Genomic DNA, 42,751 nt, shown 5'->3' on the forward strand with positions numbered 1-42,751 from the left:
TGAAACACCAAAGCAGCGCAGTCCCGTGTGAATCGTGGGATTGCGCTGCTTTTTTGAAATTCTATGAATAATCCAGGTCTAATAATAAACGTCCAAGCCTGATCGACGATAAAAGCTGCGACGGAGGTTTAAATAATGAAAAAGTGGGTCTATGGAATCATCGCTGCCATCACAGTACTGGGCGCTGTGACAATGCTAAAAACTAACTTGGCTTTGGCGCCAGCACAAACTGTGCAGGCAAAAGCCAAGAAGACGAAACCAGTGAAGGTAACAACGAAGAAAAAGCTGACTAAGTACCTGAAAAAGACTAAGAATGCTGGTTCCATCGTTAAAGGAGTCGCCATCGTTAAAGGCGTGACAACCATCAAAGTCAAAGATGTGGCAGACTTAAAACCTGTGTATTTCGAGTATTTAGCCAATATCTTAGGCCGCGCCAAGAAAACGCCATTGGCCAAAAACGGTCTCGGTATCGTTCAGACTAATGAATACATGGACGGTAACGGCAAGAAAGACAACATGCTTGAATTTAGCTTCTTCTTCGCTCCGGCTGATTTGGAGAAGCTCGATTTTGCAAATTGGGGGCACGTTGTTTACCGGAATCCAACTCAATTCTACAACAGCGCCACAGGCTACTATTTAATGACGGAATTCGTTAAACAAGCCAAGCAAACAAAGAAATTCATGCCAAACAGCGATCTCATGAAGTATGACGATCAGGGCATGAGCGTCAACTATATGGACAAGTACGGCGCATAGACTCGCGTAAAGCGCGCCTGAATCCACACGCCCGAATCAGAACATATGGTATCATGCCAAAAGCACTTCAAAAGTTTGGGGAAAGAAGATGATTAGGTTGGATATACTTTTATTTGTATTGCTGGTAATTGCACTGATTGCCAGTGTAGCAGGGTTTGTCTTAGTGTTAGTGGCCTTTGTTCAAAAGCGGCCGATGAAACGCGCACTAATTGTATTGGGGAGCAGCCTCGCAGTTCTACTCCTATCATTTGCAGGTCTTGGCATTTACCAGGCCCATGAAGATCAGGTCGCGGCGGAAAAAGCTCGAGTTGCTAGAGCTGAGCGTAAGAAACTCGACAAAGAATTTCACAGCACTTACCATGACATGGGCGTTGCTGCGTATACCGCAGCCGGGTCAGCAGAAGACCTAGCTGACAAGGTCCAAAGTACTTGGGGCGACGCTATTTTCGATGATGGCGGTGCAACGGTGGCTGGAAAGCAGTACACGAATTTTAATGATGCTATTCCGGCTCTGCTAGTGAGCGAATCCGACACGATCACAAAAATTACTGACGCAGAAGACGAGATGGACACTGCACTTTCGCAGATGAAAAAGTATCAGACTAAGAACACAAAAGACGACTATGCCAAATCAAAAGAGCTGGTCAGAGAAGTGAAAAAGTTGGATTCAATGGCTACGAGCCCTACCGGATCCTATCAAGACTATGGAAGTAATTTTAACGACCAAGATACAAAGGTCGCCGATTTAGCTAATAATCGTTAAGCGGATTAACCAAACCTGCTGATGCGCTCCAGACGGAATAAAGCGGCCTTGGCGATCAGACTCCCAATTGATTTTTCCGTTCATGAAAAGTATTATAGCAACGTATACAAGAAAAAAGATTAGCTAATCATTCGAAATCAATCAAAATAATCTCAACTTGCATATTCGTAAGAGGTAGAGTGCTTGAACTGATTTCGCCATGATTAGCTTTTTTTGTGCGGTTTAACCGCTTGGTTGGGGCATTTGTGATTACTATTAAGGGGTAAGAAAATGAAGCTTTGGCGTACAACAATTTTATTAACACTGGGACTGGCACTGGCCGCTTGCGGCACCCAGCAGCCTAAAAAGGCAGCAAGTTCCAGCTCAGCCGTCTCATCATCAAGTAAAAAGAAAGCGCCCACCGGCGTGAAATTGGCGTGGAATAGCGATAAAGCGCAGAAGCTCGACGCCTTTATGAACGACTTCGGCCCAACGAAAAATCAGAGCTTCACCAGAGCTGGGCGTAAATCTCATACTAAATGGCAAGGGCTGGATCTAAGCAAAGTCTACGCTGCCAAGCGGCCAATCAGCATTAACGACAAGAAAACGTCGGTCACCTGGCTGCCTAAAGACAATCATGGCAGCAAAACCCACCAGAATGTCGTGGCCGTTTATGCTGACGATGAGGCCAAAGTGCTTTTCCTGTTCACGCTGACCGCAAAGAAGCACACGCGCGTCCTGATCAGTCAAGAAGTGCCCAAAGGCAACGTCATCAGCACGGTTGACACAACAAACGATAACGTTAAAAAAGGTTTTGCAGACATCGCGGCCGGTCGCCCTGCAACAATGACAAGCAAAGCGGTCGCTGCATCAGCTTCAGCAACCTCGAGCAGTACCGCTTCCTCAAGCAGCGCTGCACCTGCGAAATCAGGTCACAAGCCAGTCTTTGGCAGCCAATTTTTTCACACCTGGTACACAGCTGATCAGGATCAGTCACCCACGCTTTCGTTCACTGCTAATTCAATCACTGAGGATGGTGTGAGCCAACCGGTCTACGATTCGTCCGAAGAGAGTCAGAGCGACTTAGATATCGCCCAAAACGCCGGTGATAATCCCGACCCAGTTAGAGGTAGCTGGGGCTCAGCCTCGGAAAGTGCAGACGGCACCAGTGTTGCTGTAAGAGGTTGGTATCAGGCAAACGGTGGCCCTGCCGGCTATAAAATCTACACCATGAACCTCGGCGGTCAGTCAACAAAGGTCCTTGAAACCAGCGAGGGCGCCGGTTGGCACGTCGCCAACTACTTCCTCACCCAAGATCTAGCTAATCAGTATCAAAATCAGATCTTCCCTGGTGAGCCGCCGACTGCCTACTAATTTTGTTGCAGTGGGAAAAGTTAAACATCGAACAACTATGAGGGTGGATAACAATGAAATTATGGCGCACAACAATACTATTAACTTTGGGCCTGGCACTAGCTGCTTGCGGCAACCAGCAGCCCAAGAAAGCAGCCAGTTCAAGTTCGGCTGTCTCGTCTTCCATCAGCAAAAAAGCGAAGACTGGCGTGAAACTTGCCTGGAATGCTGACAAAGCGCAGAAACTAGACGCATTCATGAAGGACTTCGGCTCAACCAAAAGCCAGACCTTTACTAGAGCTGACCGCAGCGCACACACCAAGTGGCAGGGTCTGGATTTGACTCAGATTTACAAGGCCAAGCGGTCAATCACGATTGACGATACAAAGACGGCCGTCACTTGGTTGCCCAAAAAAGGCCAGGCCAGCAAAATTCGGCAGAACGTCGTCGCAGTTTACGCAGATGATCAGGCGACTGTCTTATTCCTTTTCATGTTAACCGCGAAGGGGCAAACCCAGGTGCTGATCAGTCAGTCCGCGCCAAAGGGCAAGACCATCTCCACCACTGAGACCACAAACGAGAACGTCAAAAAGGGCTTCGCTGATATTGCCGCTGGCCGGCCTGCAGCCTTAACCAGCAAAGCGATTGCCTCGTCTAGCTCAAGTGCTGCGACAAGCAGCAAGGCCTCCCCGCAAAAGGCCACCCACGCCGCCGTATTCAATGCCAGTTTTCAAGCCAACACTTGGTACACTAACGACAACGACAGCGCCGATACGATTTCATTCGGAGCAAATTCCATCACTGAAGCTGGATCCGTGATGCCTGTCTACTGGCGCTCAGAGCGGACTGGCACGGACAAAGCTTGGGATGAAGGTACCAGCACTGTCGAGGATCAATCCAAAGAGGGTTGGGGAGTCGCCGATCCACAAGGCGCTTGGGTCGATATACGCGGTTGGTACCAGAGCGCTGGTGACGGTCAATCCTATCGAATCGTGAGCCAAAACTTAGGCGGTCAAAATGTGCCCGTTTTGGAAACCGCCGGTGGTGCAGGTCTCTGGCTTAATAGTAATTATTACCCGACTCAAGAATTGGCAACTCAGTATCAGGACACGGTTTTCTCTGACGAAAATTCACAAGATTAACAGCTAACTAAATTTGGTCACACAAAGCACCTGCTAAAAATAGCAGGCGTTTTTGTGTGACCAGCATCTCGTCTCCGCCGATGGCAAAACCGCAAGCCACCGAAGCGGACATGACGCAAGCATAATTCTCTACAGATCAACATGTTACTCACAGCACCCCCACAAGCGCAGTTATATGCGTTTGTGGGGGTGCTTTTACCCACTTAAAGGCTATTTTTATCCAGTTGCGGAAAAGTAGATTAAACAAGAAGTGATGTCGACTTGAAAGGCGTCCCTGAGTAAACAATCAATCGTCGCCAGTTTAGCTATGGTTCCAGATAACGACTCAAGTTCGTGTGAAGCTTGAAGACAAACGGAACGCAAAGCGGGGCGAGATAACTTACCCTGTCCATTGAGGATATTTTAGCCTTTTTAAAGAGTTGCCGAAATAAGTTCCATGTGAAACATCGTCACCGTTCACAAATCTAATACTAAAACCACTGCGGCATGGCTTTGCCCGTTATCATCGCGCCAGGTCGTTGCCTGCTCAGCACTTTCCTTGAATCCCACCTTGGCATATACATGCAGGGCCACCTCATTTGCAGCATCAACCTCGATGACGACATGTTTCGCGCCCCGTGCGCGGGCCACCGCAGGTAAATGCTCACGCAAAACTTGGGTCCCAAAGCCTTTTCGCTGGCAATCGAAGTCCCCAATCGTGATATCAAACGTCAGTGTGTCTGGCGTTTTGAGGCTGTAGATAAATTCGCCGATTGGCTGATCATCGAGCAGAATAATGTCCCAGCCCGCGCCCGGACGCAACATATCTCGGGCCACCGTAGCCGCGATCCGGTCAGTAGTTTTAATGATTCCATTTGGAAAACCAACCGGCGCCATCACCCGAGGATCCCTGTACCAGGAAGCCATCACGGGATAGTCATTGGCGTTAACTGGTCTGTAAGATAATTTTTCCATCAATAACTCCCTTCAGGTGGCACGTCAACAAATTCTGACTTGGTCAAAGCACTACCCCGTGAGGACCTTCGCTGTGGTCCCATATAAGCGGATAACACTGAGAAGCGGCTGTTCATCCCCCAGCCCAGCCGTTGTAATGTCTCATATTTATAGCTTTACAGCCAAGCAACAGCCGCACTACCCTGAATTATTAAGTCTAACCGTTCCTATTCGTATTTAAGACTCACTCAAAAATCCCGGAGATACTTAAGCGAAGAAAACTCTGTATGATTGCAGTAAGTATAACAGTTCAGGGCCATCGCCTGTATCATACTGGAATTCCATCACGTGAAATTCAGAACAAAAAAATGCCTCATCAGCCGAAGCCGATGAGGTACGAGTTGTTGCCTTCTGGGTGGTCAGGGGAAACGTAACTGTTTCACATGAAACGCCTTAGCCATGCGGCCTAGAGCTGTTACCAACCAGCCTTAAAACTCCCGTGGTTTTCTCTGTGGTTTTCTAATTCAATTTTGCATATATTTGGCAAGTGCAGCAGTGGCCTCCGATTCTTGTTTCGCGCTGACATGAGCATACACGCCAAGCGTAATAGTCGGATCAGTGTGCCCGACCAACTTCTGTACCGAAGTGACAGGAACGCCGGCAATCAACAAGTTTGATATAAAACTGTGCCGAAACCCGTGGATAGTGATCCTTGGGGTGAGGTCATTATCATCTTGAATTTTATGTAGACGCTTTGAGGGCGTGTTCAATGACTGATAACCGTTTTTAGTATTGGTGAACAACAACTGGTCAGGCCCAATAGTATTGATGCCCAGTCTTAAGAACGATTTCTGCTGAATTCTGCGCCATCGCTTCAAGTACGCAATCGTTTGGTTGTCTACCGGAATTGTACGCCGCCCCGCTCGCGTCTTTGGCGCCTGAACTATTTGCCGTCCCTTATCGCCTTGCGTCAGTGTCTTGTTGACCTTCACGCTGTTGTCTTTGAAACTGACATCGTTCCAAGTCAACGCTAGTAACTCACCACGTCGAACACCGGTATAGGCTAATACCCTAAACATGACGAAAATGTCGAAGTGAGCTGCTTGGTCAATGCAAGAAAAGAAATGATTCATCTGTTCCTTAGTCCAGAAGTTCTCAGGCTCATCACCCGCCAGATCGTCATGGTGCGGTAGCACAACGGCTTTGGCTGGATTCTTGTCCATATACCCTTGCCGAACTGCATAGTCCATAACCGATGAAACATAGTTATACCAACGCTTATAGTTCGCTGACGTGAACTCGAACCACTGTTTGACAGCCTTCTGAACGTCCTTAGTGGTTATAGTGGCGATCCGCTTATCACCAAATGCCGGTAGAATATGGTTGTCAAACATGCCAGCCGTTCGGGCCCACGTAGATTCTCTTACCGTATTAATATAGTTTCCATACCACTCCTCATATACATCCCGAAAGAACACGGGTGTTGGCTTTTCTTCTTCTAAGTCACCGTTGCTGATTGCTAGTTCAAGTCTAGCTGCTGCAACAGTGGCTTCTTTTTTTGTCTTAAACCCTCGCCGCACCTTGTACTTCTTGTGGCCAGTCTGTGGATCATTACCAGCAAAGACCTGAACGCGCCAGAACTCTTTGCCGTCTTTCGTTGCGTACTTTTTAATTGATGCCATTTGCTTTCTCCTATCCGTCACGCTGGGCAGGCGGTGTTAGATTGGAGAGTTTTACTCAAATTCGAGTAAAAGGTGGCGGCCTAAAATTAGGCCATGATATTAGATATAGAAATTAAGCGTGTTTTGCCGTTACTGCATCTAGAAGCTGTTCAAAAGAACTCATGAATTCAGACTTGACGTAGTCGACTTGCCCATCGTTCTTAACGATTGAACGTAATCCACTTAACAAAGCACCAAATGATGCCGACAGACCCCTATCCGAATGAAAACCATTGTAGAAAGCAGTACAGAGCTGAATTGCATCATTGATGGTCAGCATCTCAAAAGTATCCATATTTTCTAAATCGAGGTTTTCAATACTATTAACTAACTGATTCATGGCGCGCAGGCGCATTTGATTCAGGGATTCAGTGGTGCTCATGGACTTTTTGATAGCAGATAATACTTTTTCTGCATCTTCTGGAGTTTTATTTCCATGTTTATAGTCATCAATAATTTTTTTTAGTTCTCGATTAGTCATCGTATGTGCGATGGTTTCATCAATTGCGATTGGATCACTCGATATCCCTTGGAGATACGGAATTGAAACTCCTAAAACATTCGACAATTTTTGCCAAGTGTCGATTTTGGGCTCTCGGCTATTGTTCTCATAAAGGCTTATTGATTGACGTGTAACCCCGATCCTTTTAGCGAGATCAGCTTGAGATAAGCCTTTGTCTTTTCTGGCTTTCAAAATGTTATTTTGCATCTAATTACCACCTCTCTTTCTCGTTATCATAAAATTTTCTGCACGAAGTTGCAACTAATTGTTGACAGCAACATAATGTTGCAATAAGCTATAGATATCAAAGCAACAACTTGTTGCCGTGGAGGTGAAATGATATGGCTTCAATGAAAGCAGAACTAGTATTGTCAGAAGACTTTGACAAGCAGCTACAAGATCGTATTCATCAGGAAGTGATCCAAGCGGTTAGTAAACTTGCACCACAATATGATGAGCCTAAAAAGCTGAACATCGGTCAAGCAGCGGTTTATGCCGGTGTGGCTCGTAACACACTTTTGTCTTGGACTAGGAAAGGTTTGCCGATGCAAGTGGTTGGTGGCGTTAAGCGGATCAATACCGTAGACATCGACGAATACATGAAGAACAACGGCAAGTAACCAGCTGGGCAGGCGGGCATGTAAGCAACTTATGACAGGCGCAGGAGCGTCAGAAAGGCACAACATCATGAAACTATTCAGTAAAGAAGAGATGGCACTAGACCGCGAACTCGGAGACTTGATGGACGACATTAACCTCAACATTCTGGCTATTACAGAAGGCAGTACTGTCACGGTTGATGGCAAGGATATTTTAAATAGCGAGTTGGCCGTTACGACTGCAAAAGAGCTGCTGCGGGTATCGGAGATCCTAAAGCTGTATGAAAACGAGGAGGACGCTGATGATTAACATCATTACGTGGCTACTAAGCCACCCAATCACCGTCCCGGCACTCTGCATGGCGTTCCTGATCGGGGCCGTCTGCGGTGCTTACGTTCAATTCTCGGAGGACGATCGTCATGCCAAAAATGGTTAGCACAAAATATGGCTGGCAATGGCGAGACTACGTGCAAGCCGATGCCGAGTGTGATCGGTACTGGCAAGCGCAAAAAGCCGAGAAACGCTCACTAAATGAGGCCACAAAAAAATCGCCAAGAGCGGCAACTCAAGGCGAGAAAAAGACAAGCGAAAAGATCTATATTCCTTTCTAGCTTGCCTTTATAAGTCGATTATGTCAACAAAATGGAGGCAATTATGATGGAAAAAGTTTCAACTGCTGTTAAGAAGCCGTTAGATTTGAGCGATACGTTGTATGAATTGCGCAAGGCAAAAGGATCCTTGCTCGCCCTTTGCGATGAGCTAGATGAGTTCGGCAGCTTGGTTTGCCGGTTCGATGACGATCACTCGCACGACAATGCAGTATGGATAGCTTTAGAGGCTTCACGTGACTTTGATACGTGGAAATGTCTAATCTTTTGTGCTCGGGATATTATCACCGACCAGATTACCGCTATTGACCCTCCAGAAGCTGATGAGGGGGAAAAATGATGAAGAAAGATTACTATACAACCGCACAGGCACTTTTAAGCGACACCAGCGCTATGATGAATATTTTACGCCACAGAATTGACGATGAAGACCAGTCATCACTGGCCGACACAATCGCAGACATGATCATCGACGCTCGCCGTCTACTTCTGGAAGGCGGTGACCCCGATGCCGACAATGCTTGAGATGGCCCTCTCGTACCAGCAACACGGCTTTGCAGTCTATCCCCTAGCACCAGGCACCAGAACGCCGCTCAAAGGCTCACACGGGTATAAGGACGCTACCACGGACCCTAAGCAAGCCGAGGCATGGTGGGGTGAACACCCTGACTGCAATATCGGCTTAGGACTTGACGGCATGCTGGTATTCGACATTGACATGGGCCACAAGAGTGCCGCTGATGGCAATGAATCGCTTGCAAAACTAAGCGCTGATGGGCGCGCTGGCCAGATACCGTCTACCTATATTGAAACTACCCCAAACGGTGGACTTCATATGTTCTTCACCTACCCCAAGAATATCAAGCTAACTAGTCGGGCCGATCTGTTCTCCAAGTCTGGAGAGAAAACTGGTCTCGATTACACGGCGCTGGGCGTGCCCGTCTATCCCAGCATGCGAGACAGCGGCATGTATAAACCACTAAAAGGCCACAAGCTGACCACGGTTGCCCCTGCTCCGCAGTGGCTGCTAGACGAGATTAACCGATATAGAGGACCCGTTGTCGGATCATACCGCACTGATCCGGATTCATGGTTTGGCAACTTCATCAATCGACTTGTAGATGGTTCAGACGAAGGAAACCGAAATCAGTGGTTGGCCAGCATTGCCGGTTCAGTCTTTCGGTCGGGTGCTGATCCAGATAACTGTGCGGATCTAATTCAAACTATCAACCAGCGCTATGTTCGCCCTCCCTTGCCTAATGGCGAGCTAGTTAAGATCATCAAGTCAATCAGCAAGCGCGAAATTGCGCGCCGCAGTTAGGGGGTGAAGCATACGGACAGCTTAAAGGAAGAACTAAACAAGTCGCCAGAGTTTACCCGGCTCAAGGCGATCTCTAAAAGCTCATTAGAACCATTTGACGTGAACAAGTATCCAGAGCCTCAAGATAAGACCGAGAAAGGTATTCGGGCATATAACAAACAGCTTGCTGCCAAGTTACCGAACTGGTTAAGAGTTTGGTTTCAAGCCGAGCAGCGCGATGAAGACGATCCCCAAAACGTAACCATTCATCGGAATATCAAGGTGGACTTTCTCACCTACGGCTACCACTTCATGGATAAAACACGAGTAGAGAGTTTTCCCGGGTTGAGTGAAGGCGCGATATATGAGCCCAGTAAAGGGACGTGGCGCACATTTGGCAAGGGTGAGTTCACTAAGACCACCGAGAGCAGAACCACCAAAGAGATGCTCAAATGGGGGCTGTATCGTGAGAGTGATATTACGGGTGCCAGACGGTTCCTACAGCGCATCAGCTACAACGAGGACTATGGTAAGCGATCACCATTTGATGAGAACCCACATCCAGAACTAGTTGCATTCACCAACGGAACATACAGCATACTGACCAATAAGATGCAGGAAAGTAGCGCTGACAATTACATGCTGAACGCCCATGAGTACGCGGTCGATCCAGATAGGGACGATTGTCCAGAGACTGAACGACTGCTTGCAGCTATGATGGGCGATGCCGCGATCACATTCGAGGAATTCATCGGTTATATGTTCTACCGGTCATATCACCCATTCCAAGAGTTCTTATGGCTATATGGGACTGGTGGCGAAGGTAAAAGCACTCTCATTCGTCGTATTACCAACCTTATCGGGAAAGACAACGTATCAGCATCAAAGCCGGCAGACCTAGCCAATGGAGAACGTCGTTTTGAAACGGCCAATCTATACGGCAAAGAAGCAAACATCGTGGCCGACGTTGGCACAGACTACCTCAAGAGTACAGCCGCGATCAAGTCCCTAACTGGTGGCGACTATATACCGGCCGAGTTCAAAGGCATTCAGAACTTTAAGTTTATGAACTATGCCAAGCTACTATTCAGCGCTAACGAGATGCCAGCATTCAGCGACCACAGCACCGGGTTCGCTGATCGTGTCATCGTTATCAAGATGATCAACGGCGACACCCGGCACACACACTGGTGGGATCAGTTCGACGACACCAAAATGGACGAAGAAACACCACGTTTTGCCATGAAGTGCATGCACATGTTTGCCAAGGCGCTTAAAAGCGGTGGCCTGACAAAACCTGATTCGGTAGTAAACGCAAGCCAAGAGTGGCTGGACGCAAACGACCACTTCAAAGAGTTCCTAGACCAGTATGCCGAGATCAACCTAGAAGATGATCGTGGCGAGGCCTCTACAGTGGTTACTGCCGAATACAAGCGCTTTTGCCAAGACAACAACTATATGGACAGAACGACGACACAAGCCATAACCAAGAAGCTCGATGCCTACGGAGTGAAAAAGGTAAGCAGCCGCAGAGGGTTTGACAATGACACCGGTAGTACACGGCGATACATCGGTTTGCGTCTAACGGGATCACTGCTAAATCCAAGATTCAACTGAAAACAAAATGAATGCCGATATTTTCTGCACTTTGGTGACAGCCTTACTCGCTCAAGGGATTAGCACGAATATTTTTGGTGACGGGCGTCACCGAACTTCGGTGACAATCGTTCAATCCTTACGCGCTCAACGAATACAGAAAAACAAGTTCGGTGACAGTTACTATCAATCCTGTGTCACCAAAACTTCGGTGACACGTTACCGAAAACATTTGAAGTTCGGTGACAGTATAACGTTGATATATAGGCGTTTATAAGTGCTTGTCACCGAAGTACCGAAAATTCTGCGATTTTACCAAATTATTTTGCCCGTCTGTTAGAGACAGTCGGAACACGAAAGGAAGAAAAATTATGGACACAGTATGGGAAGTATTTCATGGACAGAGTTTAAAAGAAATCGTTGATCAGGCACATCAGGACATGCCAACGCCATATCACGCAACACATGTTAGTGTTCAGTACCTCAACAATGAATGGGTGGTTACGGTATTGGGCGAACTCGACAAGGAGGAATAGCATGAAGAACTATTCAATTGCCCGTCTGAACAAGGTGGCTGAAATCGGTAAGACAGTTAATCACAGGACTGGCGCAGGTATTAACATCTCTACATTTGAGCCGACTGGCACCCTGTTCTATGGATCATATAACCGCACCGTTACACAGACCTACCAGATCACTGGCACAGACTTAGAGGACACCATTGCCATCGTGGTACGTCACACTGACGCACTAGACGACAGCATGATGATAAAGCTGAACAGCACACTGTACACAATTAAGTCTATTGCCTATGACGATGATCCGAACGCGTTTGATATTGTGACGCTCAAGAAGACAACCAAAGGAGCTTAGAACTATGAAACTATTTGAATATACTGCGTATCAAGGAGAACTAAACGGTATCATCGACAAGTTCATGATGTTACACAGGTGGCAAGTCGGATTCATTCGGGTATTCTCTGCACCAGATAATATGATAACCGTTCAGCTTTACTATCGCGACGATAAGCCTGAACCTGAAATGGCAGGCGTATTGGCATGATCATGAAGCTATGTAACCACGCTGGGTGCAACACCATGGTGCCGTTCAATCAACGGTACTGTGACAAGCACCAGCCAGAACCGCGAGCGTCCGACAACGAACGCTATGCACACCGCAAAGAGATTGGTGGTCGCTACTTCCAATTCTACAAGTCCAAGTCATGGCGCAAGCTGTCGTATTCCTATCGCCTAGCACATCCGCTGTGTGAACGATGCAAGGCCAACGGCTTATACGTGCAAGCTGACGTCGTAGATCATATTGTACCGATACGTGTGGACTGGAGCCGACGCTTCGACGAGAGCAACTTACAAAGTCTGTGTAATGCTTGCCATGGCGTGAAGACGAAAGTCGAAGACGCCGCACACTATCCCCATCTAGTTATGGGGGCTAGGTCATGTAATCACGGGGACCAAGCATCCCAGATTAACCATTGAAAATCAGTGATTACCGTAATTAATTATGTAAACTAGAAAATTCGTGTTATAATTATATTAGATAAGTCTAATCCAAATTATAAAGAAAGGACGCGATAGCAATGGGCGCACCACTGAAATCTATTACCCAAATGCGTGGCACGATGAGCAAGAAGAAGCTCGCAGACCGGCGTGACATGGAAGAATCGCTGTTCACCTATCAAGAATTAGTTGAGCAGCCCCCTGCATGGCTTGATGACTATGCCGTGACCGAGTGGCAACGTATTGTGCCGTTACTCAAGAAGGACATTCCAGTGAGCGAACTGGACGCTGCCCTGATTGCCAGTCACTGCCAAGCCTATTCTGACATTCAGAAAGCGGCCGAGCTTGTAAAAGAGCAAGGCATGATGGTTGAAACCACTGATAGCGTGAAAGCCAATCCGGCCGTGAAGATGAAGCTAGATGCCACTAATCAGATGATCCGTATTGATGACTTGCTTGGCTTGTCAGTCTACAGCCGGGCTAAGTTAGCGGTGAAGAGCGAGACTAAGAAGAAGCCTGACGACCCGTTCGCGGAGTTGATAGCCCAATGAACTATGCAACTGAATATACCGACAAGGTAATAAGCGGCGACATCGTGGCCGGCAAGAAAATCAAGCAAGCTGCAAGACGTTATCGGCGGGACCTGAAAGCCAGCAAGCGCAAGAAGAACCCATGGCCGTATTACTTCGATGAGGACTTTGCCAACAAAGCCATTGAATTCATCGAACTGATGCCGGCACGTGATGGGTCACCACTCAAGTTAGAGCTGTTTCAGAAGTGGTTGATTTCAGAGCTGTTCGGCTGGCGTGATAAGGAAACCGGCAACCGCCGGTATGATCGAGCCTACATCAGCATGGCACGCAAGAATGGTAAGAGCTTCCTGATGGCTGATCTAGGTGCGTTGTATCTCCTCATGGAGAACAAGCCAGCCATGAACCGAGAGATCGTCTATACAGCCAACAGCAACGCTCAAGCACACTTAGCATTCGATATGTTGTCTAGCGGCTTACGTCAAGTTTGGAAAGTTTCTACCTCTGTGCGAGAACGTTTGAAGATTAACCGCAACGAGATCATTGACTTGCCGAGCAACAGCCGAGCCGTGCCGCTTGCGTCTGATCTGCACAGCCTAGATGGCTATCAAAGTGACTTGGCTATTATTGATGAGTTCGCCTTAGCTCGTACCGATGAGATTCTACGAACACTCAAATCTGGACAGATCAACAGTGATAACAGTTTACTAGCCGTCATCTCAACGACGGGGCCAGACATGAACGGCCCAATGTATAAGGAATACAAATTCGTTTCCAAAGTCCTAACCGGTCGCGAACAAGCTGATCGGTATTTTATTGCCATTTTTGAGCAGGATAGCAAGGACGAAGCCTTTTCACCAGAGACTTGGGAGAAGTCTAATCCCCTACTGGCTAACGCTGAAAGAGCGAGGACAATGCGGCCTAGCCTGCAAGCAGACGTGGACCTGTCAGCCAAGCAAGGAACATTGCGACCGATCCTCGTCAAGAATTTCAACATGTGGCAATCAGCTAGAGCAGACAGTTACATCAGTCTGGACGACTGGGAGAAAGCTACTATCGAGCCGCCAGACACCAAAGGAAAAGACGTGTATATCGGGCTGGACCTTTCTAAGTCTAGTGACCTGACCAGCATCTCATGGCTAGTTCCAGAAGATGGCTACCTGTATGCTGACAGCCATTCATTCGTGGGGACGAAGTACGGACTGGAAGAGAAAATCAAACGTGACGGGTTCGATTACATCAGCGGCGCCAGCCGTGGCGAGTGCAGCATTACCAAACTCGACAGCGGCATGATCGACTATGACGAGGTGCTACGCTTCATTCTCGACATGATCGAGCGGAACCACTGGAATGTGCGTGCCATCTGTTACGATCCGTGGTCGTTCGGCTACCTACTTCCAGAGTTTGAGAAACGAGACTTGCCAATGGTTGAGGTACGCCAAGGCCAGCGCACGCTGTCAATACCGACTGTGCGGTTCCGTGATGATCTCTTTAACGGCCTACTCAAGCATGCCGACAACCAACTACTAGCCTATGCGGTGAACAACGCCATTCTAAAGTATGACGCCAACAACAACCCGATCATCGACAAGGCGCACAATGCGACACGGATCGATCCCATAGCGGCTTTGATGAATGCTTACACCATTGCCATGGATCAAAACAAAGAAAGCGAGGTAGCGGACAATGACTTTTATTCGGGCGATGACTTCAGCTTTTAACGCACAGACCGTGCTATTACTGCTAGGCATGATCTGTATCGTCACTGGTATCTGGTGGCTGTTCGGGTGTGGCGTTGGCATGGTAGCAATCGGCGCAGCCCTGATCTCCATCGCAGTCATCATCAACTTCAACAAAGGGAGGTGAAACAATGAGCTTTTTCACGAATGACACAACACAACCTCGCGATGACAACAGCGAACCGTTCCTAGATGCCCTTGTCAGCATGACGAGCAACGACAGCGGCGTTTATGTGGGCGTTCATGCTTTGCGAAACTCGGACGTATTTACGGCGGTGCGCGTGATTGCCAGCGACCTCGCGACTAACCCGATTGAATACAATGACAAGCGTATCAGCGTGCTACTTAACAAAGCACCCAATGACCACATGACAGCATGGTCGTTCAAGTTTGCCCTAGTGGCCAACATGCTGCTGAATGGTAATAGCTTCGCACGCGTTACTAAGAACCCTAGCGGGCAAGTCACCGGATTCGAGTTTGTTCCAAACAGCCAAATGGTGGTCAAGCAAGACGATACGACCAGCACTATCAGCTACACGTATACGCCCCAGAATGGTCGCTCACGGCGTTTAAGCGCCAGCGATGTATTGCACTTCAAGTGCTTCACACAAGACGGATACAAGGGCCTATCGCCTCTTTACAGCTTGCATGATGAAGTTCGGGTGCAACATGCGGGACACAAGCTACTCAAAGGCTTCTTCGATACCGGTGTCCAAGGGACTGGCCTACTCAAGGTGAACAAGTCCCAGCTCGATGCCAAGGCCAAGGAGAATATCCGATCAAAGTTTGAGGCTGCTAACAGCGGTGACAATGCCCTCAAGACCATCATTCTCGACAATGATATGGACTACAAGCAACTCGAAGTTAATACTGACGTGCTGAATCTAGTCAATTCCAGCGACTGGACAACGAAACAGATTGCCAAAGCGTTCGGGTTACCACTGGATCGGCTGGGTATCGAAAGCGAGCACTCTAATGCCGTACAGTCAAATTTGATCTATCTGCAAAACACGCTGGTGCAATACTTCACCTGCTTCACTAGTGAGATGGACGCCAAGCTGTCAACGGGTGACAACCGGTTTAGTTTTAACACAGACAAGCTGTTCAGTGCTGACCCCACGACGATGCAAGACCTAGCCATTAAGGGGCTGCAAGGCGGACTGCTGACCACCAATGAAGCACGCGCTAAGTTAAACTTACCCCCAATTCCCGGTGGTGATGAGATCATGGCCAGCCTGAACTATACGCCGCTAAGCAACCTTGTCACTTATCAAGATAAACAGAAAGGAAGTGCGTCAAATGAACAATGATGACGTAGAAAAGCGCCTGAACCCTGACGCTGATCTGACCGCCGCCGAACCTACCACAGCAGACGACAGTCAAGACCAAAAGGATCCAAGCACCGCACCCAATGATACACCCAAGAAGCTCACCGGCTATGCCGTAGTCTTCAATAGTCCAAGCAAGGATCTCGGTGGTTTTAAAGAAGTCGTTGATCCGCACGCATTCGACAATGTGGATCTATCAGACGTCTATATGGTATCTGATCACGATTTTAGCAAGGTCCTCGCCAGCACTAAAGCCGGCACCTTGACCTTAAACGTGGACGATAAAGGCTTGCAGTTTGAAGCAACCTTACCCGATACGACCACAGCCAATGATGCTTATAACAACGTCCAAGCTGGTAACCTGTCAGCTATGAGTTTTACTTTCAATGCTGCGCCAGACGGTGACACGTTCACTAAGGACGACAGTGGCCAAGTGATCCGTACCATCAAGCAAGTCAAGAGCCTGTTTGACGTCTCACTGGTAGCTATTCCAGCGTATGACGATACCAACGTCCAAGTGGACAAACGCAGCTACACTGAGTGGCTGAAAAATAACACTGAACAACCAGAAAAGGGAGATAAAACCATGACTGAAAAAACAATTATCGACAACAAAGAACACACCGAGTCCCGCGCGTATGAAGATTACATTCGTAGCATGGGCGAACAACGTGACGGCCTGACCACGACCACTGCCGGGGCTGTCGTTCCTAAAGAAGTCATCGAAGACGTCTGGAACCTCAAGGAATCCGACTATGACTTGGCTAAATACGTGACGGTAAAGCAAGTTGGTACCCCAGTCGGCACCTACCCGATTGCCCTCACCAACAACGGCGTACTGGCCACCAAGGAAGAACTCGCCGACGTGCCAGAGATCGGTGCAACCCTATTCCGTGGTGTCGATTACAAAGTCGCGACCCGGGCCGGCAAAATCTATCTGTCTAACGAATTGGTAGAAGACAGCGAAGTTGATATTGTTGCCGAGGTTAAGAATCAACTCAAGAAGCTGGTACAAAACACGGACAATAGCAACATTATCAGCGTTCTGACTGGCAAGACGGGCACCAACGATAACTTCAAGCACATCACGGGTACTGGTCTCGATGACATCAAGCAAACATTCAATGTTGAGTTAGATCCAGCACTGTCTCTGTCCGTCATCGTCAATCAGGACGCATTTAACTACCTTGATACCCTGAAAGACAGCGAAGGCCGATACTTGTTACAACCTTCAATCACGGCACCATCAGGCAAGCAGCTGTTCGGTGCACCGGTGATCGTGATTGCTAACAAAGTATTGCCGACTGATAAGGCGGGCACCTATCGGATCATCATCGGAGACTTTTCTCAAGCAATTTTCTTAGCCCAGAAGAACGAAGTCAACACCCAGTGGGAACGGTTCGACAGTTATAGTCAAGGCTTGGCAGTCGTGATCCGCAACGACTATGAAGTTGTTGATCCAGACGCTGCTCGAATTGTTGACATCACACCGGTAACCAAGCCAGCAGCTTAATGAAACAGTCTGGGGTGTACCTTGGGGTACGCCCTATTTTTATATAGGAGATGAGCACATGACTGTCACTACTGATGACATTAAAAATAGCCTGCGTGTGCAGACTGATACTGACGACACACTCATTCAAAACTACATTACAGCCGCTCAAGACTACGTCCACAGTGCGGTAGACAGCACCGCAGACATTGCCAAGATGGAAGAATACTCACAGTTCAACGTCGCCGTGGCGATGATGACCGAATTCTGGTATCAAAACCGGGGTGAGGTCAGCACGGCGAGTCAAGAACCACCGTATTCAGTGGTCAGCATGATCCAGCAGCTACGTGGCTTGTTCGCAGCAGACGTATAGTATCAATAACCAATAGATTATGATATAATTAAGACAGTCCTAGGCGATAAGCGGGTAGATCCGTTTTAACCGACGCACGGCATAGCTAACCGGTGGCGCATTTTACAGACCGTGGCTCATCATCGCGAAGCGTTTGTACTCCGTAGCCACAAAAATAGACAACTTCACCGGCAGATCGTTCTGCTTTGGAAGCTGACTACGTGACTTGCCGTTTTCATCTAGCGGGCAGAAATGCCCGTTTTTTTGTGTGCTGATAATCCGTTATGGGCAAGAGCCATCAGGATTTAAGGTCAATCTAATTGACCTGGAACAATGGAGTTCTAGAAAAGTCCTAAGTGGCTCAAATCCACTTTGAATACGGCGCTGACAGACGCGTTCTGACACAATTTCAACGACTGTTCCTTGAGGTACGGTCGTGGCTGCACTAGACAACGAATATCAGAACCAGTTACTGGCACAAAAATAGCCGTCCATGATGGACGGCCAGAACACCTATCAATCGTGAATCGAATCTTGCAATTTATCTCCAGCCTTGTCGATCCCCTTAGCTGCCCAAATTGTACCAGCTACCAAGACACCACCAACAAGAAAAGTGCTTGCTACCATGAACTTAAAAACCGATTTTAATGCGTCCATAGTCCGACCTCCCGTCAGTCTTTAGATCTGCCAACAAAGAAAGATACAACAGCGACAATAATAACTGCTCCGACTATCGATGGAATTATGGCCATTCCAGCCAACTGAGGACCCCAGTGCCCAAGGAGTGCTTCCCCTAAAGAGGAACCGACAAGGCCAGCAACGATATTTGCAATCCAGCCCATCGATTTGCCCTTGCTAGTGATAGCACCAGCAATTGCACCAATAATAGCACCAACAATTAAAGCCCAAAGAAAATGCATGATAATTCCTCCTTTTTGGTTATATTGTCTCTATAGACGAACACAGTATAACATGCAGTAGCAACAATAGATAATAAAATAGCCGCCCGTAATGGACGGCCACCGCCTGCCTAGCAGAAATGAACTCCGTGGTTTTCTCGTGGTTTTCTTTTATTGATAATCAATGACAACCAATGGCAATCTGGTAAAAATAAAAACCAGTAACGACGCTGTTTTGACAACGTTTGCTACTGGTTGATAACGCTATTCTGGGTGGTCAGGGGATCGAACCCTGGACCCACGGATTAAGAGTCCGTTGCTCTGCCAGCTGAGCTAACCACCCATGAATCGCTGTCGTCATCACTTGACGACTTAAATATATTATCATGCAAGCCTTACTGGCGCAACACCTTTTGCCAAAAAAGTCCAAATAATGCGCGAAAGACGGCGATAAATGCCCGCACCCACATAAAAACGCCAGGCATCCCTGCCTGACGTTTCACATTCATTTAGTCATTGTGAACTTCAAAGAGCGGGTGGATCGACTGGTTCGTCGAGATCAGCTTGATGGCCTCGGCCAACATCGGGCCCACGGACAGGATCTTCATGTTCGGCAGGTGCTTTTCGGCCGGCAGATTAATGGTGTCGGTCAACACGATCTGCTTGAGGTCCAGCTTGCTGAGCTTGGTGGCCGCGCCGCGCGAGAGCACCGCGTGCGTTGCGGCCGCGTAGACGTCGAGGGCCCCTGCTTTACGCAGCGCCTCAGTCGCGTCGATCACGCGCTCGCCGGTGTCGATCATGTCATCGATGATGATGGTATGCTGACCGCGCACGTGGCCGATGACCCCGACTTCACCGTTATCCGTCCGCTTGTCGACGATGGCAATCGGCGTGTTGAGCAGTTCCGCCAGCGCCCGGGCGTGCTTGGTGCCGCTGTGGTCAGGCGCGACCACGACGACATTTTCCGCACCAAGGTTCAAACCCTTGAAGTACTTGGCAAAAAGCGTCATGGCGCGCAGGTGGTCAACTGGCAAATCGAAGAATCCCTGCAACTGGTCGGCGTGCAGGTCGATGGCAACGAACCGGTCAATGCCGTCCATCGTCAAGAGGTTTGCCACCAGCTTGGCCGTGATCGGCTCGCGCGACCGCGCCTTGCGATCCGCGCGTGCATAGCCGTAATATGGCACGACAACGTTAATCGCGTGTGCCGAAGCCCGGCGCAGTGCATCAACCATGATGAGCAGTTCCATCAGGTTCTCGTTGACCGGATCGGAAATCGGCTGAATCACGTAAACATCGGCCCCGCGGACAGAATCGTCGAGGTCGATCGCGATTTCGCCATCGGCAAAGTGCTTCACAGACGCAGGCGCCAGCGGCACCCCGAGTTCTTGAGAGATTTTTTGCGCCAGCGGCACATTGCCGTTGAGCGTGAACAGTTTGATTCCTGCCATGATTCGCTCCTTTATTTGCGTGCTTGTCGCCTTCGATTATACGCGAAATCCGCGGTTCTGGCTATTCTTAGGCCATGGGGTTTCAGAAAATCATCCGAGTAATGATGAAAACGCCTCAACTCCGGCGTTTACCCGCCCCTTCCGCCCGGTGCCGGCGTCACTGGTCTATAATGAAGGTAACGTGTTGAACGGAGGCTTTATCATGGTCGAGCGGTTACTGTCTTTGAAAAATAGTGTCAACTTGCGCGAGCTCGGCGTTTACCCGGCGGCTGACGGCAAGGTCATTGCCCCGCACAAACTGCTGCGCTCCGGCAGTCTGTCGGAGCTGACGCCGGAAGAGGCTGTCTGGCTGCGCAACTACGGGCTCAATGTCGTGGTTGACCTGCGTTCGGACAGCGAGGTCGCCATGAGCCCGGACGTGCTGGCACCGGGGGTCACGTACAAGCACCTGTCCGTTTATCCGCTCGACAACAATGGTCTGGTCCAAAAAATTGGCCGGCACCTGCGCGCGCATTTTGATCACCGCATGGATCCGATGGCGGAAGTGTATCTGAAAATGCTCACCGACCCGCACGCCAACAACGTTTACCGTGAACTGTTCAGCCTGCTGCTGGGCAATCCGGAGCCCGGCCGCTCAGTCCTGTTTCACTGCGCGGCGGGCAAGGACCGCACAGGCATCGGCGCGATGATGATCGAAGGCGCGCTGGGCGTGCCCGAGGCCACCATTCGCGAGGACTACCTGCTGACCAACGCCGTGTTCTTTGCGCCGACGGAAGAGGTCCAGGCAGCGCTGAAAACCGGCGCAAGCGCCCTAGTCGACCGGATGAATCAAAATGCCGCCGAGGCGTCCTGCTATGTGGCCGTGAAGGACCTGATTGACAACGATTACGGCGACTGGCCGCATTACGTCATGCAGCAGCTCGGCTTTTCGGCGGCGGACCTCAGGGATCTGCGCCAGCTGTATCTGACCGATTCGCAGCAGTAGGCAAAACACCCCTATCTACGTATAATGAAAGCGGTTCTCTGGCATCTGTGCCGGCACCGCTTTTTTCTTGGAAAATCTGTATAGACCGGTTGACATTTTCTCCTGAACGTTCGATAATGGACTAGACCAAAACAAGGAGGAACAGACATGAAAGTCATTACTGTTAAAGATAAAAACGAGGGCGGCAAGAAGGCCTTCGAGCTGATCAAGCAAGGCATCGATAATGGTGCCAAGGTGCTGGGGCTGGCGACCGGCTCCACGCCGATCCCGCTGTACCAAGAAATGATCGCCAGCGACCTCGACTTTTCGAACATGACCTCTGTCAACCTCGACGAGTATGTGGGCCTGCCGGAAGACAACCCGCAAAGCTACCACCAGTTCATGAAGGACAACCTGTTCAACAAGAAGCCGTTCAAGCACTCCTACGTGCCAAACGGTAACGCGGCTGACATTGAGCAAGCCGCCAAGGACTACGACCAGATCATCGCGGACAACCCGATCGACATTCAGATCCTGGGCATCGGCCGCAACGGTCACATCGGCTTCAACGAGCCAGGCTCCAGCTTCGACTCCACCACGCACAAGGTGCAGCTGACCGAATCCACGATCGAGGCCAACAAGCGCTTCTTCGACGATGAAAAGGACGTGCCGCGGTACGCCATCTCCATGGGTATCGGCTCGATCATGAAGGGCAAGCAGATCATCCTGATGGCTTACGGCGAAAACAAGGCCGACGCCATCAAGGCCACGATCGAAGGCCCGGTCACCGACCACGTGCCCGCTTCGGTGCTGCAAAATCACAAGGACGCCATCATCATCATTGATGAAGCCGCCGCTTCCAAGCTCAGCAAGTAATTCCCGTTTGACGGCCGTGAGCACGTGCTCGCGGCTGTTTTTATTTGCAGCTATGGTAGAATAGCCCTATTAAGCTTATTGGAGGATCGCATGACCAAAGCAGTTTGTTTTTTTGATCTCGATGGCACGTTGTTGAACAAGGAAAAGCAGGTCCCTAAGGAAAACCTGGACGCGATCAAACGCATGCAGGCCAATGATGTCCTGCCGGTGATCTGCACCGGCCGCAACCGCTGGGAACTCGCCAACTTGGTGGCCCAAACCGGCGTTGACACACTGATCTGCGGCAACGGCGCGGATGTCTTTTACAAGGGCCAGCACCTGTTTCAAAGCCCAATCGGCGCCCCGCAGCTTGCACGGTTTGTCGCCCAAGCCGACAAAGACAACGTGGCGATCAGCTTTTACAACGACCGGCACGTCGCGGCCACCCGCCACGATGACAACATCGAAGGCAATTACAAGCTGGTACATCAGGCCAAGCCGCCGGTCGATCATGACTTCTACCTGCGCGAACCGACGGTGATGATGCTGCTGTTCACGCCGAACACGGACGCGGGCCGCGAAGTGGGCGCCCAGTATGTTGCATCCTTCCCTGAGCTGGCCTTCTTCCGCAATGGTCCCTTCGCGCTTGACGTGGTCAGGGCCGGCATTAACAAGGCCACAGGCATCGATATTCTGACGGACCGGCCGGAATTTGCACGCATTCCCACCTACGCGTTCGGCGATGGCAACAACGACATCCCGATGCTCAAGCGCGCCACCGTGGGCGTGGCAATGGGCAACGCCCTGCCACAAGTGGCCGCCATTGCCGATTACCAAACCACCGACTATCAAGAAGGCGGAATCGTCGATGCGTTGACCCACTTCAACCTGATCTGACATCACCCGGGAAATATAGAAGTTAGCTGTCCGCGTCTGGCGCGGACTTTTTTTGTCTAATTTTGAACGGTGCCCGTAAAATAACACGGTCGACAGAATCGGTGCAGACCGATTTCGAAAAATCGGTTAGTCTCCACTGCCCAGGCGATACCCGCAACCCGTTAGCCAAAATCCGAGACGATTCAATCATAAAGTCGCACTTTGACCGTCATTGGGAAACTTATTTTCTGCTGCCGCCGATTCGCAGTTGACTTAGCAAACGTGTGTTCGTATACTGAGTGTCAGTGAGAGCGGCGACCTCGACTTTGTGAAATTTAAGTCTGTGAGTGGCCAAGTCAAAATATTTTTTTCGTGGCCGGTCAAGGCGTACTATGACATGCTTTCATCCCTGTTTCAATGCCGGTTCGCCGTTTTTGGGACTTGACAGCCTGCCCCTTACGGCCACGCCAACTTGGACGCTTGTGAAAGTTGGTTCACGAAATTTCACGAACTAATTTTACCTGGTCGGCGGCCCTTACTCTGCTATAATTGATGTCACAGCGATTACCTGTTAGCACATTCCGGAAGGCAGGCTATCAGCTCGATCTGGAATTTGGAGGAAATGGCAATGTTGGATCAATCTGTTGTTAAACCGATCGTCGCACTTGACGATCACAGGTACATCGCAATCATCCCGGACGCCGAATACAATCTCGAGGTCTGGGAAAAAAAGAACGGCCGGTCGCACCGGATGGGCCGGATGGACTACAAATTTCACCGCGACACGTTTGCCGGGTTCATTTATCGGCTGATGCCGTCGGTTAACTTGGTCCAGATCCACGACCTGCAAAAGCAGATCAATCCCTACTTTGATTTAGAAGTTTAACTCGCGGAGGCAGCTCATGGATACATTGGTCACCAAATTACTGATCATGGGGATCGTGGCGTTGGCGGCAACGCTCGGCCTGATCTTCGCAGAATGGCGGACGAAACAGCTCTCCTGGCGCGCGACTGGCCCGAAAGGCATCGTCGCAGTCATTGTTACCGGCGTCATCATCAGCCTGCTGACGGTGCGTTAGAGGCCGTCTCACGCGTGCTTAAAAATGACTAGACCCAGTGCCGGGTGATGCGGATTGCCGCGGTGCTGGGTTTTCTTTTTGGCTAATCACCTGGCCTGACGCCTATCTTGTATGGTCTGCACACCAACCACCCACATCTAGCCCATTTTGAGCTGTTAAGCCGGCTAATTTCGCGTATAATGTAAAACGTTATTGTTCTGACACTACTGGTCACAGAAAGAAGCAGACGCATGATCTATATCCTCGGAAGTATCGGTGCGGGTAAAACCTCCCTCACAAAAATCCTGTCACAGGATCTCAATTCCTCAGCCTTTTATGAGGACGTCGAAGGCAACGGCATGATCGCCAACATGTTGCAGAAATTCTACTCCGCCGGCGAAGACAGCCGCAAAACGACCGGCACGATCCTGCAAATCGCTTTTCTGACATTCCGGTACCAGCAGCTCAAGAAAGCCATCCTGCAGGAAAACGCCGTGATGGACTCCTCGCTGGAATCGGACTTTGTCATGGCCAGCCAGCTGCACAAACACGGCGAGATCGATGACATCGACTTCAACGTTTATGTCACCCTGTCCCAGGAGATGCAGGCCAACGTCAACGGCAGTCCCTGGAACGGCATGCCTGACCTGGCGGTTTACCTGAAGATTGACCCGGAGCACGAAATCGACGAAATTCAGGGCCGCGGCCGTGAAATGGAAGACATCCGCCAAAAGCCAGAGCTGATTGACTATTACCACCGCGTCAACCAGGCTTACCGTGATTGGTCCAAGGGTTACACCCGCTCCACGCTGCTGACCATCGATCGCGACAAGTACGATTTTGTCAACGACCACGACGATCGCAACGCCGTGCTGGACCAAATCGAAAGCAAGCTGGTCGAACTGGGCAAGCTTCCCCCGGCCGAATACCAAAAGATTCAGCAAAAGCGCGCCTGACGTGCGCTGCCCGAAACGCAAACCGGCACTGACCGCAATGGTCAGTGCCGGTTTTTCGTTAGGCGCCAGGCGCCACTTTCGCGATGCGACCCTGCTCGACGTAAACGGACAGGATCGCCACATCGGCGGGGTTGACCCCGCTGATGCGACTGGCCTGCGCCAGCGTCTGCGGCTGGATCTTGGTCAGCTTCTGCCGAGCCTCGGTGGCCAGGCCGTTGATGGCGCTGTAGTCGATCCGGTCCGGGATCTTCTTAGCTTCCATCCGCTCCAGCTTGGCGATGCTTTGCTTTTCCTTTTCAATGTAGCCGGCGTACTTGAGGGAAATCTCAACTTCCTCATTCACGTAATGATCCAGCGGCATTTCCCGGGGAATAAATTGCATCAAGTCCTGATAGGACACTTCCGGCCGCCGCAGGAAGTCGCTCGCCAGCACACCGTCCTTCAAAGGAGCGGCATTGATGCTGGCCAGCCAGTCGTTGACCTGGCTCGGCTTAAGACGGGTGGTCTCAAGCCGCTTAATCTCGTCCTCGATGGCCGCCTTCTTGGCCTGGAACTTGGCGTAGCGGGCGTCAGAGATGAGGCCGAGCTCGTGGCCCATTTCGGTCAGACGCAGATCCGCGTTATCGTGGCGCAGGATCAGGCGGTATTCGGCGCGGCTCGTCAGCAGCCGATACGGCTCGTTGGTGCCCTTGGTGACCAGGTCGTCGATCATCACCCCGATGTAGGCGTCGGAGCGCTTCAGAGTGAAACCAGGCTTATTCTGGGCGCGCAAGGCGGCGTTAATGCCCGCCATGATGCCTTGGCCGGCCGCCTCTTCGTAGCCGCTGGTGCCGTTCATCTGGCCCGCGGTGAACAGGTTCTTGACGATCTTGGTCTCCATAGTTGCGGTCAGCTGCCACGGCTCGATCACGTCGTACTCGATGGCGTAACCGGGGCGCATCAGCTCGGCGTGCTGCAGTCCGGCAACGGAATGCAGCATTTTCAGCTGGATCTCTTCAGGCATGGACGTCGAAAAGTCGCCGACGTAGTATTCCTCGGTGTCGCGGCCCTCAGGCTCCAGGAACAGCTGGTGGCGCGGCTTGTCGGCAAAGCGCACGACCTTGTCCTCGATGGACGGACAGTAGCGCGGCCCGACGCCCTTGATCACACCGGAGAACATCGGCGCGCGGTCGAGGTTCGCGCGAATGATCGTGTGCGTCGTCTCATTGGTGTAGGTCATCCAGCAAGACATCTGATCCTTCAGATACACGGAATCCGGCGTCTCGTAGGAAAAAGCGTGCGGCGTGGTGTCGCCCGGCTGCTCCTCGGTTTGGGAAAAGTCAATCGAGTTGCCATCCACGCGCGGCGGCGTGCCGGTTTTGAAGCGGCGAAGCTTGAAGCCTTGGCGCTCCAGGTCCTCGGATAACTTGATGGAAGGCAGTGAGTTGTTCGGCCCGGACGAGTACATCAGCTCGCCGATGATGATCTTGCCGCGGGAAGATGTCCCAGCCGTCAGCACCACGCTCTTGGCGCGATAACGCGCACCAGTGGCGGCAACGACCCCGACACAGGTGCCGTCTTCGACCAGCAGGCGCTCAACCAGCCCCTGGCGCAGGTCGAGATTGTCCTCTTTTTCAATCGTGTCCTTCATTGAGCGGTGGTAGGCGGCCTTGTCCGCCTGCGCCCGCAGTGCCCGGACAGCCGGGCCCTTACCCGTGTTCAGCATCCGCATCTGGACGTAGGTCTTGTCGATATTGCGGCCCATTTCGCCGCCCAGGGCGTCGATTTCGCGCACCACGACACCCTTGGCCGGGCCGCCGACGGACGGATTGCAAGGCATGAAGGCGAGCATTTCCAAGCTGATGGTGATCAGCAGCGTCTTCTGCCCCATCCGGGCGGCGGCCAGCGCGGCCTCACAGCCGGCATGCCCTGCGCCGACGACCACGACGTCGTAGGTGCCGGCCTCGTATTCACGTACTTTTGGATCTGCAGTCATAGTTGTGCCCCTTTTTTATTTAAAAATTGTGTTCCTCGGTTACTTGCCCAAGCAGAACTGCGAAAACAGCTGGGTGATCAGCTCGTCCGGAGCGGCATCTCCAGTGATCTCACCGAGTTTGTCCCAGGCGGCAGTCATGTCGATCTGAACCAGATCGATCGGCATCCCCGCATCGATCCCGCTCAGCACACTTTTGAGGCTGGCCTTGGCCTGGCGCAGCATCCCGCTCTGCCGAGCGTTGGTGACCATCACCGTGCTTTGGCTGTTTTCAATGCCGCCGAAGAACAGGTTCTTGATCTGCTTGTCCAGCGCGTCCATTCCGGACACTTCCAGCATGCTGGTGCGGATGAGCTGCGTTTCCGGCACCAGGTCGGCCAGCTCCGCCATGTCGAGCTGTTGCGGCAGGTCCTGCTTGTTGAGCACGACGATGCGCTTTTTATCCTTGGTCAGGGTGATCAGCTCGCGGTCCTCGGCGGTCAGCGGCTGGCTGGCGTCGAGCACCAGCAGTACCAGGTCGGCCTGGGTGATCGCCTTGCGCGAACGTTCAACGCCAATTTTTTCGACCTTATCCTCGGTTTTGCGAATGCCGGCGGTGTCGACCAGCTTCAGCGGCACGCCGCGCACGTTGACGTACTCTTCCAGCACGTCGCGCGTGGTCCCTGGCACGTCGGTAACGATAGCCTTGTCCTCTTGCAACATGTGGTTCAAAAGCGAGGATTTGCCGACGTTAGGCCGGCCAACGATGGCCGTCGCCAGGCCGTCGCGCAGCACCTTGCCCTGATTGGCCGTCTGCAACAGTTCATCGACGCGGCCGAGCACCAGCTCCGCCTTTTCGCGCAGCATTTTGGTGGTCATCTCGTCGGTGTCGTACTCCGGATAATCGATGTTGACCTCGACTTGGGCGAGCACCTCAAGGATCTCCTGGCGCAAGTTGGTAATCAATTTGCGCAGGTCACCATCCAGCTGATCGACCGCCACCTGCATGGCGCGATCCGTTTTGGCACGGATCAGATCCATAACGGATTCGGCCTCGGTCAGGTCAACGCGACCGTTCAAAAAGGCGCGTTTGGTGAACTCGCCGGGCTCGGCCATGCGCGCGCCGGCGCCGAGCACCAGCTGCAGCACGCGGTTGGTGCCGACGATGCCGCCGTGGCAGTTGATCTCGACGATGTCCTCGCAGGTGTATGTATGCGGGGCGCGCATCACTGATGCCATCACCTCGTCGACCACTTCGCCGGAATCCGGGTCGATGATGTGGCCGTAATTGATGGTGTTGGTCGCGACCTTCGTCAGGTCCTTGCCCTTGAAGAGCTTGTTGGCGGTCTGGACCGCCGTTTCGCCAGACAGGCGCACGATGGAAATCGCCCCTTCGCCAGGCGGTGTTGAAATGGCCGCGATTGTATCGTATTCAGTCACTGTTTGTGCCACGGGTTATCGTCCTTTCCTTGACTGGGCTACGCTTCGCACCTTCGCCTTAATCGGGCTCCGGTTCGACAACGCCCGAGCGCTCAGCTACGCTTGCAGTCTCGCCGCCAAAGCCCAGCGGCAAAACTGCAAGCTAGGCTGATCGTCGGGCTAAAATCGTCGAACCTGCGCACCTTGCCTAAATCGGGCTCCGAGTTCGCAACGCCCGAGCATCTAGCTACGCCTAACGCCTCGCCGCCAAAAACCAGCGGCAATGCGTCAGGCTAGGCTAGCTGTCGAGCTAAGTGCGCGAACTCTGCCCACCTTGAACATAAAAAAAGTGCGTCGCCACACTGGTCCCCGGTCTGGGGATCAGTATGGACAAAGCACTTTGACTACTTTATCGCTTATTGAATTGCCTGTATCATACAAAATTGCGGGTCATCTGTCAAAACGTTGGGCGTTTTGGCGTGATTACGACGTAGCGCCGCGGGTCAAGACCCTCGGAATGCGTCTCAACGTATTCGTTGTCCGCCAAGGTCTGATGAATCGCCTTGCGCTCAAACGACGGCATCGGGTCGAGGTAAATCGCGGTGCCGCGCGCGATCACTTCGCGCGCGGATTTTTCGGCCAGCCGGCGTACTGCAGCGTCGCGGCGCTCACGGTAGTCGCCCACATTCAGCATGATGGTCCATTTACTTTTACCGTAGTGGTTAAACTCGGTTTGGGCCAAGTACTGAATGGCGTTGATGATCTTGCCGTGCTTGCCGATGAGCAGCGCGTCTTTCGGCGTCGTCATGGCATACCAGACGGTGTCGCCGCGGCGCTCGCTGTCGATCGTTGTGGGGATCTGCAGCTGGGTGGTGATGTCTTCCAAATAGCTCTGCACCAGCGCAATGGCCGTCTGGTCGTCGCGCACCGGCTGATCGCGGCGCAGGACCTCAGGCAGCTTGGGCTTTGGTAGCGGCGGCCGGTGGTGCGTTTTTGGTTTTGGTTCCGGTTTAGGCGTGGGGCTGGGCTCCGGGTTGATCTGCAGGTTCACGATCGCCGGCTTTTTGCCAATGCCTAAGACGCCCTTTTTGCCTTCTTGCACGACCTCAACAGACACGGCGGCGCGCTCCTGCTTCATTGCTTTCAGACCGGCGTCGATCGCTTTTTGGATCGTGGCTCCTTGGAAAGTGGGCATGATTACCTCCCGATTACTTCTTCAGTGCGCGCTTGTATGCCTTGCGAACGGCTCTTTCGTGTTCCTTCTCGGCCCGGGCTTTTTCTTCCCGCTCCTTCTTCATCTTGAAGGGATTTTGAAGCAGGAAGGTCTGAGCCAGTGAAAAGGCGTTGGTGACAACCCAGTAAATCGACAGGGCACTTGGGAAGCTGAACGCCACGACCAAAATCATCAGCGGCGAGACCGCGGCCATGATCCAGTTCGTCGACGTCCGCGTCGGCTGAGCCAGCGTGGAAACGACCGATGTGGCCAGGGTGAACAGCGCAGCCAGAATCGGCATGATGAAGTACGGATCAGGCTTGCCCAGATTCATCCACAGGAACTGGCCGACTTTCAGGGCCGGGGTGCGGTAAATCGCCTGATACAGAGCCAGCAGGAACGGCATTTGAACCAGCAGCGGCAGGCAGCCCATGACTGGGTTAACGCCGGCTTCGGCTTGCAGCTTCTGCGTTTCTTCGCGGAGCTTCTGCTGGGTCTCAGTGTCCTTGGAGCTGTATTTCTTCTGCAGTTCCTTGAGCTGCGGCGCGATGGCTTGCGTCTTGCTCATGCTCTTGATCTGGTAGTAACTCAGCGGGAAGATCAGCACCCTGATGATCAGGGTGAAGAGGATAATGCCGACCCCGACGTTGCCGCCGGAGATCTTCGCCAGCCACAAAACAAACTGCGCCGCGTTGTAAATGACGTAGCGGTCCCACGGGTTCGTCGATGCTTTAGTGACGGTCGACGTTCCGCAAGCGCTTAAAACTAATACCAGCGTAATAATGCCAAGACTCAGTAAGAGCCGTTTGGTCGATTTTTTCACGAATAAGTCCTCCAACATAAAACCGTATTCTAGATTGTTGTAACGTCAGACTCAGCGAGCAGGCCGGCCAGCTTCATGACGTGGACCAGGTTCTTCTTAGTCCCGGCCATGTCGAGCTGGTTGGCGCTGCGTCGCGCGATCACGAGAAAATCCGCCTGTGGATCGATGTCGGGCTTGAGCTCAAGCAGGCTCTGGCGGATGTAACGCTTGATCTGGTTACGCATCACCGCGGTGTGGCCGACTTTCTTGCCGACACTGATGCCGACACGAAAATGCTTCTGGTCACGCTTAAGGGTGTAGATCACAAAATTGCGGTTTGCGACTGATGCGCCGTTTTCAAACACGTCTTGAAATTCTGATTCCTTTTTAATGCGGTATGACTTTCGCAAAGCGCTCCCTCACAATCTGCTTACTAGTATACAAGACCAGGCCGCGCCACGCACGGGTTTTTCTGGGGGTGGGGCGGAATCTACCTATAAAAAGGAGGTCCGCGCCTAATCGGGCTCCGGCTTCGCAACGCGGGAGTGGCTAGCTACGCCCAGGGCCTCGCCGCCAAAGCCCAGCGGCAATGCCCTGGGCTAGGCTACCCATCCCGCTAAAACCGCGAAACCGGAGCACCTTACAAAAAAAACCACCGACAGCGGTCAGTGGTTGGTTAGGCAGATAATACTTTACGTCCCTTAGCGCGGCGACGTGCTAACACTTTGCGGCCGTTCTTTGTGCTCATCCGCTTCATGAAGCCGTGTACGCGTTCGCGGTGACGCTTCTTCGGTTGGAAAGTCCGTTTGGTGGTCATAGGAACACCTCCTGTTATAGTTTGCTATTTTATGCGTATTGCTACGCCGATTAACTGATTGTCAGTAAACAACTTTTCATTATACGGACTGCCCCGCATCACGTCAAGGATTCCATGAAAAAAATCGCCGCGCGAATTGTCCACAAATTGGCCACTTTGCGCACAAAACTGTGGACAACCTGTCGGCCATTTTTTGCCTAAACGCGATTATCCCCAGGCTAATGACCGGCTTATCTGCAAAATCACACCCTGTCGAGAAAGTTATCCACAGGCGGTCCGCAACCTGTTTAAAACTTGTGAAACACGCATCACATCAGCCCCCACGTTTCACATTTCCGTGTGCATAACTCGCTCAAACGCTGATTTTTCGCGGTTTATTCACGCTGTGGGGACAAGGTTTTCCCGGCGCTGGGGAAAATTGATTTACGTGGACGGTCAACATGTGGAAAACTTCTGATTCTGTGGAAAACTCTCTGAGGCAATGCTAAACTGAAAAGTGCGATGTCGCGAATCGATCATCCCCGGGGTAATCGGTTGGCGGCTTGATTTCGACTACATTTTTTCGGTTGCGGAGGGGCAATACGTGCCAAATATCGATGAGTTATGGGCATATTTAGAAGAGAAATTCCGGGCAGAAATGACCCCGGTCAGCTTTAATACCTGGGTCGGGGCGGTCAAACCGCTGACGTTGACCCAGACGACGATCACCGTGGGGGTGCCGTCGCAGCTGCACAAAACCTATTGGGAACAGAACCTGGTGACGAAGGTCGTCGAGTGGTGCTACGAGTTCGGCAACCTTGAGATTTCCCCAGTCGTCAAGATCATGGGCGACGACGCGAGCGCCTCGAGCACCCAAGCAGCCGGGCCGCAGCCTGCCAAAGCGCAGCCCGACGCCCCGATCCCGACCTACAAGGAGACGTCTCACCTTAATAGTAAGTACACCTTCGAGACTTTTGTCACCGGCAAGGGCAATCAGATGGCCCACGCCGCGGCGCTGGTCGTGTCTGAAGAACCTGGCGTGCTCTACAATCCGCTATTTTTGTACGGCGGGGTGGGCCTGGGCAAGACGCACCTGATGCAGGCGATCGGCCATCAGCTGCTGGAATACAATCCGCAGGCCAACGTGAAGTACGTGACGTCCGAGGCCTTCGCCAACGACTTCATCAACTCCATCCAGACCAAAAAACAGGAGGAGTTTCGGCAGGAGTACCGCAACGTCGACCTGCTGCTCGTCGATGATATTCAGTTCTTCGGCGACAAGGAAGCCACCCAAGAAGAGTTCTTCCATACGTTCAACGCCTTATATGAAAACAAAAAGCAAATCGTCCTGACTTCCGACCGCCTGCCCAACGAGATCCCCAAGCTGCAAGAGCGCCTGGTGTCCCGCTTCAAGTGGGGCCTGTCCGTTGACGTAACGCCGCCGGATCTAGAGACCCGGATCGCCATTTTGCGCAACAAGGCCAATGCCGAGCACCTCGTCATCCCTGATGATACGTTGTCTTACATCGCCGGGCAGATCGATTCCAACGTCCGCGAGCTGGAAGGCGCGCTGGTGCGGGTCCAGGCCTACGCGACTATGGCGCACGAGGACATCACCACCAGCATGGCGGCCGAGGCGCTCAAGAGCCTGAAGTTGTCGGGTAAGGATTCCGAGCTGTCGATCGCCAAAATTCAGGACAGCGTGGCGAAGTACTACCAAGTCTCCGTCAGCGACCTGAAGGGCAAAAAACGCGTGAAGCAGATCGTCATGCCGCGCCAGATTGCCATGTATCTGGCCCGCGAAATGACCGACAGTAGTTTGCCGAAAATCGGGCAGGAATTTGGTGGTAAAGATCACACCACCGTCATTCACGCCCATGAGAAAATCGAGCAAGCGATCAACGATGATTCCACGCTGAAGGATCAGGTCATTGAATTAAAGAACCGGCTGCGCAACCGCGGTTAGGGCTTGTGGAAAACTCTCGGAAATTGCACCAACTTTTACGCTGAGTTATCCACAGGTGGAAAAGTGATCTATTCGGGTTTCTCAGCATTTTCCCCAAGGTCCACAGGCTCTACTACTATTACTTAAAAAGCGTATTATATAGATAACGCTACGCTTGGGAGGACAGAAAAATGAAATTCACGATCACACGTGCCACGTTCATCAAATCGCTGAATGATGTGTCCAGGGCTATCACCAGCAAGACCACCATTCCGATCCTGACGAACCTGAAGATGGACTTGACTGACAACGCCTTAGTCCTGACCGGCAGTGATGCCGACATCTCTATCGAAAGTAAAATCGACGCCACTAGTGAGCAAAACGACTTACAAATTGAAGACCCTGGCAGCATCACCGTGCCTGCGCGCTTTTTCACCGAAATCGTCAAGCGCCTGCCGGAAAAAACGATGACCGTGGACGTTCAGGACAACTACCAAACCGTCATCACCAGCGGCAAGTCTGAATTTAAGATCAACGGCTTGGACGCGAACAACTACCCACGCCTGCCGGAAGTGTCCAGCGAAGACGCCTTGACTGTGCCAGCCGACGTGCTGCGGCAGCTGATCGCACAAACCGTCATCGCGGTGTCCACGCAGGAAAGCCGGCCGATTCTCACCGGCGTCCACATTCAAATTGAAAAAGGCAAGCTGATCGCCGTGGCGACTGATTCTCACCGCCTGGCTCAGCGCACCTTGGACCTGCCGAGTGCCGGGGATGCCAGCTACGACATCATTATCCCAGGCAAGAGCCTGACCGAACTTGGCCGGACACTGACTGACGACATCGACAACGTGGAGATCCGTTTTGCCTCAAACCAGGTCCTGTTCATCGCCGGCAACACGCTGTTCTACTCCCGGCTGCTGGAAGGCAACTATCCGGACACCAGCCGCCTGATCCCCACGACCAGCACTACGACGATCGAGTTCGACGCGCCGACCTTGCTGTCAGCCATCGGCCGTGCCAGTCTGCTGTCGCACGAAAGCTCCAACAACGTCGTGCGCCTGGACCTAAACACCGCCAAGCAGACCGCGACCATCTATGGCAACTCGCCTGACGTCGGGAATGTCGAAGAAGCGCTCCAGTTCCAGAAGCTGGAAGGCGACGACCTGGAGATTTCCTTCAACCCAGACTACATGAAGGATGCGCTGCAAGGCGTCGGGGCGACCTCGATCGTACTGGCCTTCACCGCACCGCTGCGCCCATTCACCCTGGTGCCGACTGAAGACAAAGAACACTTTGTCCAGCTGATTACGCCAGTGCGGACGTTCTAACTGAGATCACCTATTTGCCCCTGCAGCTTCGGTTGCAGGGGCTTTTCGTTTGCGTAATCTACGGCTAGAAAGGGGGCCGCAGGATGCGCAAGTGGTGGTTGGCGTTAGCGGTAGTTACCGGTTTGTGGTGGCGCGGGGGCCAGCAAGTTGAGGCGGCGCTGCCGTATCAGGATTTGTTGTTTGAGAATGTGACGTGGTCGCCCGTAGTGGGCCAATCGGGTGGAATTATTTACGCCCCTCCTTCTGATCTTTGGGTAGTTGCTGGAACAAAATTGCCGGTTTACTTTTATCGAACATCGACGAGCGACTTTTCCAAATTTGGTACCTCAAATGTAACAGTCGAGCGTGTTGATACAGATGAAAATGGTCAGGTTATGGACCGTGAAATCAAAGGGTATGCCGATGGGTCTCTTTTAGTGAGTGCAACTACGCTGGGTACTCAGAAATATAGGATTACGACACCCAACGGTTTGAGTAACAACCCGCCTTTCAGTATGGAGCTGAGGCTTCATGTGATTGACAGGTTACCAGATAATTTGCATGTCAATGTAGACGGACTTGAGTTGTTTGATTTTGTACCATTTCAGCTTTTTGCAATGGATGATATGGGGCGCAAATATCTAACGCAACTTTTTATGAGCAATGAGTATTGGAAGTCAATCAGTGATAACGGAAGATCTGTTGCTATAAAAGCTACTCAATCTCCTGGTCCCAATACTCTGCAGGCGGTACATATTGATTATGGTTCCGGGTTAGATTATCTTACGACGGGGCACCTTTGGCCATTGATTGGGAGATATACAATTGTCCATAAACCTGGGCCGATAAAAGTGGACCAGCATGGCCAAGCGATTGTTAAATTACCAGTTATCATCCCGCCAGCCCAAAATGTATACGTTCGTCTATTTTGGAGGGGTGCAGATGGTGAGGAAGGAGCATTACCCATTGAAGGAGGGGTGGTTCAATTCAAGGACCTCAAGCCTGGTAATTTTCCTATGATGTGGCGAATTGAGTATAAAGGGTCACCTTTCAGTAGTACTGGAGCTGAAACTAAGGGTGTTGATTCGTATACTTACTCAAATATCCAGGGTAGTTTTATATCCTCGCAGAGCCTGGACTTGCCGACCATTCCGCTTTCGCCGTTGTTTGCCGGCACCTACACCCTGTCCCAAATCTCCAACGGGCCAATTTCCGTTGCCCCGACCTGGCAGCAGTTGGACATCACGGCAAGTGGGCCATGGGCACTGCAAATGAGCATCAAGTCGCCACCAGCGCTCCCGATGCGCCTTCGCTTAGGTAATCAGGAAACAGGGACAGGGGAGGCTGCGATTCAGATTATAGGAGCAGATAATCAGACCGTGTCACTTGCTGAAAGCCGGTTGATCATTCCGAAAATGCCGCTGCTTTCGCCTGGTGAATATACGGCAGATATTACCTTTAAACTAATTAGAGGACCGACGCCTTAAAAAGGTGGCCATTTTCGCCGTAAAACGCGAGAATGGCCATTTTTTGCGTTTTAACCGTTTTGGCCATATTTGCGACCCCTTGACCAGCACTGATTAAATCCGCCGCAGAACCGCTTAAAACGCCAAATTGGATTGAAGCCAATACATTATTACGGTATAATATATAGGTAGTAAATTCGCTTATTGCGATAATCCTAACGTCAAAGGAGTGGCAGCATGACGACTGTGACGATCACAACCGCCTTCATCACACTGGGGCAGCTTTTAAAAGATGCCGGTGTCGTGGATAGCGGCGGTGCGGCAAAGTATTTTCTGAAAGAAAATGCGGTGCTGGTCAATGACCAACCTGAAGACCGGCGCGGGCGCAAGCTTGAAGCCGGCGACACCGTGACTTTACCGGATCAAACTAGCTTCACCGTGGCGCGCGCGTGAAGCTCGAACACCTGACGCTGCATAATTATCGCAATTATGCGGATGTCGATACCGATTTTTCGCCGCAGATCAACGTGCTGATTGGCGAAAACGCGCAAGGCAAGACGAACCTGCTCGAGGCGGTGTACGTGTTGGCGTTAGCACGGAGCCACCGCACTAACAATGACCGCGAACTGATCCGCTTCGGTGAAGACTTCGCTCGTGTGAACGGGCGCATCGGCCGCAGTAGTGGGCCGATGCAGCTGGAGCTGGTGATCTCGACGCAGGGTAAGCGCGCGCGGGTCAACCAGATCGAGCAGCCGAAGCTTTCCCAGTACCTTGGTAAGTTCAACGTCGTGCTGTTCGCGCCGGAAGACCTCGCCATCGTTAAAGGGAGCCCGGCAAACCGCCGGCGGTTCATCAACATGGAATTCGGGCAGATGAGTCCCAAGTACCTGTACAACCTCACCCAGTACCGCACCATGTTGAAGCAGCGCAACGCCTACCTCAAGCAGCTGAAGTATCACCAGGCCAAAGACCTCGTGTACCTGTCCGTTTTGTCGGATCAGCTGGCGGCGTATGGTGCTGAGCTGACCGCCGCGCGCGAGCAGCTGCTGCACCAGATGGCTGACTTTGCTGCAGTGATCCACAGCGGCATCACCAAAGGCCAGGAGAAGCTGACGTTCGAATACCGGAGCCAGGTGCCGCCAAGTGCCCGAGGCGAGGTTAAAACGGCGTACAAGGCGCTTCAGGACCTTTATAGCGAGCACCAAAGCCGGGAAATTGACCAAGGCACTTCACTGGTCGGTGCCCACCGCGATGACGTTGCGTTCATTGTCAATGGCAAGGACGTCGCCAATTTTGGCAGTCAGGGCCAGCAGCGCACCACCGCGCTGGCCGTCAAACTTGCCGAAATCGACCTGATGAAGGCCCAAACCGGGGAGTACCCGGTGCTGCTGCTCGACGATGTGCTGTCCGAACTGGATGACACGCGCCAGACCCATTTACTGAAGGCCATCCAAAACAAGGTGCAGACTTTTCTCACCACCACCAGCTTGGATGGTATTGCCCAGGAAATAATTGAGACCCCGGCCGTGTATCACGTGAAAAATGGGGTCCTGACCGCAGACTCTGCGGAAGCGTAAGGAGGAGCATGAATGGCAGAAGATAAAGAAACCAAAGAAGAGCTCGTCAAGGAGAAAGAGGAAAAGGCCGCCGAGTACGACGCCAGCCAGATCCAAGTCCTTGAAGGCCTTGAAGCGGTCCGCAAGCGGCCAGGGATGTATATCGGCACGACCTCGAGCCAAGGCCTGCACCACCTCGTGTGGGAAATCATCGACAACGGGATCGACGAAGCCCTCGCCGGTTTTGCCAGCGAGATCGATGTCGTGGTCGAACCCGATAACTCCATTACCGTCACCGATGACGGCCGTGGGATCCCAGTTGATATCCAAAAGAAAACCGGGCGGCCTGCACTGGAAACGGTCTACACCATCCTGCACGCCGGCGGTAAGTTTGGCGGCGGCGGATACAAGGTGTCTGGCGGTCTGCACGGGGTTGGTGCGTCTGTCGTCAATGCCCTGTCGACCGAGCTGGACGTTGTAGTCACTCGCGGCGGCAAGCGCTACTACATCGATTTCACGCGCGGCAAGGTGAAGACCCCGATGAAAATTATTGGGGATGCACCGGAGCATGAGCACGGCACCAAGGTTCATTTTGTGCCGGATCCAGATATTTTCACCGAGACCACGACCTACGACGACAAAATTCTGGTGCAGCGTATTCGTGAGTTGGCCTTCCTGAACAAGGGTCTGCAGCTGAACTTTACCGATAAGCGCAAGGACACCGCCGAAAAGCTGTCGTTCAAGGCGGAAGGCGGCATTCGCGAGTACGTCGAATTCCTCGATAAGGGGAAGGACAACCTGCTGGAAGAGCCGATTTACGTCGAAGGCCAGTACAAGGGCATCACGGTTGAAGTCGCGCTGCAGTACGCGACCAACGGTTATGCCACCAACCTCCTGACGTTTGCCAACAACATTCACACCATCGAAGGCGGGACCCACGAAACTGGGTTCAAGGCTGCCCTGACGCGCGTGATTAATGACTACGCCCACAAGTCCGGCGCCTTGAAGGAAAATGACGAGCCGCTGTCTGGCGAAGACGTGCGTGAAGGCATGACCGCCGTGGTTTCCGTCAAGCACCCGGATCCGCAGTTTGAGGGCCAGACCAAGACCAAGCTCGGCAATGCCGATGCGCGGACGGCCGTGGACCGCATGTTCTCCGAGCACTTCTCCAAGTTCTTGATGGAGCACCCGGCAGAAGGTAAGCAGCTCGTCGATAAGGCAATGCTGGCCAATAAGGCCCGTGCCGCTGCCAAGCGCGCGCGTGAAGTGACCCGCAAGAAGTCTGGGCTGGAAATTTCCAACCTGCCAGGCAAACTGGCGGATAACTCCAGCAAGGACCCGGAAATCTCCGAGCTGTTCATCGTCGAAGGGGATTCCGCGGGCGGTTCCGCGAAGTCCGGCCGCAGTCGTCTGACCCAAGCCATCCTGCCCATTCGCGGGAAGATCCTGAACGTTGAAAAAGCCAGTATGGAGCGCATTTTGGCTAACGAAGAAATTCGGACCTTGTTCACCGCCATGGGCACCGGGTTCGGCGATGACTTCGACGTTTCCAAGGCGCGGTACCACAAGCTGATCATCATGACCGATGCCGATGTCGATGGTGCGCACATTCGCACGCTGCTTTTGACGCTGATTTATCGGTACATGCGGCCGCTGCTGGATGCAGGCTACGTCTACATCGCCCAGCCGCCGCTGTATCGGGTGCGCCAAGGCAAAATGATGAAGTACATCGACTCCGATGAAGAGCTGGAAGAAGTACTGGGTCAGCTGCCACCATCACCAAAGCCAGAGATTCAGCGTTACAAAGGGCTTGGTGAAATGGATGCCAGCCAGCTCTGGGAAACCACTATGGATCCGGACAAGCGCCGGCTCCTGCGGGTCTCCCCAGAGGACGCCGAAAACGCCGATGGCATTTTCGAAATGCTGATGGGCGATTCGGTCGGCCCACGCCGCCAGTTCATCGAGGACAACGCGGTTTACGTCGACAGCAAGAACATCGACGCGTAATCGGAATCTGTTCTACTCAGTTGTTATGACTGGGTAGGAGGAAAATGTGGTCGGAGCGGGGAACGGCTCAGTAGCGAAATTCTGCTTGGCGGTTTACCGCCTAGCAGAAGACCCGACTGAGAGCCTCGCTTGCGAGGCTCGAAGCGGTGTCCGCTACGTTCCAGCCGTTCCCGGCGGAGACTACATTTTCCGGACTTAAGGCAGCATTTTTAGATTAACTAAAAGCACCACTAAACAGCACCACTGAGAGGAGCTAAGAATTCACATGGATGATCGTCAAGAAAGCCGGATCACCACCGTTAATCTGGCAAAAACCATGAAGACCTCATTCCTGGAGTACGCAATGAGTGTCATCGTGGCGCGGGCCTTGCCCGATGTCAGAGACGGCCTCAAGCCGGTCCAGCGCCGGATCTTGTACGGCATGAATGAACTCGGGGTCACCCCGGATAAGCCATACAAGAAGTCCGCGCGTATTGTTGGGGATGTCATGGGGAAATATCACCCGCATGGTGACTCATCGATTTACGAAGGCATGGTCCGCATGGCGCAGGACTTTTCCTACCGCTACATGCTGGTCGATGGGCACGGGAACTTCGGCTCCGTCGATGGCGATGGCGCCGCCGCGATGCGGTACACCGAAGCCCGCATGAGCAAGATCACGATGGAAATGCTCCGCGACATCAACAAGGACACCATCGACTACCAGGACAACTACGATGGCACTGAAAAAGAGCCGACCGTGCTGCCGGCGCGCTTCCCGAACCTGCTGGTCAACGGCGCGACTGGGATCGCCGTTGGGATGACCACCAACATTCCGCCGCACAACCTGGCGGAGGTCATTTCCGCGCTGCACATCCTGATGGATAATCCGGATGCGACGACGGCGGACCTGATGTCTGCGCTGCCTGGGCCTGATTTCCCGACTGGCGGCCTGGTCATCGGCAAGTCTGGCATTCGCCGGGCTTACGAAACCGGCAAGGGTACAATCATCGTGCGCGCCAAGACCGAGATTCAAACCTCGAAAACCGGTAAGGAACGCATCATCGTCACCGAAATTCCATACATGGTCAACAAGGCGAAAATGGTTGAACGCATCGCCGAGCTGGCGCGCGAAAAGAAGATCGATGGCATCACCGACCTGAACGATGAATCCGACCGTGACGGGATGCGCATCGTCATTGATGTGCGCCGCGACATGAGCGCCTCCGTCGTACTGAACAACCTGTTCAAGCTGACGCCGATGCAGACCGGTTTTTCCTTCAACATGGTCGCCATTGTCAATGGGGCCCCGAAGACCCTCAGCCTGAAAGAAATCCTGCAGTACTACCTGCAGCATCAGGAAGAGGTCATTCGCCGGCGCACTGAGTTCGATCTGAAAAAGGCTCAGGCGCGGGAGCACATCCTGGCCGGGTTGAAGATCGCGCTGGATCACATCGACGAGATCATCAGCATCATCCGCGGCAGTGAAACCGGGGATAAGGCTAAGGTCATCCTGATGGATAAGTTCGGCCTGTCTGATAAGCAAAGTCAGGCCATCCTCGACATGCGTCTGGTTCGCCTGACCGGTCTGGAACGCGAAAAGGTCGAAAACGAGTACAAGGACGTGCTGGCTGCCATTGCTGATTACAAGGACATTTTGGCCAAGCCTGAACGCATCCACCAGATCATTTACGACGAACTGCTCGACATCCAAAAGAAGTTCGGCGACAAGCGCCGCACTGAGCTGTTGGTCGGCGAGGATCTGACCATCGAAGACGAAGACCTCATCGAAGAGGAAAACGTCGTGATCACCCTCACGCACAACGGCTACATCAAGCGCCTGCCAAGCGATGAGTTCAAGGCGCAAAACCGCGGCGGCCGCGGGGTCCAAGGGACCGGCGTGCACGACGATGACTTTGTCGAGCACCTGGTCACGACTTCGACCCACGACATGCTGCTGTTCTTCACCAACACCGGTAAGGTTTACCGGATGAAGGGTTACGAGGTGCCTGAATACAGCCGCACGGCCAAAGGCATCCCGATCATTAACCTGCTGGGCATCGACAACAATGAAAAGATCCAAACGGTGCTGAACGTCAAGCGCCATGACGCCGAAGCAGACGAGGCACCTGAGACCGAGGCCAGCGACTTCCTGTTCTTCGTCACCCGCAACGGGGTCGTTAAGCGCACGCCGACACGGGAGTTCTACAACATCCGCAAGAATGGCCTGATCGCCTTGAATATGAAAGACGGCGACGAGCTGAGCAACGTCATCTCGACCACCGGCGAAAACACCATCTTCATCGGCACGCACCTGGGCTACTCCGTCACCTTTAAGGAGCAGGACGTCCGCAGCATGGGCCGATCTGCCACCGGGGTGCGCGGTGTCCGTCTGCGTGACGGGGACTACGTGGTCGGCTCTGACATCCTTAATCCGGATTCGGAAGTGTTTGTCATTTCCGAAAAAGGCTACGGGAAGCGGACTGCCGCTGCCGAGTACCCAATTAAGGGTCGCGGTGGTAAAGGCATCAAGACCGCTAACATCACCGAAAAGAACGGACCGCTGGCCGGCGTCACCACCGTTGATGGGACCGAAGACATCATGGTGATCACCGATGCCGGGGTCATGATCCGCTTCAATATCGCCACGGTTTCGCAAACTGGGCGTTCCACGCTTGGTGTGCGGCTCATAAAGGTCGATGACGGCGCCAAGGTTGCCACCATGGCAAAGCTGGCCCCAGAGCCAGATGAGCCGGAACCAACCGATAGCGCGGCAAGTGCTGACGGCAGTGCCGCAGCGGCCGCCGACCAGTCGGCAGCCACCGAGGCAAGTTCGAGTTCTTACGCCGGGGATGCTGATTCGCAAGTCAACGAGCTGCTGAAGCGCGCTGAAGATGATCAAGATGATCAGTTGGACAGCGACAGTGACGACAGCGGCGACAGTTCAGACGACGATCAACCTGGATTATTCACCTCGGTATTTGGGACATGAAATCGCATCTGGCCGGTCTGAAAGCAACGTTTGGAGCGTTGCGA

The 42,751-nt window shown here is 52.3% G+C and carries 46 protein-coding genes, 1 tRNA gene and 1 pseudogene; 35 read left to right on the forward strand and 13 right to left on the reverse strand.

Features of this window, described 5'->3' with window-relative positions; translation table 11 throughout:
• The first annotated feature begins 135 nt into the window (after positions 1-135).
• From EKM86_RS07880 to EKM86_RS07895, 4 genes are all read left to right on the forward strand, one after another.
• Complete coding sequence (locus EKM86_RS07880) at positions 136-756, forward strand: hypothetical protein (RefSeq protein ID WP_125756785.1); 621 nt, start codon at positions 136-138, stop codon at positions 754-756.
• Between the two features lie 88 nt (positions 757-844).
• Positions 845-1,519: a hypothetical protein gene (locus EKM86_RS07885; protein WP_125756787.1), complete on the forward strand. Its 675-nt coding sequence runs from the start codon at positions 845-847 to the stop codon at positions 1,517-1,519.
• A 270-nt stretch (positions 1,520-1,789) separates the two neighbouring features.
• Positions 1,790-2,872 (forward strand): DUF4767 domain-containing protein, encoded by a 1,083-nt coding sequence (locus tag EKM86_RS07890; protein WP_125756789.1) that lies wholly within the window; start codon positions 1,790-1,792, stop codon positions 2,870-2,872.
• A 53-nt stretch (positions 2,873-2,925) separates the two neighbouring features.
• Positions 2,926-3,993: a DUF4767 domain-containing protein gene (locus EKM86_RS07895; RefSeq protein ID WP_125756791.1), complete on the forward strand. Its 1,068-nt coding sequence runs from the start codon at positions 2,926-2,928 to the stop codon at positions 3,991-3,993.
• Positions 3,994-4,449: 456 nt separating this feature from the next.
• Here EKM86_RS07895 and EKM86_RS07900 read toward each other — a convergent pair whose 3' ends face one another.
• From EKM86_RS07900 to EKM86_RS07910, 3 genes are all read right to left on the reverse strand, one after another.
• Complete coding sequence (locus EKM86_RS07900) at positions 4,450-4,947, reverse strand: GNAT family N-acetyltransferase (RefSeq protein WP_125756793.1); 498 nt, start codon at positions 4,945-4,947, stop codon at positions 4,450-4,452.
• A 503-nt stretch (positions 4,948-5,450) separates the two neighbouring features.
• Positions 5,451-6,608: a site-specific integrase gene (locus tag EKM86_RS07905; protein ID WP_125756795.1), complete on the reverse strand. Its 1,158-nt coding sequence runs from the start codon at positions 6,606-6,608 to the stop codon at positions 5,451-5,453.
• 112 nt (positions 6,609-6,720) lie between these two features.
• Complete coding sequence (locus EKM86_RS07910; RefSeq protein WP_125756797.1) at positions 6,721-7,356, reverse strand: helix-turn-helix domain-containing protein; 636 nt, start codon at positions 7,354-7,356, stop codon at positions 6,721-6,723.
• Positions 7,357-7,490: 134 nt separating this feature from the next.
• Between EKM86_RS07910 and EKM86_RS07915 the strand changes: the two genes are divergently transcribed.
• From EKM86_RS07915 to EKM86_RS07990, 18 genes are all read left to right on the forward strand, one after another.
• Complete coding sequence (locus tag EKM86_RS07915) at positions 7,491-7,769, forward strand: helix-turn-helix domain-containing protein (protein ID WP_125756799.1); 279 nt, start codon at positions 7,491-7,493, stop codon at positions 7,767-7,769.
• Between the two features lie 67 nt (positions 7,770-7,836).
• Positions 7,837-8,058, forward strand: coding sequence for a hypothetical protein (locus tag EKM86_RS07920; RefSeq protein WP_125756801.1), 222 nt, complete (start codon positions 7,837-7,839; stop codon positions 8,056-8,058).
• Positions 8,051-8,185, forward strand: a complete 135-nt coding sequence (locus tag EKM86_RS12590) for a hypothetical protein (protein WP_263853476.1) — start codon at positions 8,051-8,053, stop codon at positions 8,183-8,185. The genes EKM86_RS07920 and EKM86_RS12590 overlap by 8 nt, the downstream gene beginning before the upstream one ends.
• Positions 8,169-8,360 carry a hypothetical protein gene (locus EKM86_RS07925; RefSeq protein ID WP_125756803.1) on the forward strand — a complete coding sequence of 64 codons (192 nt, stop codon included), beginning with the start codon at positions 8,169-8,171 and terminating at the stop codon, positions 8,358-8,360. The genes EKM86_RS12590 and EKM86_RS07925 overlap by 17 nt, the downstream gene beginning before the upstream one ends.
• Before the next feature lie 46 nt (positions 8,361-8,406).
• Positions 8,407-8,697 carry a hypothetical protein gene (locus EKM86_RS07930; RefSeq protein WP_125756864.1) on the forward strand — a complete coding sequence of 97 codons (291 nt, stop codon included), beginning with the start codon at positions 8,407-8,409 and terminating at the stop codon, positions 8,695-8,697.
• Positions 8,694-8,882, forward strand: coding sequence for a hypothetical protein (locus EKM86_RS07935; protein ID WP_125756805.1), 189 nt, complete (start codon positions 8,694-8,696; stop codon positions 8,880-8,882). Before EKM86_RS07930 ends, EKM86_RS07935 begins: the two co-directional genes overlap by 4 nt.
• On the forward strand, positions 8,866-9,678 hold the full coding sequence (locus EKM86_RS07940) for a bifunctional DNA primase/polymerase (protein WP_125756807.1): 813 nt from the start codon (positions 8,866-8,868) through the stop codon (positions 9,676-9,678). The genes EKM86_RS07935 and EKM86_RS07940 overlap by 17 nt, the downstream gene beginning before the upstream one ends.
• 3 nt (positions 9,679-9,681) lie before the next feature.
• Entirely contained in the window at positions 9,682-11,274 is a 1,593-nt protein-coding gene (locus EKM86_RS07945; protein ID WP_125756809.1) for a DNA primase family protein, read from the forward strand.
• 350 nt (positions 11,275-11,624) lie between these two features.
• Positions 11,625-11,789: a hypothetical protein gene (locus EKM86_RS12380; RefSeq protein ID WP_164506214.1), complete on the forward strand. Its 165-nt coding sequence runs from the start codon at positions 11,625-11,627 to the stop codon at positions 11,787-11,789.
• Between the two features lies 1 nt (position 11,790).
• Positions 11,791-12,126 (forward strand): phage head closure protein, encoded by a 336-nt coding sequence (locus EKM86_RS07950; RefSeq protein WP_125756813.1) that lies wholly within the window; start codon positions 11,791-11,793, stop codon positions 12,124-12,126.
• Positions 12,127-12,130: 4 nt separating this feature from the next.
• A complete protein-coding gene (locus EKM86_RS07955) occupies positions 12,131-12,316 on the forward strand; it encodes a hypothetical protein (protein ID WP_071799068.1) in 186 nt (61 codons plus the stop codon).
• The gene (locus tag EKM86_RS07960) at positions 12,313-12,750 is read left to right on the forward strand and encodes an HNH endonuclease (protein ID WP_125756815.1); all 438 of its coding nucleotides are present in this window, start codon (positions 12,313-12,315) and stop codon (positions 12,748-12,750) included. The genes EKM86_RS07955 and EKM86_RS07960 overlap by 4 nt, the downstream gene beginning before the upstream one ends.
• A 101-nt stretch (positions 12,751-12,851) precedes the next feature.
• Complete coding sequence (locus tag EKM86_RS07965; RefSeq protein ID WP_125756817.1) at positions 12,852-13,322, forward strand: phage terminase small subunit P27 family; 471 nt, start codon at positions 12,852-12,854, stop codon at positions 13,320-13,322.
• Positions 13,319-15,022 (forward strand): terminase large subunit, encoded by a 1,704-nt coding sequence (locus EKM86_RS07970; RefSeq protein WP_125756818.1) that lies wholly within the window; start codon positions 13,319-13,321, stop codon positions 15,020-15,022. The genes EKM86_RS07965 and EKM86_RS07970 overlap by 4 nt, the downstream gene beginning before the upstream one ends.
• Positions 14,988-15,167 (forward strand): hypothetical protein, encoded by a 180-nt coding sequence (locus tag EKM86_RS07975; protein ID WP_125748853.1) that lies wholly within the window; start codon positions 14,988-14,990, stop codon positions 15,165-15,167. Before EKM86_RS07970 ends, EKM86_RS07975 begins: the two co-directional genes overlap by 35 nt.
• Before the next feature lie 4 nt (positions 15,168-15,171).
• Complete coding sequence (locus tag EKM86_RS07980) at positions 15,172-16,350, forward strand: phage portal protein (RefSeq protein ID WP_125756821.1); 1,179 nt, start codon at positions 15,172-15,174, stop codon at positions 16,348-16,350.
• Positions 16,340-17,881, forward strand: coding sequence for a phage major capsid protein (locus tag EKM86_RS07985; protein ID WP_125756823.1), 1,542 nt, complete (start codon positions 16,340-16,342; stop codon positions 17,879-17,881). Before EKM86_RS07980 ends, EKM86_RS07985 begins: the two co-directional genes overlap by 11 nt.
• A gap of 58 nt (positions 17,882-17,939) precedes the next feature.
• Complete coding sequence (locus tag EKM86_RS07990) at positions 17,940-18,233, forward strand: head-tail connector protein (RefSeq protein ID WP_125756825.1); 294 nt, start codon at positions 17,940-17,942, stop codon at positions 18,231-18,233.
• Positions 18,234-18,728: 495 nt separating this feature from the next.
• Here the strand turns inward: EKM86_RS07990 and EKM86_RS08000 are convergent, their stop codons facing one another.
• From EKM86_RS08000 to EKM86_RS08015, 4 genes are all read right to left on the reverse strand, one after another.
• Positions 18,729-18,869, reverse strand: a complete 141-nt coding sequence (locus tag EKM86_RS08000) for a hypothetical protein (RefSeq protein ID WP_125580446.1) — start codon at positions 18,867-18,869, stop codon at positions 18,729-18,731.
• Between the two features lie 14 nt (positions 18,870-18,883).
• Positions 18,884-19,132, reverse strand: a complete 249-nt coding sequence (locus EKM86_RS08005) for a GlsB/YeaQ/YmgE family stress response membrane protein (protein ID WP_056989036.1) — start codon at positions 19,130-19,132, stop codon at positions 18,884-18,886.
• Positions 19,133-19,381: 249 nt separating this feature from the next.
• Positions 19,382-19,454 (reverse strand) — tRNA-Lys (locus EKM86_RS08010).
• 166 nt (positions 19,455-19,620) lie between these two features.
• Positions 19,621-20,562 carry a ribose-phosphate diphosphokinase gene (locus tag EKM86_RS08015; RefSeq protein ID WP_125756827.1) on the reverse strand — a complete coding sequence of 314 codons (942 nt, stop codon included), beginning with the start codon at positions 20,560-20,562 and terminating at the stop codon, positions 19,621-19,623.
• Positions 20,563-20,764: 202 nt separating this feature from the next.
• Here EKM86_RS08015 and EKM86_RS08020 point away from each other — a divergent pair, with 202 nt between their 5' ends.
• The 6 genes from EKM86_RS08020 to EKM86_RS08040 all read left to right on the forward strand — a co-directional run bounded on the left by EKM86_RS08020 (position 20,765) and on the right by EKM86_RS08040 (position 25,271).
• A complete protein-coding gene (locus tag EKM86_RS08020) occupies positions 20,765-21,547 on the forward strand; it encodes a tyrosine-protein phosphatase (RefSeq protein ID WP_164506215.1) in 783 nt (260 codons plus the stop codon).
• A gap of 147 nt (positions 21,548-21,694) precedes the next feature.
• On the forward strand, positions 21,695-22,402 hold the full coding sequence (gene nagB / locus EKM86_RS08025; protein ID WP_125756831.1) for a glucosamine-6-phosphate deaminase: 708 nt from the start codon (positions 21,695-21,697) through the stop codon (positions 22,400-22,402).
• Between the two features lie 90 nt (positions 22,403-22,492).
• On the forward strand, positions 22,493-23,278 hold the full coding sequence (locus EKM86_RS08030; RefSeq protein WP_125756833.1) for a Cof-type HAD-IIB family hydrolase: 786 nt from the start codon (positions 22,493-22,495) through the stop codon (positions 23,276-23,278).
• Between the two features lie 607 nt (positions 23,279-23,885).
• Positions 23,886-24,143 (forward strand): hypothetical protein, encoded by a 258-nt coding sequence (locus tag EKM86_RS08035; RefSeq protein ID WP_125756836.1) that lies wholly within the window; start codon positions 23,886-23,888, stop codon positions 24,141-24,143.
• 16 nt (positions 24,144-24,159) lie between these two features.
• Positions 24,160-24,336, forward strand: a complete 177-nt coding sequence (locus tag EKM86_RS12385; RefSeq protein WP_164506216.1) for a hypothetical protein — start codon at positions 24,160-24,162, stop codon at positions 24,334-24,336.
• A gap of 230 nt (positions 24,337-24,566) precedes the next feature.
• The gene (locus EKM86_RS08040) at positions 24,567-25,271 is read left to right on the forward strand and encodes a deoxynucleoside kinase (protein ID WP_125756838.1); all 705 of its coding nucleotides are present in this window, start codon (positions 24,567-24,569) and stop codon (positions 25,269-25,271) included.
• 58 nt (positions 25,272-25,329) lie between these two features.
• Here EKM86_RS08040 and mnmG read toward each other — a convergent pair whose 3' ends face one another.
• The 6 genes from mnmG to rpmH all read right to left on the reverse strand — a co-directional run bounded on the left by mnmG (position 25,330) and on the right by rpmH (position 31,473).
• Entirely contained in the window at positions 25,330-27,246 is a 1,917-nt protein-coding gene (mnmG, locus tag EKM86_RS08045; RefSeq protein WP_125756840.1) for a tRNA uridine-5-carboxymethylaminomethyl(34) synthesis enzyme MnmG, read from the reverse strand.
• A 39-nt stretch (positions 27,247-27,285) separates the two neighbouring features.
• Positions 27,286-28,674 carry a tRNA uridine-5-carboxymethylaminomethyl(34) synthesis GTPase MnmE gene (gene mnmE / locus EKM86_RS08050; protein ID WP_125756842.1) on the reverse strand — a complete coding sequence of 463 codons (1,389 nt, stop codon included), beginning with the start codon at positions 28,672-28,674 and terminating at the stop codon, positions 27,286-27,288.
• Positions 28,675-29,098: 424 nt separating this feature from the next.
• Entirely contained in the window at positions 29,099-29,836 is a 738-nt protein-coding gene (gene jag / locus EKM86_RS08055) for an RNA-binding cell elongation regulator Jag/EloR (RefSeq protein WP_125756844.1), read from the reverse strand.
• Between the two features lie 13 nt (positions 29,837-29,849).
• Positions 29,850-30,695, reverse strand: coding sequence for a membrane protein insertase YidC (gene yidC, locus EKM86_RS08060; RefSeq protein ID WP_125756846.1), 846 nt, complete (start codon positions 30,693-30,695; stop codon positions 29,850-29,852).
• 11 nt (positions 30,696-30,706) lie between these two features.
• A complete protein-coding gene (gene rnpA, locus EKM86_RS08065) occupies positions 30,707-31,066 on the reverse strand; it encodes a ribonuclease P protein component (protein WP_125756848.1) in 360 nt (119 codons plus the stop codon).
• 266 nt (positions 31,067-31,332) lie between these two features.
• On the reverse strand, positions 31,333-31,473 hold the full coding sequence (gene rpmH / locus EKM86_RS08070; RefSeq protein ID WP_003568442.1) for a 50S ribosomal protein L34: 141 nt from the start codon (positions 31,471-31,473) through the stop codon (positions 31,333-31,335).
• A 583-nt stretch (positions 31,474-32,056) separates the two neighbouring features.
• Between rpmH and dnaA the strand changes: the two genes are divergently transcribed.
• The 7 genes and pseudogenes from dnaA to gyrA all read left to right on the forward strand — a co-directional run.
• Positions 32,057-33,418, forward strand: coding sequence for a chromosomal replication initiator protein DnaA (dnaA, locus tag EKM86_RS08075; protein ID WP_125756850.1), 1,362 nt, complete (start codon positions 32,057-32,059; stop codon positions 33,416-33,418).
• Positions 33,419-33,588: 170 nt separating this feature from the next.
• Positions 33,589-34,728, forward strand: coding sequence for a DNA polymerase III subunit beta (dnaN, locus tag EKM86_RS08080; RefSeq protein ID WP_125756852.1), 1,140 nt, complete (start codon positions 33,589-33,591; stop codon positions 34,726-34,728).
• Between the two features lie 83 nt (positions 34,729-34,811).
• Positions 34,812-36,194, forward strand: a complete 1,383-nt coding sequence (locus EKM86_RS08085) for a hypothetical protein (RefSeq protein WP_125756854.1) — start codon at positions 34,812-34,814, stop codon at positions 36,192-36,194.
• Between the two features lie 216 nt (positions 36,195-36,410).
• The gene (yaaA, locus tag EKM86_RS08090) at positions 36,411-36,626 is read left to right on the forward strand and encodes a S4 domain-containing protein YaaA (RefSeq protein WP_125756856.1); all 216 of its coding nucleotides are present in this window, start codon (positions 36,411-36,413) and stop codon (positions 36,624-36,626) included.
• The gene (gene recF, locus EKM86_RS08095; RefSeq protein WP_125756858.1) at positions 36,623-37,750 is read left to right on the forward strand and encodes a DNA replication/repair protein RecF; all 1,128 of its coding nucleotides are present in this window, start codon (positions 36,623-36,625) and stop codon (positions 37,748-37,750) included. The genes yaaA and recF overlap by 4 nt, the downstream gene beginning before the upstream one ends.
• A gap of 12 nt (positions 37,751-37,762) precedes the next feature.
• Entirely contained in the window at positions 37,763-39,736 is a 1,974-nt protein-coding gene (gyrB, locus tag EKM86_RS08100; protein WP_125756860.1) for a DNA topoisomerase (ATP-hydrolyzing) subunit B, read from the forward strand.
• A gap of 265 nt (positions 39,737-40,001) precedes the next feature.
• Positions 40,002-42,471: pseudogene (gene gyrA / locus EKM86_RS08105) on the forward strand (DNA gyrase subunit A); the annotation flags it as partial.
• Positions 42,472-42,751 lie beyond the last annotated feature (280 nt).

This window comes from Lacticaseibacillus hegangensis, from assembly GCF_003946465.1.
In the GTDB taxonomy this organism is placed as follows: domain Bacteria; phylum Bacillota; class Bacilli; order Lactobacillales; family Lactobacillaceae; genus Lacticaseibacillus; species Lacticaseibacillus hegangensis.

What these genes read in the sequence shown, in the direction of transcription:
- EKM86_RS07880 (WP_125756785.1), top strand. Translation starts at nt 136, where the DNA reads ATGAAAAAGTGGGTCTATGGAATCATCGCTGCCATCACAGTACTGGGC.
- EKM86_RS07885 (WP_125756787.1), top strand. Translation starts at nt 845, where the DNA reads ATGATTAGGTTGGATATACTTTTATTTGTATTGCTGGTAATTGCACTG.
- EKM86_RS07890 (WP_125756789.1), top strand. Translation starts at nt 1,790, where the DNA reads ATGAAGCTTTGGCGTACAACAATTTTATTAACACTGGGACTGGCACTG.
- EKM86_RS07895 (WP_125756791.1), top strand. Translation starts at nt 2,926, where the DNA reads ATGAAATTATGGCGCACAACAATACTATTAACTTTGGGCCTGGCACTA.
- EKM86_RS07900 (WP_125756793.1), bottom strand. Translation starts at nt 4,947, where the DNA reads ATGGAAAAATTATCTTACAGACCAGTTAACGCCAATGACTATCCCGTG.
- EKM86_RS07905 (WP_125756795.1), bottom strand. Translation starts at nt 6,608, where the DNA reads ATGGCATCAATTAAAAAGTACGCAACGAAAGACGGCAAAGAGTTCTGG.
- EKM86_RS07910 (WP_125756797.1), bottom strand. Translation starts at nt 7,356, where the DNA reads ATGCAAAATAACATTTTGAAAGCCAGAAAAGACAAAGGCTTATCTCAA.
- EKM86_RS07915 (WP_125756799.1), top strand. Translation starts at nt 7,491, where the DNA reads ATGGCTTCAATGAAAGCAGAACTAGTATTGTCAGAAGACTTTGACAAG.
- EKM86_RS07920 (WP_125756801.1), top strand. Translation starts at nt 7,837, where the DNA reads ATGAAACTATTCAGTAAAGAAGAGATGGCACTAGACCGCGAACTCGGA.
- EKM86_RS12590 (WP_263853476.1), top strand. Translation starts at nt 8,051, where the DNA reads ATGATTAACATCATTACGTGGCTACTAAGCCACCCAATCACCGTCCCG.
- EKM86_RS07925 (WP_125756803.1), top strand. Translation starts at nt 8,169, where the DNA reads ATGCCAAAAATGGTTAGCACAAAATATGGCTGGCAATGGCGAGACTAC.
- EKM86_RS07930 (WP_125756864.1), top strand. Translation starts at nt 8,407, where the DNA reads ATGGAAAAAGTTTCAACTGCTGTTAAGAAGCCGTTAGATTTGAGCGAT.
- EKM86_RS07935 (WP_125756805.1), top strand. Translation starts at nt 8,694, where the DNA reads ATGATGAAGAAAGATTACTATACAACCGCACAGGCACTTTTAAGCGAC.
- EKM86_RS07940 (WP_125756807.1), top strand. Translation starts at nt 8,866, where the DNA reads ATGCCGACAATGCTTGAGATGGCCCTCTCGTACCAGCAACACGGCTTT.
- EKM86_RS12380 (WP_164506214.1), top strand. Translation starts at nt 11,625, where the DNA reads ATGGACACAGTATGGGAAGTATTTCATGGACAGAGTTTAAAAGAAATC.
- EKM86_RS07950 (WP_125756813.1), top strand. Translation starts at nt 11,791, where the DNA reads ATGAAGAACTATTCAATTGCCCGTCTGAACAAGGTGGCTGAAATCGGT.
- EKM86_RS07955 (WP_071799068.1), top strand. Translation starts at nt 12,131, where the DNA reads ATGAAACTATTTGAATATACTGCGTATCAAGGAGAACTAAACGGTATC.
- EKM86_RS07960 (WP_125756815.1), top strand. Translation starts at nt 12,313, where the DNA reads ATGATCATGAAGCTATGTAACCACGCTGGGTGCAACACCATGGTGCCG.
- EKM86_RS07965 (WP_125756817.1), top strand. Translation starts at nt 12,852, where the DNA reads ATGGGCGCACCACTGAAATCTATTACCCAAATGCGTGGCACGATGAGC.
- EKM86_RS07970 (WP_125756818.1), top strand. Translation starts at nt 13,319, where the DNA reads ATGAACTATGCAACTGAATATACCGACAAGGTAATAAGCGGCGACATC.
- EKM86_RS07975 (WP_125748853.1), top strand. Translation starts at nt 14,988, where the DNA reads ATGACTTTTATTCGGGCGATGACTTCAGCTTTTAACGCACAGACCGTG.
- EKM86_RS07980 (WP_125756821.1), top strand. Translation starts at nt 15,172, where the DNA reads ATGAGCTTTTTCACGAATGACACAACACAACCTCGCGATGACAACAGC.
- EKM86_RS07985 (WP_125756823.1), top strand. Translation starts at nt 16,340, where the DNA reads ATGAACAATGATGACGTAGAAAAGCGCCTGAACCCTGACGCTGATCTG.
- EKM86_RS07990 (WP_125756825.1), top strand. Translation starts at nt 17,940, where the DNA reads ATGACTGTCACTACTGATGACATTAAAAATAGCCTGCGTGTGCAGACT.
- EKM86_RS08000 (WP_125580446.1), bottom strand. Translation starts at nt 18,869, where the DNA reads ATGGACGCATTAAAATCGGTTTTTAAGTTCATGGTAGCAAGCACTTTT.
- EKM86_RS08005 (WP_056989036.1), bottom strand. Translation starts at nt 19,132, where the DNA reads ATGCATTTTCTTTGGGCTTTAATTGTTGGTGCTATTATTGGTGCAATT.
- EKM86_RS08015 (WP_125756827.1), bottom strand. Translation starts at nt 20,562, where the DNA reads ATGGCAGGAATCAAACTGTTCACGCTCAACGGCAATGTGCCGCTGGCG.
- EKM86_RS08020 (WP_164506215.1), top strand. Translation starts at nt 20,765, where the DNA reads ATGGTCGAGCGGTTACTGTCTTTGAAAAATAGTGTCAACTTGCGCGAG.
- nagB (WP_125756831.1), top strand. Translation starts at nt 21,695, where the DNA reads ATGAAAGTCATTACTGTTAAAGATAAAAACGAGGGCGGCAAGAAGGCC.
- EKM86_RS08030 (WP_125756833.1), top strand. Translation starts at nt 22,493, where the DNA reads ATGACCAAAGCAGTTTGTTTTTTTGATCTCGATGGCACGTTGTTGAAC.
- EKM86_RS08035 (WP_125756836.1), top strand. Translation starts at nt 23,886, where the DNA reads ATGTTGGATCAATCTGTTGTTAAACCGATCGTCGCACTTGACGATCAC.
- EKM86_RS12385 (WP_164506216.1), top strand. Translation starts at nt 24,160, where the DNA reads ATGGATACATTGGTCACCAAATTACTGATCATGGGGATCGTGGCGTTG.
- EKM86_RS08040 (WP_125756838.1), top strand. Translation starts at nt 24,567, where the DNA reads ATGATCTATATCCTCGGAAGTATCGGTGCGGGTAAAACCTCCCTCACA.
- mnmG (WP_125756840.1), bottom strand. Translation starts at nt 27,246, where the DNA reads ATGACTGCAGATCCAAAAGTACGTGAATACGAGGCCGGCACCTACGAC.
- jag (WP_125756844.1), bottom strand. Translation starts at nt 29,836, where the DNA reads ATGCCCACTTTCCAAGGAGCCACGATCCAAAAAGCGATCGACGCCGGT.
- yidC (WP_125756846.1), bottom strand. Translation starts at nt 30,695, where the DNA reads ATGTTGGAGGACTTATTCGTGAAAAAATCGACCAAACGGCTCTTACTG.
- rpmH (WP_003568442.1), bottom strand. Translation starts at nt 31,473, where the DNA reads ATGACCACCAAACGGACTTTCCAACCGAAGAAGCGTCACCGCGAACGC.
- dnaN (WP_125756852.1), top strand. Translation starts at nt 33,589, where the DNA reads ATGAAATTCACGATCACACGTGCCACGTTCATCAAATCGCTGAATGAT.
- EKM86_RS08085 (WP_125756854.1), top strand. Translation starts at nt 34,812, where the DNA reads ATGCGCAAGTGGTGGTTGGCGTTAGCGGTAGTTACCGGTTTGTGGTGG.
- yaaA (WP_125756856.1), top strand. Translation starts at nt 36,411, where the DNA reads ATGACGACTGTGACGATCACAACCGCCTTCATCACACTGGGGCAGCTT.
- gyrB (WP_125756860.1), top strand. Translation starts at nt 37,763, where the DNA reads ATGGCAGAAGATAAAGAAACCAAAGAAGAGCTCGTCAAGGAGAAAGAG.